Source organism: Methylobacterium sp. P3_A11, from assembly GCF_056403155.1.
Map to the genome: position 1 here is coordinate 1 of NZ_JBFUGA010000029.1, position 54,851 is coordinate 54,851.

The window sequence follows — 54,851 nt, forward strand, 5'->3', positions numbered from 1 at the left end:
ACCGCATCCTCGACGTCATCGCCGCCGCCGGCGGCAACCGCGCCCCAGTCAACGAGACCTTCGTGCGGCTCTCGCGCGGGCCGCTCACCGCCACAGTGCCGCTGACCACGGTGGTGTCCAACCCCAAGGAGAACATCTACCTGCGGCCCAACGACGTGCTCACCCTGGTGCGCGATCCGCAGACGTTCATCGCGGTGGGCGCGCTGGGCAACAGCACCGAGCTGCCGTTCCAGGCCGACGGCATCACCCTGGCACAGGCGCTGGCCAAGGCGCGGGGCCTGTCGGACTTCGCCGCCGATCCGTCCGGCACGTTCATCTTCCGATTCGAGCCGGCCAGCGTGGTTCGCCGCCTCAGCCCAGGCTCGCGGCTGCTCGGCACGCCGCTTGTGCCGGTGGTCTACCGGATCGACATGCGCGACCCCAACAGCTTGTTCGTGTCCCAGGCGTTCCGCATGCGCAACCGCGACCTGATCTACGTGTCGAACGCGCCGTTCACCGAGGTCCAGAAGGTGCTCACCGCCTTCAACGGCGTCACCGGGCCGGTGGCCTCGGCGGCAACCGCCTACGCCTACACGAAGAACTGACCCAACCGCCGGCTTCCGGGCCGGCGGCGGCTCCCGGCCCGCCGCGTGACGTGCACAGTGGCGTCGCGCGGTGTGACCCGAAACGAAGACAGGGCGCGGATAACATCCGCGCCCTGTCTCGTTCTATGGCTCCGACGCGCGGAGTGTCCGAGCTGCGCTCAGACCCGCTTCGCGAGCAGCTGCTCGATCAGGGAACCGCCCTTGTCGATCGCCGCCAGCTCCTCGGCCACCGCGGTCACCGTATCGCGGATCTGGTCGGCAGTGTGCTCGGAGGTGAGGAAGAAGCGCAGGCGCGAGGCCCGCTCCGGCACCGCCGGATGGATGATCGGCTGCACGTTGATACCGCGGCGGAACAGACGGTCCGAGAGCGTCACGGCCTTGAGCGAGTCGCCGACGATGATCGGCACAACGGCGAGGCCGAGGCTGAAGCCGGTATCGAGGCCGAGCTTCTTGGCGGTCGCCAGGAACAGGGTGCCGTTCTGGCGCAGGCGCTCGACCCGCTCCGGCTCGGCATGCATCACGGCCAGCGCCACCTCCGCGGCCGCGGCAAGCGGCGGCGACATGCCGACGCTGTAGACGAAGCCGCCGGCCGAGTGCTTCAGGTACTCGATCAGCGCGATCGGGCCGCAAATGTAGCCGCCGCAGGTGGACAGGGTCTTCGAGAGCGTGCCCATCCAGATGTCGACCTCCTTGGGATCGACACCGCAATGCTCGAACAGGCCGGCGCCGGTGCGGCCGGTGACGCCCAGACCGTGCGCCTCGTCGACCATCAGCCACGCGTCGTAGCGCTTCTTCAGGGCGACGAGACCGGCGAGATCCGGCGCGTCGCCGTCCATGCTGTAGAGGCCCTCGACGACGATCAGCGCCCGCCGATGCTCGTGGCGGGTCGACTGGAGCAGGGTCTCCAGGGCGTCGAGGTCGTTGTGCGCGAAGGACCGCCGCTGCGCTCCGGAAAGTTGCGCGCCGGTGACGATGCTGTTGTGGGACAGGGCGTCGTGGAAGATTACGTCGCCGGCTTCCAGCAGGGCGCCGATGGTGGTGACGTTGGTGGCGTGCCCGCTCACCATCACGACACAGCCCTCGGAGTGGTAGTGCTTGGCCAAAGCCTGTTCGAGGCTGATATGGCCGGGCCGCTCGCCCGCCACGACGCGGCTCGCCGAGGAGGAGGTGCCGTAGGCCTCGATCGCCTCCCGGGCCGCGTTGCTCACCCGCGGGTGACCGTTCAGGCCGAGATAGTCGTACGACGAGAAGTTGGTGAAGCTCTTCTGGTCGATCCGGGTGGTCGCCCCGGCCTTAGCGTCGTGGACCCGGAAAAAAGGGTTGCCCAGGCCGATCAACTCGGCCGCCTGGCGCTGCAGCTTGAGCTCGCGGTAGCCCGGCAGATTCTCGAAGTTCTGCGCAGCCGACTTGCCGGTGGGCGAGGCCGCCTTGACGGGGGCCGGGCGCGGCGTGGCGCGCCCGAGCCGGTTGGTCACGAAGCCGGCGAGCGCCGCGCGCCCGCCGTCCGGCCGTGCCGTATCAGTCATGAGTTGGTCTCTTTGATCTCGCTGGACGTCTGCTCGATGAGTTCCCGGAGAGGCGCCATCATCTGCGCATCGATCTCACCGCCGACATGCTTCGAGACGAGGCTCATCGCGACGCCGGCCGCCTCGTCCATGGGCGCGGAAACCGCCTGAATTAAGGACTCCGACAGCTCGTTGACGGTCATGCCCGAGGACAGACCCGCGGGCGGCGCGTCGAGGGCGAAGCGCTCCTGCAGGCTGGCGCCGAGTTCGACGCCCATCAGCGAATCGAGGCCGATCTCCGAGAGCTGGCGCACGCGGCTGATGTCGTCCTTCGGCAGGCGCAGGATGCGGGCGATGTCCTCGACGATCGCGTCCGACACGGTCTTGCGGACCGCATCGATGTCGCCGCCCTTGAGGAGCGCCCCGATGTTGATCGCCTGGACGCCGCCGGCCTCGGCCTGCTGGTCGGTCCCGAGTTCGGCGTAGCTCGGCGAACGCATGGTGGCGAGCCGCTCACGCGCCTTGCCCCAGTGCATCGCCGCGATGGCGATCACCGCCTCGTCCGGAGAGGTACCCTGGCTCCCCAGCGCCTCGGCCATCAGGTCGAGGCAGCGGCGGGCCTCCATCGGCGTGACGCCGACGCGGCCGGCGAGGCCTTCCATGACTGCCTTGTTGCGGGCGAGCATGCCGACATCGCCGATGGCGCCCCAGGCGACCGCGAGGGCCGGCAGGCCGCGGCGGCGGCGCTGCCGCGCCAAGCCCTCCATGAAGCCGTTGGCGGCCACGTAGGAGCCCTGACCCGGGTTACCGATGAAGGTCGTGGCCGAGGAGAACAGGACGAAGTAGTCGAGGCTCCGGTCCCGGGTGGCGGCGTCCAGGTGCTGGGCGCCGATCACCTTCGGGCCGATCACCGCGTCGAGCGCCGCGGCGTCGATGTTGGAGATCAGGCCGTCCTGGAGCACCGCGGCGGCGTGCAGCACGCCGGCCAGCTTCTTCCCGCCCTGCTCGATCCCGGCGATGAGCCGGTCTACGGAGGCCCGGCTCGTGATGTCGACCGCCTTGGCCTCGACGGTCACGCCCCGGCCGGCGAGTTCGGCGACGATGGCCTTGGCCTCGTCGGTGGCCGCGCCCTTGCGGCCGGCGAGCACGAGGTGCCTGGCACCCCGGTCGATCAGCCAGCGCGCCGCCTCCAGGCCGAAGCCCCCGAGGCCGCCGGTCAGCAGGTGGACACCCTCGGCCGAGACCGTGAACGGCCGGCCGGTCTCCTTCATGATCGTGCCGGCCTTGGGCGGGCTGATCACGATCTTCCCGATGTGACCCGACTGCTGCATCAGCCGGAACGCGTCCGAGGTCTCGGCTGCCGTGAAGGGCTGGTACGGCAGCGGCTTGAGGCCGCCGTCGTTGAACAGGGCCATCACCTCGCGGAACATCCGCGCGCCGTCGTCGCCCTGGTGCTGGATCACCTGATCGAGGTCGACACCGAAGTAGCTGAGGTTCCGCCGGAACGGGCGCAGGCCGATATGGGTGTTGGCGACGTAGTCGCGCTTTCCCAGCTCGACGAAGCGGCCGAAAGGCCGCAGCGCGTTGAGCGAGCGCTCCATCGCCTCGCCGAACAGGCTGTTCAGGACGATGTCGACGCCGTCGCCGGTGATCGCCCGGACCTCGTCCACGAAGGCCAGCGAGCGGGAATCGAGCACGTGCTCGGCGCCCAGCGCCTTCACCAGAGCCCGCTTCTCGCGGGAGCCCGCCGTGGCGATGACCCGTGCGCCTTTCAGCTTGGCGATCTGCAGGGCCGCAAGGCCGACGCCGCCCGCGCCGCCATGGACCAGCACCCACTCGCCGCGCCGCATCCGGGCGCAGGAGACGAGGCTGTAATAGGCGGTGAGGAAGGCCACCGGCACGGTGGCGGCCGCCATCGGGTCCAGGCCGTGAGGCATCGGCGCGACGACGAGGTCCGGCACCACGATGTGGGTGGCGAAGCCCGACTGGGCGAAGGCGACGACCGGATCGCCGACCTTGAAGCCCTTCACGCCCGGACCGACGGCGGTGACGCGGCCGGCGCATTCGAGGCCGAGGCGGGGGCCGGCGAAACCGTCCTCCAGGATCTCCTCGGGAAGCATGGAGAGCGCCCAGAGCACGTCGCGGAAGTTGAGGCCGGTGGCCTCCACCGCGATTTCCATCTCGCCCTTGCCGGGGGTGCGGCGCTCGGCCGGACCCCAGACCATCTCGCTCAAGCCGCCGGTGTTGCTGCGCTCGAGACGCGCGGCCCCGGCCGGGACGGCATCCGCCGGATCCCGGTGCTGTGGCCGGCCGGCATGGAAGCGCACGACCTGGGTCCGCTCGTCGTCCAGCACGATCTCGGTCTCCGGGGTGCCGGAGAGGATGAGGTCGCGCAGGCGCTCGGAGGCGCGCTTCGACGACATCTCGGGGGAGAGGTCGATCCGGCGCACGTCGAGGTTCGGGGCCTCGTTGGCGAGCGTGCGGGAGAAGGCCCAGACACCGGCTTCGATGTTGGTGGTCTGGCCGCCGCGGTCGCGGGTGGCGCCCGGCGCCACGACCCAGAGCTTGGTCTGGCGGGCGCCGAGATGCTCCGTGCAGCGCTTCAGACTGAGGCAGCGGTCGCGCAGCCGCTCGGCCGCCTCGCCGCCGCGGGTGAAGGCGCCGGCCAGGAACACCACCGTGTCGGGGGTCTCCTTCTCCAGCTCCATCAGGGAGGTCTCGGAGTCCAGGATGATCGAGACGTGCACGCCGCCCGCGACCAGCAGGGTCGCCAGGGACGAGGCGGTCTCGGCGGCGAACTCGTCGTCCGAGCCGATCACGAAAGCGAAGCTCTGAGCCGGGGCCGGCCCCGGGCGCACCGGCGCCTCGGCGGTCAGCAGCAGGTCGTCACCGTTGGCGGACGCGGCCCGCTCGACCTCGACCTTGACGAGGCCGTGGGCGCTGAGCGTCCGCTGCCAGCCCTCTATGTCCTCCAGACGGCCTACGGGCAGGCCTCCGACCGCCTCCTCGAACCAGCCGGCTGTGAGGCCGAACACGAGGTCGCGGAACAGGGAGGCGCCGGGCTCGACGGCCACCAGCAGCCCCCCGGTGGCGAGCGCCCCGGCGAGCTGGCCCGGCAGGGACCGGTCGCCCCGGTGGAGGCTGCCGGAGGCCAGGATCAGGTCGAAGCTCGCCGGAGCGAGTTCATCCGCGGCCTCGATCACGGCGGCGGCGCGGCCCAGCGACAGGCGGGCGCGCTCCGCGAGCCTGCGGTCCGTCTCGAAGACGGTGAGCCGGGCCTCGGCGGCGTCCGCGAAGATCGCGGTCTGCGCCGAGAGCGGACCGAAGCCGACCTGCAGAACCCGCAGCGCCCGCTCCTTCGGGAGCAGGGCGCGGCTGCGCTCGATCAGCTTGGCGACCACGTCGGCACCGTGCCGCGCGGTGGCGGAGCGCAGCACGAAGGCGTCGATCGCCCCCTGCGGCAGCGCGGGCGCATCGGTCAGCTTGCCGGCGAGCAGGCGGTCGACCAGGGCGCCGACATCGGCGATCAGCACCAGTTCGGCCGAGAGATCCGGGTGGTCGCCCGCGATCCAGCGCATGATCTCGTCGGGGGCCGGGAGCGCGGAACCGTCGCCCAGGGTCCAGTTCTCCCCCGCGCGCTCGGCGAGGCCGCTGCTCTCGAGGGCGTAGAGGGCGTTCAGGAGCCAGGGGCGCAAGGCCTCGGGCACGCGCCGGTCGGTGACCGAGACGGTCTCGCCCTGCGCCAGGCCGTAGGCGAGGCGGTAGGCGAGCGACGTGGCCCAGCCCTCCAGGAGGAGGTGCCCCGGCGACAGGGCGGCATCGGCCGGTCCCTTGGCCTCGGCGGCGAGCGGCCGCAGCCGCGCAGCCACGCTCGGCCGGCGCTCCATCGGGATCGCCGTCGGCTCGGTGGCGAGTTCCGGCACCTGCGAGATCGCGAAGGCCGAGAGGTCGCCGCCGCTCTTCGCGCGCAGGGCCTGGAACCGGCCCTCGCGGATCGTGGCGATCACGGCGCCGTCGGCGTCGAGCAGGGTGAAGTCCGCCAGGATCGAGCGCTCGTTGCAGCGCCGGGTGCGGATGATCGAGCGGGCGATCACCGCGCCGGGGCGCAGCAGCCGGACCTCGCCGAAGCGCACCGGGATGTAGGCCTTGCCGCCATTCTCGCCGAGCAGGTCGGCGAAGAGCAGGATCAGCCCGTGGAAGCAGGCGTCGAGCCGGTTCGGCACGAGGGCGTAGCGGGTGTCGGGCTCGGCCGGCAGCAGGTCGGACACGATGGTGGCGTCGTCCAGCCGGGCGCTCATCGCCACCTGCTGGAAGCTCGGACCGAAGGCCAGCCCCGAGGCGAGGGCCTTGGCGTAGAGCGCATCGCCGGAGAGCACGTGGTCGCCGGCGGTCTCGAAGCTGAAGCCGTCCAGGTCCGGCGTCTTGGGGGCCGAGAAGGTTCCCTCGACGATCTTGGCCTGGGCATGGAGCTGCCAGGGCGTTTGCGTCAGGCGCGGGCGGCTGAGAACCTGGATGCCGTTGCCGGAGCCCGACAGGCGCACCGCGACCTCGCGCAGGGCATCCTCGGCGAACACCATCGGCGCCACGATCTCGAAATCGGCGAGCACGATCTCGTCGTCGCGCAGGGCCTCGCGGACGCAGGACAGCGCCATCTCGACGAAGCCGGCGCCGGGCATGATCACCTGGCCGTCGACCTTGTGATCCTCGAGCTCGGGCACCGTGGCCGGATCGACGAAGCCGTTCCATTCCAGGCCGTCGAAGGTCGTGCGCGACCCGATCAACGGGTGGTAGGGGCGGGGACTCATGGCGCCGACGCCCTCGGTGGTGTCGGCGAGGCGGAACGGCCGGCGCTGCCACGGATAGGTCGGCAGCGGCACGTCGCCCTTCGGCGCGTCGCCGAACAGCAGGCTCTCGTCGACCTGCGCGCCCTGGACCAGGGCGGCGCTGACCGCCTTGGCGATCGGGTCGCCGCCGGAGGCCTTGCGGTGCATCACGCCGACCGTGGCGGTCTCGATGCCCAGCGGCTCGACTGCGTCACCGACATGCGACATGAGGGTCGCGCGCGGGCCGACCTCGACGAAGACGCGGGCGCCGCGGCGGGTGGCGTCCTGCACGGCTTCGCAGAAGCGCACCGGCTCGCGGATGTTGCGCCACCAGTAGCCGGCGCCGAAATGGGACCCGTCCAGCACGCTGCCGGTGACGGTGGAGACCATCGCGGTGGTGCCGGTCTTGGCCTTCAGCCCGGCGAGATCGCGCAGGAGCGGCTTCTCGGTCGGGTCCATCAGCCGGCCGTGGAAGGCGTAGGCGAGGTCGAGCTTGCGGCCGCGGCGACGCTTGCGCGACAGGGCCTTGAGGGCGGCGTCGATATCCGCCACCGGCCCGGCGACCGTGACGGCCTTCGGGCTGTTGTAGGCGGCGATGTCGAGGGTCGGGTAATCCCTGAGGAAGGACTCGACCTCCTCGGCCGGCATCAGCAGCACCGCCATGGTGCCCTGGCCGTGCGTCGTCTCCTGGTGGTGGCTGCGGTAGTAGATGACCCGGACCGCGTCCTCCAGGCTCAGGATGCCGGCGGCCTCGGCGGCCGCGATCTCGCCCACGCTGTGGCCGAGGACGTAGGAGGGGATCAGGCCCTTCGCCTTGAGGGCGGCCGTGGAGGCGCTCTCGATCGCGAAGATCAGCGGCTGCGAGACGCTGGTGAGCGCGAGGCGCCCGTCCAGGTCGTCGGCGTAGAGGGCTTCCTTCAGCGACCAGTCCGAATGGACCTGGAACAGCGTGTCGATCCGGTCGAAGGCGGCCCGGAAGGTGGGGTTCTCCTCGTAGGCCTCGCGGCCCATGCCGGCCCACTGGCTGCCGTTGCCGGAATAGACGAAGGCCACCTCGGCGACGCGGTCGACCGCGGTGCCGGTGAAGGCGTCCGCGGTGTCCTCACCTTCGCCGATAGCGCGCAGGGCGGCGGCGACGTCGGTCTTGCCGTCCAGCGCCACGGCGAGGCGGGCAGACATGCGCTCGCGGCGATGCGCGACCGCGGCGGCCACGGCGGCGGCCTTCGCGGGCTCGGCCTCAAGGCGCTCGGCGTAGTCGAGGGCCAGCTCGTTCAGGGCCGCCCGGCTCTGGGCCGAAAGCAGGAGCACCTGCGCGGCGGGCGCGGGAGCGGCCTCGGGAGCCTTCGCCCAGGCGGGGGCGTCAGTGATGACCACGTGGGCGTTGGTGCCGCCGAACCCGAACGAGTTCACGCCGGCGAAGCGCTCGCGCGAACCGCGGCCGATCTTCAGCGGCGCGCGCACGACCTGAAGGTTGAGTTCGCCGAAGGGGATCTCGGGGTTGAGTTCGGCCGCGTGCAGCGACGGCGGCACGAGGTCGTGCTCCAGCGCCAGCGTCGCCTTCATCAGGCCGGCGAGGCCCGAGACCGGCTCGGTGTGGCCGATATTGGTCTTGATCGAGCCGATCGGCAGCGGCGCCTGCCGGCCGCGGCCGAGCTTCGAGCCGATGGCCGAGGCCTCGATCGGGTCGCCCACCGGCGTGCCGGTGCCGTGCGCCTCCATGAAGGCGAGGTCGTCGAGCCCGATCTCGGCCTCGCGGTAGACCTTCTCCAGCAGGGCACCCTGGGCGTAGCCCGAGGGGAGGGAGATTCCGGTGGTGCGCCCGTCGGAGTTGATCCCCGAGGCCGCCACGACGGCGCGGACCGTGGCGCCGTTGCGCCGCGCGGCCTCGGCCGATTGCAGCACGAAAACCACGCCGCCCTCGGACCGCACGTAGCCGTCGGCGTTCTTGGAGAACGCCTGGCACAGGCCGGTGCGCGAGAGCATCTGCGCGCTGGAGAAGCAGATGAAGTTGAACGGGCTCGCCAGGACGTTGACGCCGGCGACGACGGCGGTGTCCACGCGGCCCGACCGGATCGCCTGGACGGCGTTGTCGAAGGCGACGAGCGAGGACGAGCAGGCCGTGTCGACCGTGAAGCTCGGACCCTTCAGGTCGAAGATGTAGGAGATGCGATTCGAGATGATCGAGAGCGTGTTGCCGGTCGCCGCGTAGGCGTCGCCCGACGGCGCGTCGAGGATGCGCAGGTTGCCGTAATCGAGGGACGACGCACCGACGAACACGCCGATGTTGCTGCCGGCCACGCTCGACGGGCGCAGACCCGCGTCCTCGAGGGCTTCCCAGGTCAGCTCCAGCAGCATCCGCTGCTGCGGATCCATCTGTTCGGCCTCGCGGGGCGAGATGCCGAACACCGCCGGATCGAACGACCAGACGTCGTCGATGACACCGGCCGCCCAGGTGTAGCTCTTGCCGCGCTCATGGGCGCGGGGGTGGGCGAACCGCTCCAGGGAAAAGCGGTCTGCCGGCACCTTGCTGACGGCGCAGCGTCCAGCGGACAGGAGTGACCACAGCCCGTCCACACTGGGGGCTCCGGGCAGTCGGCATGCGCGTCCGACGATCGCAATGTCTGTACGTTGTGTCACGTTCGGTTCGCACACGCTCGTTATCGGAAGTCGGCTCGGCTCTCGACGAGTGAGTACCCTCTCACCCCTTACTGTGGCACCATTGCGGTGTCCAACCAGCCCCAAGGCGAGGTCATCCCTCGATGGCAAAATTGCCGGAGGCTGTGACATGTATTCATCACGGGCTTATCCAATGCCTGCGGCCAAAAAGCCAAGATTGAACCGTTGCACCGGCTGTTGAGACGCAGCCTCGATCACGAGAAAGCCACAGTTGCGCCTCTGCGGCCGCGGCCCGTCTAGCGGCATCGGGGTCGCTTCCGAAAGAGATCTTCGCGACAGGGCGCAGATCCCGCACAGGAATTCGGGTCCGTCGGCCGCGCCCGAGACCCTCAAGACGCGCTCCGTGCCGTGCTCTGCTTGGTTCGTCCGACGCCGCAATAGGTGAAACCGTGGCGGGCGGCGCTTTCGGGATCGTAGATGTTGCGCAGGTCGATCAGCACGGGCGCCGATCCGCCGGACGACATGGTCTGGCGCAGGCGGTCGAGGTCCAGCGCCCGGAATGCGTTCCATTCGGTGACGATCACCAGGGCGTCGGCGCCCTCCGCGCAGGCGTAGGCGTTCTCGGCATAATCCACAGCCGGCATCAGGGCACGCGCCTGCTCCATGCCTTCCGGATCGTAGGCGCGGATCCGCGCACCGGCATCCTGCAGGCCGGCCACGATCGCCAGCGAGGGCGCGTCGCGCATGTCGTCGGTGTTGGGCTTGAAGGTCAGGCCGAGCAGCGCCACCGTCTTGCCCCGCACCGAACCGCCGCAGGCCTTGATCACCTTGCGCGCCATGGCGCGCTTCCTCTGGTCGTTGACGGCCACCACTGTCTCGACCAGCCGCAGCGGGGTGCCGGCGTCCTGAGCGGTCTTGACCAGCGCCAGCGTGTCCTTGGGAAAGCACGAGCCGCCGTAGCCCGGCCCGGCATGCAGGAACTTCGACCCGATCCGGTTGTCCAGGCCGATGCCGCGCGCCACCGCCTGGACGTCGGCTCCGACCTCCTCGCACAGGTCCGCGATCTCGTTGATGAAGGTGATCTTGGCCGCCAGAAAGGCGTTCGCCGCGTACTTGGTCAGCTCCGCGGTGCGCCGCGACGTCACCATGATCGGCGCCTGATTGAGGTAGAGCGGCCGGTAGACCTCGCGCATCACCGCCTCGGCCCGGGCGTCCTCAGCGCCGACCACGATGCGGTCGGGGCGCTTGAAGTCGGCGATGGCCGCGCCCTCGCGCAGGAACTCGGGATTGGAAACGACGGCGAACGCCGCCTCGGGGTTGGTCTCGCGGATGATCCGCTCGACCTCGTCACCGGTTCCCACCGGCACGGTCGACTTGGTCACCACCACGGTGAAGCCCGACAGCGCCCCGGCGATCTCCCGGGCGGCGTCGAACACGAAGCTCAGGTCGGCGAAGCCGTCGCCGCGGCGGGACGGCGTCCCCACCGCGATGAACACCGCGTCGGCCTCGGCCACGGCCTGGCGCATGGTCGAACCGAAGGCGAGGCGGCCCTGCCGGACGTTCTCGACGACGAGCGCGTCGAGGCCCGGCTCGTAGATCGGCATGCGGCCGGCGTCGAGGCTGGCGATCTTGTCCGAGTCGCGGTCGATGCACACCACCGCGTGGCCGAAATCGGCGAGACATGCTCCGGAGACCAGGCCGACATATCCGGCCCCAATCATCGCAATCCGCATCGGGCTCTCCCGGCAGCTCGCCCAGCGGCTTGCTGCGATGCAACATGATCCCGGCCGTTCGACGATGCAAGCCGGGCCAGCCTGGATCGCCTCCAGTCTGTCACGCGAATGCAACACCCGCAAAGCATGACTGTGGTTTGACAGCGTGGCTCGGCTGCCGCGCGCCGGACGCCGGAACGCGCCCCGCCGCCGTCATCCTGCGCGGGGCGGCTTCGCAGCGCGGGCGGCTTCCTGTAGAAGCGCCACCGCCCGACGGGGAGGCCCGGATCCGCCCCCGAAGACCCGACCCGAGGATCGGCGAAGGACCGCGATGACCGAATTGCCGAACGTGCACGTGCGCGCCGAGGTCCTGGCCCAGGCGCTGCCCCACATGCAGCGCTACGACCAGGAAATCGTGGTGATCAAATATGGCGGTCACGCCATGGGTGACCGCGCCGCGGCCGAGGACTTCGCCGAGGACATCGTCCTTCTGGAACAGTCCGGGCTGAAGCCGATCGTCGTGCATGGCGGCGGACCGCAGATCGGCCGGATGCTGGACCGGCTCGGCATCCAGTCCGAGTTCCGCGGCGGCCTGCGCGTGACCGACGAGGCCACCGTCGAGGTGGTCGAGATGGTCCTGGCGGGCCTGATCAACAAGCAGATCGTCGGCTGGATCTCCGCCGAAGGCGGCCGGGCGGTGGGCCTGTGCGGCAAGGACGGCAACATGGTCCGCGCCAAGCGGGCGATGAAGACCGTCGTCGATCCGGAGAGCCATCAGGAGCAGGCCATCGATCTCGGCCTCGTGGGTGAGCCGGATCACGTCGAGCGCGGCGTCCTCGACGCGGTGCTGAAGGCCGAGCTGATCCCGGTTCTCGCCCCGGTGGCCTACGGGGCGGACGGCCAGACCTACAACGTCAACGCCGACACCTTCGCGGGGGCCATCGCCGGCGCGCTCCGGGCCAAGCGCCTGCTGCTGCTCACCGACGTCCCGGGCGTCCTCGACAAGGACAAGAAGCTGATTCCGGAACTCACCGTCGAGGATTGCCGGCGCCTGATCGCGGACGGCACCATCACGGGCGGGATGATCCCCAAGATCGAGACCTGCATGTACGCGATCGAGCGCGGTGTGGAGGCGGTGGTCATCCTCGACGGCAAGGTCAACCACGCCGTGCTGCTCGAGCTGTTCACCGATTACGGCGCCGGCACGCTGATCCGACGGGGCTGAGTCCCGAACCGCCCGCGCGCCGCGTCGCCGCCCGGGGCGATGCGGCGCGGATCCGGGACCGCAACATCCCGCGACCGCCGCGCATTGTCGTACCCCGCCCGCCCAGCAAGGCCCGGACAAGCGGCAAACTTGCGAGCTTGACCGTTCCGGTCCACAGATTTGGCAGGTATCAGCAACCTGAGGGGTTCCGGTGCACCACCCCGACAAGGCCCAGTTCACCTCGCCTGCGGCCCGCGACTTCGCCGACGTCGACACCTGGGTGTTCGACCTCGACAACACCCTCTACCCGAGCGACGCCGAGGTCTGGCCGAAGGTCGACGAGCGCATCACCCTCTACGTGATGCAGCTCTACGGGCTCGACGGACTCTCGGCGCGCGCGCTGCAGAAGCACTTCTATCACCGCTACGGCACGACCCTGTCGGCGCTGATGATCGAGGCGGGTGTCGATCCCCACGATTTCCTCGACTTCGCCCACGACATCGACCACTCGTCGATCAAGCTCGACACGGCCCTCGGCCAGGCGATCGAGCGGCTGCCCGGGCGCAAGCTGATCCTGACCAACGGCTCGCGCCGCCACGCCGAGAACGTCGCCGCCAAGCTCGGCATCCTCGACCATTTCGAGGACGTGTTCGACATCGCCGCCGCCGATTTCGTCCCGAAGCCGGAACGGGCGACCTACGAGCGGTTCCTGAGCAAGCACGCGGTCGAGCCGACCCGCGCGGCGCTGTTCGAGGACATCGCCCGCAACCTCGCGGTCCCGCACGATCTCGGCATGGCGACCGTGCTGGTGGTGCCGAAGGTCGCCGATCCCTATCGGGAGGCGTTCGAGCAGGAGGCGGTGCGCGAGGCGCATATCGACCACATCACGGACGACCTCGCGACGTTCCTGCTGGCCTGCGTGCTGCCCGAGGCCGAGGCGGCGCGCGAGCCGCCCGGCGCGGGCCGTCGCTGATCGCAGCCGACGGCAATCGACAAGCCGGCGGCGATCCTGTAGAGAGCCGCCCAACTCACAACAGGATCGCCGAAATCCTGGTGCCGGTCGCCCATGAGGGGCGGAACGGCGCGACGGCCGGAGCTATGCCATGAACATCATCGAGCAGCTGGAGCGCGAGGAAGTCGCGCGCCTCGCCAAGACCATCCCGGATTTCGAGCCGGGCGATACCCTCATCGTGAACGTCCGCGTGAAGGAAGGCGAGCGCACCCGCGTCCAGGCCTACGAGGGCGTCTGCATCGCCCGCTCGGGCGGCGGCCTCAACGAGAGCTTCACGGTCCGCAAGATCTCCTACGGCGAAGGCGTGGAGCGCGTCTTCCCGGTCCATTCCCCGATGATCGATTCGATCAAGGTGGCCCGCCGCGGCAAGGTGCGCCGCGCCAAGCTGTACTACCTGCGCGACCGCCGCGGGAAGTCGGCCCGCATCGTCGAGCGCACCGACCGCTACAAGGCCAAGGATACGCCGGCCGCGGCGCCGGCCGCCGCCGAATAAGCGGTCCGACCCGTTCCGCAGGCCGGAGCGATCGCCCCGTTTCAGACCGGTCCGGCTCAGCCGGGCCGGTCTTTTGTTGTGCGGCGCCGCCGCCCCGGCGGACGACACGCGCCGCTCAGGCGGCGCGGATGCCGTCGAGGAACCGGTGGATCTCGGCGGAGAGCTGCTCGGACCTGCGCGACATGTCGACCGCGGCGCCGAGAACCAGCTCGGCCGCACCGCCGGTTTCCTCGGCGCCCTGCGAGACGTCGGCGATGTTGCCGGTGACCGCCTCGGTGCCCGCCGCGGCGCGCGCAACGCTGCGCACGATCTCCTGGGTGGTCGCCCCCTGCTGCTCGATCGCAGCCGCGACCGCCGCCGCAAGGGTGCTGACCTCTCCCATGGTGCGACCGATTCCCTGGATCGCCTCCACGGCCTGCCGGGTCGACGCTTGGACGGCGCCGATCCGGGTGGCGATCTCCGCGGTGGCGGTGGCGGTCTGCTCGGCCAGCCCCTTGACCTCGGCGGCCACGACGGCGAAGCCCCGACCCGCCTCGCCGGCCCGGGCCGCCTCAATCGTGGCGTTGAGGGCCAGGAGGTTGGTCTGACGGGCGATGCCCGCGATCATGCTGGCGACGGCCCCGATCCGCTCGGCCCCGTTCAGGAGGTCGCCCACGATGGCGTCCGTGCGCTGCGACTCGGTGGCCGCCTGCGCGGTCTTGGCCGAGGATTGCGTCATCTGTCCGGAGATTTCCTGGATGGTGATCGCCATTTCCTCGGTGGCGGCGGCGACGCTCTGTACGCTCCCGGCGGTCTCCTGCGCGCCCCCGGCGACCCGCGTGGCCCGGGCACGGGTGCGCGAGGCCGTCCGCGCCATGACCTCCGCGGTCGCCTCCATCTGCGTGGCGGCGGCCGAGACACCGGTCATCAGGGACGCGGCATTGGCCTCGAACGCCCGGGTGAGGTCGTCGAGCTTCTGGGCGTGCCGGGCCTTGGCCTGCGTTTCCTGCGCCGCCGCCCGGTCCATCTCGGCCTTGGCGATCAGCGCTTGGCGGAACACCTCCACGGTCCGGGCCATCTGACCGATCTCGTCCTTCCGCTCGAGCCCGGGAATCGGGTCCGTGCCGTCGCCCTGGGCGAGGGCCTGCATCCGACGACCGAGCTGAGCGAGCGGACGCGTGATACCGCGCCCGATCAGGACCGAGCCGATCAGCCCGAGGGTGCCCACCCCGACGAGCAGGCCGACCGCCGCCAGGGCGAGGGCGAAGAAGGCTGCCTTGATGTCGTCCGTATAGGTCCCCGCCGCGATCACGATGTTCCAGGGCGTGAACCTGACGGCGAGCGTCGTCTTCGGATACAGGCCCTCACGCCCAGGCCGGGGATAAAGGTAGGTCATCATGGCCGTGTCGGAGGTCTTCAGCCGATCGATCAGCGTCCCGGCCACGCGCACCCCGTCGACCTGGGTTTCCAGCTGGTTGCTGCCGACAAGCCTGCGGTCGGGAACCGCCAGAACCGTTCCGTCCATCTCATAGATGGCGACGTAGTTGGTGCCGTTGTCGAAGCGCATGGCCATGGCCGTCTCGGCCAGCTCCGCCAGGGCAGCATCGCGGGTCAGGGCGCCGCTCCGCACCTGGGACTCGAGGTGCTGCGCGTAGGTTGTGAACAGCTCCGTGATCGTGTGCAAGGATTGCAGGCGTCCAGACACCATCTCCAGATAATACGATCGCAATCCACCGGCTCCGATGATTGCTATAACCAACCCAATGAGTAAAGTTTGAGCAGCAATTCGACGCGATAGACCATTCTTAAAAAACCCATCGAACATAACATATTCTCACGGATCGAAAAAACCGGCGAGTCCACGTCGAGATCTGATAAGCCTGAATGCTCATGTCAACTTAAGTCCGCAGGACAAGATCATTACCTGTAAGTTGTGCCTCGTGGATCTCAACACGGGACGACGAAGCGGCTGCCTCGGGAACGGCGTGCGTGGGGCGTAAGGAGAGGCTTTCGTCGGGGCAACAGAACCCGAGGGCAATGCCGCGCCGGCCGGAACGCCGGAGCGCACAGGCGGGCGGCCCGAATGGCCGCTGCAACCGGTAGGGGCGGGCAGCCGCGGTTCGGGCGCGATCGGGGCGTTTGTATCGATGGATCGGACGGTCCGGCAGAACGGCACGCAGGGCCCGCGCGCCGTCCCCGGCGCGATGCGGACAGCGCTACCCGATCCGCGCGGTGACCTCGATCTCGACGCGCATCTCGGGGCGCAGAAGGCCCGCCACGAGCACGATCGTGGCGGCCGGCCGGATGTCGGCCAGAACCCGTCCGCAGACCGCCAGCACGGCCTCGGCGTCGTCCCGGTCGGTGACGTAATAGGTGGCGCGTACGATGCCGGCGAGGTCCGTCCCGGCCTCGGCGAGAACCGACCGGATCGTGCGCCAGCATGCCTCGGCCTGCGCGGCGGCACCCTCGGGCATGGTCATCGTGGCGTAGTCGTAGCCGGTCGTCCCGGACAGATGGACGGTATCCCCGTCGACCACCGCCCGGGAGTAGCCGTAGTCCCGCTCGAACGGGGAGCCTGACGTGATGAGCCGCCGGCTCATCCGCCGCGCAGGGCTTCCAGCACCTTGCCGCCGGGACGGCCCGTGGGATTCATGCCGAGCTTGCGCTCCACATCCTTGATGGCGTCGCGGGTCTTCTGGCCGACCTTGCCGTCCGGCTCGCCGACATCGTAGCCGCGGGCCGCGAGCCGGGTCTGGAGGTCGCGGCGCTCGGCCCGGGACAGGGGCGGATCGTCGGTCGGCCAGGCGGCCTGGACGCCGGCCTTGCCGCGCAGCCGGTCGGACAGGACCGCGATGGCGAGGCCGTAGGACTCGGCGGCGTTGTACGAGTAGATCGCGTCGAAGTTCCTGGTGACCAGGAAGGCCGGCCCGTCGATCCCGGCCGGCGCGATGATTCCGGCCGGTCCGTCGCCCGAGAGCGGGCGGCCGTCCACGCGGGTCACGCCGAGCGAAGCCCAGTGAGCGAGCGGCTTCTTGTTCTTGCGTCCGGCGGCGCCGACGTTGAAGCCGCGGGGCAGCTTCACCTCGTAGCCCCAGACCTGGCCGTTCTGCCACTTGGCGACGTGCAGGAAGTTGGCGGTGGACCCGACCGCGTCGGCCACCGAATCGACCACGTCGCGCCGCCCGTCGCCGTCGCCGTCGACCGCGAGGCGGTGATAGGTGGTCGGCATGAACTGGGTCTGGCCGAAGGCGCCCGCCCAGGAGCCGGTCAGCCGCTCGGGCGCGATGTCGCCCCGCTCGATGATCCGCAGGGTGGCGATCAGCTCGCCGCGGAAGAAGTCCCGGCGGCGGTTGCTCGAGCAGGCCAGCGTCGCCAGCGACTGCACCAGCGGCATCTTGCCGAGGTTCTTGCCAAAATTCGACTCGACGCCCCAGACGGCGGCGATCGTGTAGCGGTCGACCCCGTAGCGCGACTCGGCCTGGGCGAGGGCCGCCGCGTGCTGGCGCATGGCCGCGCGCCCGTCCTCGACCCGCTCGTCGTCGACCAGCGCCGCCATGTAGTCCCAGATCGGCGTCTTGAACTCGGGCTGCGCCTGCGAGAGTTCGATCACCTTGTCGTCGTAGCTGATCCCGCTCGTGGCGGACCGGAAGGTCTGCGCCGAGACCCCGGCGGCGGCCGCCTGGGACTGGATACCGGCGAGGCAGCCGTCGAAATCGGCCCGCGCCGACAGGGTCGTCAGGGGCAGCGCCGCGATGCCGGCGAGCAGCCCGACCGCGCGCGCGAGTCTCGGTCCCGTCGGGTGCTTCGGCATTCAGGCGATCCTCACGATGCGGGTCAGACTCTGCCGGCGGATTCAGGCGACATGTGGGTTAACGAAGCGTGAGGCGCGGCGCCTCGCCCGGACCCGCTTGTCGGCCGACCGGCAGGTTGGCACCGAACCCGACCGGCCACGGCGGGACCTTCCAGGCCTGACGGCGGAACCCATGATGAAGGATCGGAACCGGTACGGCGCCGAACGGATCGGCACGCCCGGCCGCGTCGGCGAGGTCAAGGCCGCCTCAAGGCGGGAGACGGGCGCGCCGCATGCCGGCGCCGCTCTGATCGAAGCCTTCCCCGGGCAGGGCAAACGACGACCGGCCGGCGCAGGACCGCCCATCGGTCGCCTATCGGCAGGGCTCGGAGGTCGGGACCTCGCTCAGGCCCATTCCCGCTGGGCGAGCTTCTGCTCGTAGGCGTCGATGGACGCGGCGCGCTCCAGGGTCAGGCCGATCTCGTCGAGCCCGTTCAACAGGTTGTGCTTGCGGCCCGCGTCGATGTCGAAATGCAGGGTGCCGCCGTCCGGCCCCCGGATCGTCTGCGCCGCCAGATCGATCGACAGGGTCGCGTTCGCGCCGCGCTCGGCATCCTCGAACAGCTTCTCAAGGTCTTCGGCGGACACGACGATCGCCAGGATGCCGTTCTTGGCGCAGTTGTTGAAGAAAATGTCGGCGAAGCTCGTCGAGATCACGCAGCGGATGCCGAAATCGGCGAGCGCCCAGGGCGCGTGTTCCCGCGATGAGCCGCAGCCGAAATTGTCGCCGCACACGAGGATCTTGGTGTTCCGGTAGGCGGGCTTGTTGAGGATGAAGTCCGGGTTCTCGGTGCCGTCCTCGCGATAGCGCATTTCGGCGAACAGGCTCGTGCCGAGCCCGGTCCGACGGATCGTCTTCAGATACTTCGCCGGGATGATCCGGTCGGTATCAACGTTGATCGTCCGCATGGACGCCGCGACGCCCTCCAGGGTCGTGAACTTTTCCATCGTCTGACGGCTCTCGCGGTTGCGCTTCCTGTCCGTCCCGTCCTTGCGAGCGGAGCGAAGCAACCCAGGGCAGCTCGACCTCGGCGAGCGTAGCGCCGCTGGATTGCTTCGCTCCGCTCGCAAAGACGAAGGGAGCGTCGATACCTCTGCTGCAGCCTCTTAGCAGCCCGTGTTGCCCGCCGGAAGCATCAGGCGAGATCCGGCGCGGCGGCCCGGGACAGGGTGCCGTCGTGGAGCGCCGAGGCGACCAGCGCCCCGGCGATCCCGGCCGTGCGCAGCGCCCGCAGGTCGTCCGGGCCGCGGACGCCGCCCGCCGCGTAGAGGTGGCGATCCGGCGCCCGCGCCCGCAAGGCGCCGAGGGCCGCGAGGTCTGGGCCGGCCCCGGCGCCGACCTGCGCCAGCGTCATGGCGATCACTTCAGGCGGCCAGATCGTCGGATCGTCGTGGAGCGCCGCCGGGCCGAGCCGCTCCGTGCCGCGGGTGTCGAGGGAGAACACCGCCCGGTCGCCGAGGCGCGCCACGAGGCCGGCATCCGCCTGGCTCTCGCTGCCGATCACCGGCCGCCCGAGGCCGGAGGCCAGGAAGGCGTCGACGCCGGCCGCTTCGGCGAAGCCCGCATCAACCCACAGGGCGGCATCCGGGCAGGCGCGGGCGATCGCCTCCAGGGCGCGCAGATCGGGCGCGGCACGATCGATGATCGCGTCGAGATCGGCGACGTAGAGGATCGCGGCGGGCCACGCGTCGCACAAGCCGCGCGCCACCGCGGCGGGCGCGGATCCCTTTGCCAAGGGCGTCTCGATCGGGGCATAGGAGGAGCGTTCACCCCGGCGCGCCCGCACCACGCGGCCGCCCCGGAGATCGAGCACCGGGATCACCGCGAAGCCGGGGCGCCCGATCCTGTGGTCCATCGAGGCGCCCATCACGGTCCCATGCGCTCATCTAACCCAATGACGATCGGGTGGGACCTCGGCGGGGTCCACGTCAAGGTCGCCCTGGTGGAGGACGGCCGCGTCGTGGCCGCCGCCCAGGTGCCGTGCCCGCTCTGGCAGGGCCTGCCCGCCCTCGACCGGGCGCTGGACGCCGCCCCCGACTGGGCTCGCGGCGCGGCCTCGCACGCCGTGACCATGACGGGCGAGCTGACCGACTGCTTCGCCGACCGGCGCGACGGCGTCGCGGCGCTGTCCGGATGGGCCGGATCGCACCTCGCCGGGACCGTGCGGATCTACGCCGGCCGCTCCGGCTTCGTCGCCCCGGAGGCCGCCGCCTCCCACGCGGCGGACGTGGCCTCGGCCAACTGGCACGCCACCGCGGCCCTCGCCGGCCGGCACGTCCCGGACGCGCTCCTGATCGATATCGGCTCGACCACCGCCGACCTGATCCCCATCGTCCGCGGCCGGCCGGCCGCCACCGGCTACAGCGACGCCGAGCGGCTGGAGACCGGCGAACTCGTCTATACCGGCGCGGTGCGCACGCCGGTGATCGCGCTGTCCGACCACGCCCCCTTCGCGGGCCGCCGCACCCGCCTGATGACCGAGACCTTCGCCCACATGGCGGACGTCTACCGCATCCTCGGCCAGCTCCCCGAAGGCGCCGACCAGCAGCCGAGCGGCGACCGCAAGGGCAAGTCGGTGGCCGAGAGCGAAACCCGGCTCGCCCGCGTCGTCGGGCGGGACCGGACGGAGGCGCCCGCCTCCGCCTGGGCGGCGCTGGCCGGCCACTTTGCCGAGGCGCAGCTGCGCCTGCTGCACGATGCGGCGGCGGACCTCCTGAGCCGGCCGGATCTCGGCGCGGGCGCCCCTCTGGTCGTGTGCGGCGCCGGCACCTTCCTGGGCCTCCGCCTCGCGGAGCGGCTCGGGCGGCCGGCAACCCCGCTGGTGGCGCTGCTGGAGGCGCGGATCGCCGGCGCGCGCGACGCGATCTCGACCTGTGGACCGGCGGTGGCCGTCGGCCTCATCGCCGCGGAGGAAGCAGTCGCATGAGCGCCATCAAGATCCTGGCCCGGTTCCTCACGGCCCGGGTCGGGCCGCATATCGAGCTGGCCGTCGAGACCGAATCGGGGGAGGTCCTGAAGGTGCTGGCCACAGAGGACCAGATCGACCGTCTGATCGACGAGCTGGAGGACATGCTTCACGCCCCCGCCGATCCGGAGGATGACGGGCCGCCCGAGGCGGCCTGACGCCCCGGATCGCGCAGGGCGTCATGAGCCTGATCGCCGCCAAGATCCTCGTCACGCCGACGCTGATGTGGGCCGTCTCGGCGGCCGCGCGCCGGTGGGGCAGCCTCGTGGGCGGCCTCCTCTCGGGCCTGCCGCTCACCTCGGCACCGATCTCGATCTATCTCGCGGTGGAGCAGGGCGAGCGCTTCGCCGCCGACGCCGCCGTCGGTTCGGTGGAGGGCTTAGGGGCGGTCACGGCCAGCTACCTCGCTTATGCCGCCTGCGCGCAGCGGATGGGGATCGTCGCCGGCGCCGCCATCGCCCTGGCGGCCTTCGTCCTCGGGGGCGCCCTCCTGCACGGCGTGATCCGGCCCGGTATCTGGCTGGCCACGGCGATCGACCTGCCGGCGATGGCGCTGGTCGTCGCCCTGTGCCGGCCGGCCGTCGAAGCGCGCGCACCGATCCGCCGGCCCCGACCGCCGCGCTGGGATATGCCGGCGCGCCTCGCGGCCGCCACCACCCTGGTCCTGCTGGTCTCGACCCTCGCCCCGCATCTCGGCTCCGGCCTGAGCGGCGTCCTGGCGCCGATCCCGATCATCTCCTGGCCGCTGATCGTGTTTGCCCGGGCGCAGGACGGGGCCGGCGCGGCGCTCGACGTGGTACGCGGCAGCGCGCAGGGCGCGTTCGGTGTGCTGGCCTTCTATGTCTGCGTGCACCTGCTGCTCGGGCGAATCGACCCGGTCGCGGCCTACGCGGCGGCGATCGCTGTGTCGGCGGCCTGCGTTCTGCCCTGGCTGATCGCGCGACGCCGCCCGCGGGCGATCTGACCCGCGCCGAGGCATCTTCGGAGGACGCCATGCTGCCGAACACGGGGATCCCGACCCTGGCCCCGGGCTTCGCGGCGGTACCGCCCGGCCATATCGCGACCATCGTCACCAGCCTGGAGATGCTCCGCCCGCCATCCCCGCCGCCCGTCCGGCGCTTCCCAGCCGGGATCGCCCTCGAACCCCTGGAGCGGGCCGACCCGGAGACCTACCGGACCCTGTTCCGCGCGGTCGGCGCCGACTGGCTGTGGTTCTCGCGGCTCACCCTGCCGGAGGGCGCTTTGGCCGCCATCCTCGCCGACCGGGAGGTCGAGATCTTCGCGCTTCGCCGTGAGGGCCGGGACATCGGCATGCTGGAACTGGATTTCCGCGAGCCCGGCGCCTGCGAGCTCGTCTTCCTCGGATTGACCCGAAGCGCGATCGGAACCGGGATCGGCCGCACGTTGATGAACGCGGCAATCCGCCGGGCCTGGGCGCGTCCGATCACGCGGTTCTGGGTGCACACCTGCACCCTGGATCATCCCGACGCGCTCGCCTTCTACCGGCGCTCGGGCTTCGATCCCTGTGCCGTCCATGTCGAGGTCGCGCCCGATCCACGGCTCGACGGGACCCTGCCACGGGATTGCGCGCCGCACGTGCCGCGGCTCGGGTGATGCGCCGGGCGGCGATCCCTGAAACGAAGAGACCCGCGGCCTCACGGCCGCGGGTCTCAGGTCGTCAATGGCGCGGGCCGATCAGGCGGCGGTGCGCTTGCGGGCTTCCTGCTTCGTGTCGACGCCGGCCGCTTTGATCTCGGACAGCTTCTGCGCGACGTTGCGCGAGAACACGAACTCGGCCGGGCGCTGGTTCTCGAGGCTGACCTCGGGGGCCATGGCGCCATCGGTCTTGATGCCGCGGATCGCGTGGACCAGCGGCTTCCACGGCTTGCGGACCGAATCGACCACCGAGGAGGCCTCGTAGCCCGAGTGGACCATGCAGTCGGCGCACTTCTCGTAGTTGCCGGTGCCGTAGGAATCCCAGTCGGTCTCCTCCATCAGCTCCTTGAAGGTCGCCGCGTAGCCCTCGCCGAGCAGGTAGCAGGGCTTCTGCCAGCCGAACACGGTGCGGGTCGGGTTGCCCCACGGGGTGCAATGGTAGGTCTGGTTGCCGGCCAGGAAGTCGAGGAACAGGCCCGACTGCTGGAAGGTCCACTTCTCGCGGCCCTTCTCCTTGCCGTGCCGGAACACGCCGCGGAACAGGTCCTTCGTCGCCTTGCGGTTCAGGAAGTGCTTCTGGTCGGGGGCGCGCTCGTAGGCGTAGCCGGGGGAGACGGTGATGCCGTCGATGCCCATCCGGGTCACGCTGTCGAAGAAGTCGGCGATCTTCTCCGGCTGCGAATTGTTGAAGAAGGTGCAGTTGATGGTGACGCGGAAGCCCATCTCCTTGGCCTTCGCGATCGCCGCCACGGCCTTGTCGTAGACGCCGCGCTGGCACACCGACTGGTCGTGCATCTCCTTGTCGCCGTCGAGATGGATCGACCACGTGAAGTACGGGCTGGGCTTGTACTCCTTGATCTTCTTCTCGAGGAGCAGCGCGTTCGTGCAGACGATCGCGAACTTCTTCTGGGCGATGATGCCCTCGACGATCTGCGGGAGGTCCTTGTGCAGGAGCGGCTCGCCGCCGGCGATCACCACCACCGGAGCACCGCACTCGCGCACCGATTCGAGCGCGTCGGCGACCGGCAGGCGCTTGTTCAGGATCTCGTCCGGGTAGTCGATCTTGCCGCAGCCGGCGCAGGCCAGGTTACAGCGGAACAGCGGTTCCATCATCATCACAAGCGGGTAGCGCTTGCGGCCCGTGAGGTGCTGCTTCAGGATGTAGCCGCCGATCTTCGCGACGTACCGGAGGGGGATACCCAAGATTGCGGCTCCTTACTTCGTCGGCCCCGGGGCGTCGGGGTGCTTAACGCGAAAAAATCTCGAATTCCAGCGACCTAGCTTGGAACTAATCTGAAACGACCCCGTTTCGGCGGGACCATGACATCTTATTCGGCTCCTGACGCAACGGCGCCACATGAACTGCGTGCGCAGGCTCGATGGGTGCGGACGTCCGATCGTTGAGGACAGCACGTGCATTGCGTCGGCAATACGACCGGAATCCCAGGATTCTGGTGGCCGCGCCAGCAACGCCGTGCGCTAGCGCACACGGGCAGGCGCGGGATGCACGCCATGGCGGCCGCGTTGCAATCTGGCATCGCCCTCTTTACTGAGCCTCGTGGCCGCGATGCAAGTCCCGGCCCGCGTCGAGCGGTATCGGCCCGCTGACGCGCGCGGCGCGGCCGGAACCGCCGGTGCGGCGTTCCTCGGACCCGATGCGCGGCGGGACGGATCGCGGAGCAGCCGCGCCGCGAGCCGCGAAGCCCTCGGTCGCCGATGGCCCTGGCCTGGGCCGGACAGATAGCAGGAGCCGGTCGCGCACGGGGCGCGTCCGATGCGAACAGGCAGGTGCTCGTGATCGAAAGTCTCGTCGGGTTATCGGTGCGGTATCGGTGGATCGTGATCGCCCTCACGGCGCTTCTCACGGTCGCGAGCCTCGGGGTCGCGGCGCACCTGTTCCGAATCAATACCGACGTCGAGCGGCTGATCGACCCGAAGGAGCCGTGGCGTCAGGACGAGATCAACTTCGAGAAGGCGTTCCCCCAGCGCAGCAACACGATCGTTGCGGTGATCAACGGCGAGACGCCCGAAGAGACCGAAGAGGCGGCCGCCAGCCTCGCCAAAGCGCTCACCGCGCACAAGAATCTGATCGAGACGGTCTACCGGCCCGACGGCGGCCCGTTCTTCGACAAGAACGGCCTGCTGCTGATGTCGCAGGCAGACCTCGACAAGACCCTGGAATCGCTGACCCAGCAGCAGGGTCTGCTCGGGCCGCTCGCCGCCGATCCGTCGCTGCGCGGGGTGATGCGGGTGATGACGCTGGGCGCCCGCGGGGTGAAGACCGGCGATGCCAAGCTCGAAGATCTCGAGAAGCCCATGGGGCAGATCGACGCCACCCTCCAGAAGGTGCTGGCGGGCAAGCCGGCGCGGATGTCCTGGCAGGAACTCCTGTCGGGGGGCGAGACCAGCGTCACCGACAAGATGAAGTTCGTGGTGATCCAGCCTGTCCTGGACTTCAACGCGCTTGAGCCCGGCTACCAGGCGACCAAGCTGATCCGCAACGTCGCCCAGGATCTCAAGATCGACGGCGAGCACGGCTTGCGCATGCGCCTGACCGGAACGGTGGCGGTGGCCGACGAGGAGTTCGCGACCCTGTCGGAGGATGCGGGCGTCAACAACAGCATCATCGTGGGCGCGATCGTGCTGTTCCTGTGGCTCGCCCTGCGCTCGGGCAAGCTCGTCGGCGCTGTGATCATCACCACCTTCGCGGGCCTCGTGGTGACGGCAGCCCTGGGCCTCGTCATGGTCAAGGAGCTGAATCCCATCTCGGTGGCCTTCGCCGCCCTGTTCGTCGGACTCGGCATCGATTTCGGCATCCAGTTCTCGGTGCGCTACCGAGCGGACCGCTACGAGCAGCCGAGCCTGGAGAGTGCGATCCGCGCTGCCGCCCGCGGCGTCGGCTGGTCGCTGACGCTCGCCGCGGTCTCGCTCGTCGCCGGCTTCTTCGCCTTCCTGCCCACCGCGTTCCGCGGCGTGTCCGAACTCGGCCTGATCGCCGGTGTCGGCATGGTCGTGGCCTTCCTGTTCTCCCTGACCCTGCTCCCGGCGCTGATCGCCGTGTTCAAGCCGGAGGGCGAGAAGGCGGCAGTGCAGACCGACTGGCTCGTGGGCGTCGACCCCTGGATCATCCGCCACCGCAAGCCGATCCTGATCGGCGTCGGCCTCGTGACCCTGGCCGGGGCGCCCCTGCTCTGGCACCTGCCGTTCGACTCGAACCCGATGCACCTGCGCAGCCCGAAAACGCAGTCCATCGCGACCTACCTGGACCTGATCAAGAATCCCGAGACCAGCCCCAACTTCATCGACGTGCTGGCGCCGAGCGTCGAAGCGGTTCCGGCCCTGTCCAAGCAGCTGATGGCACTGCCGGTCACGGCCTCGGTCAACAGCATCGACACCTTCGTGCCGCGGGACCAGGACAAGAAGCTCACCCAGATCGCCGACACGGCCCAGCTCCTCGACCCGGTGCTTAATCCCGGCCGCAAGCCGCCGCCGCCCACCGATGCCGAGAACGTCAAGGCGCTCAAGGACGCCGCCACGGCCCTGAACGGCGTGGCCGGCGACGCCAAGGGGGACGCGAAGGGCGCCCAGGAGGCCAAGCAGCTCGCCGGCACCCTCGACAAGCTCGCGGCCGGCCCGGTGACGCTGCGGGAGGCGGCCTCGGTGGCCCTGACCAAGGATCTGGTTCCGCTGCTCGCCCGCCTGCGCGACCTGCTGCATCCCGAGAAGATCACGCTGGACAACCTTCCGCCGCAGCTCAAGGCCGATTGGGTGGCGGCCGACGGGCGCACCCGGATCGAGGTCCACCCGAAGGGTGATTCGAACGACGATACGGTGCTGCGCAACTTCTCGGACGAGGTGCTGAAGGTCGCCCCGCACGCCACCGGCGCGCCCGTGGCAACCACGCAGTCGAGCTACACGATCCTGGGCGCCTTTGTGCAGGCGGCGGTGACGGCCTTCGTGCTGATCTTCGTCATCCTGTCGGTCGCCCTGCGCAAGCCCTGGGACGTTGCGATGACCCTCGGCCCGCTGGTGATCGCGACCCTCTGGACGCTGATGGCGCTGCGCATCGTCGGCATGCCGCTCAACTTCGCCAACATCATCGCCCTGCCGCTGATGCTTGCCGTCGGTGTGGCGTTCCACATCTACTACGTGATCGCCTGGCGGGCCGGCGTGAACGACATGCTCGCTTCCAGCCTGACCCGGGCAATCTTCTTCTCGGCGCTCACCACGGGCAGCGCCTTCGGATCGCTCGTCCTGTCGAGCCATCCGGGCACTGCGAGCATGGGAAAGCTGCTCGCGCTCTCGCTGTTCTTCACCCTGATGGCGGCCTTCTTCGTGGTGCCGGCGACCCTCGGCGAGCCGCCGGCCCAGCCCGACGAGGACCGTCCGGAGGCCGAGAAAGCCGCCGGCGCCGCCATGCGGAAGAGCGTCGCGCAGAAGGATCCCGTGCCGGCCAAGTAGCGGCTGGCGCCTCGGCCAGATTTCAGAGGGCCTTCTCGAAGAAATGGTCCGGGTAGGGATCATCGTTGAAGCGATCGATCTCCACCCAGCCCAACCTCCGATAGAGTGCCAAGGCCTCGGGGAGGGCGCTGTGGGTGTCGAGCCGCAGCGTCCGGATCCCGAGATCGCGGGCGACATCCTCGGCCTCCCGCATCAGGCGCTTGGCGAGACCCAGGCCGCGGGACGCCGGATCGATCCAGAGTCGCTTGATCTCCGCCTCCGGGCCGCCGTTTCCCTTGAGGCCGACACACCCGACCGGCAGGCCGTCCGAGACCGCGAGCAGGAAGACGCCCCGGGGACGCACCATGGCGCTTGCCTCGGGGTCGCAGGACCGGGCGACATCGAACCCTCCGGCGAAGCGCGCGGCCAACTCCGCGTAGTAGGTGGCGAGGCAGGCGCGGGCCGCCTCGCCGGTCGGTTCGGCCTCCGTGATGGCGATGGCGTCGCGGCCCAGGACGAGGGCAACGTGGTCCATCGCGCGCAGAAGGTCGTCCGCGCACGGCGCCCGTTGCAGCAGCGCGACGGCGCGAGCATTCGACAGCGCCTCGTAGGCGTCGAATTCGCGCCGGCCGGCTTCGGTCAGGGACGCGACCCGGCGTCGGGCATCCGCGGGATGGGGCACCGTGGCGACCAGTCCCTCCTCCTCCAGGCTCCGCAGGAGGCGGCTCATCAGGCCGGAATCGAGGCCGAGATAGCTGCGGATCTCGCCGATCTCGGCGCGCCCCGCGCCGATGGCGTTGAGGACGCGTGCGGCGCCCAGGGGACGGCCCCGGCCGAGGAACGAGCTGTCGAGCGCCCCGACCTCGGCCGTGACGGCGCGGGCGAAGCGGCGGACGCGGGCGATCTCGGTAGGCGACATTTTATCTGACTAAAGTCAGATATCAGCCCTGGTCAACCGAGGAAGTCAGAGAACCCGCCGCGGATCGCGCCCGACGCGTCGGCGGCCGAGCGGGCTGCGGGGGCGATCAGCGCGTCCCGCTCGTCGGCGTAGCGGTAGCCCGGTGCCTCGCCGGGGAAGCCGCCCGCGGTGGCCGGATGGGTGTAGAGTTCGGTCAGGCCGTCCGGGAGTTCTGCCAGCAAAGCCGCGACGCGGGCCGGCGTCATCGCCCCGGACCAAGCCAGGCCGAGGGTGCGGTCCGGGATCAGCAAGCCGGCCTGCCGGGCGCGGACGGCGAGCAGGGCTGCCCAGGGTGCGATGTCGAGGGCCAGCCGCGGGCGGGCGCCAGGCTCGGCGCGGCGCAGGATCTCCCGCGGCTCCCGGGGCACCCGCAGGGCGCGCATCCCGAAGTCTTGGCCGATGCGCAGCACCGCGCCCGCGATCAGCGGATGGACGTGGAAATGCTTGTGGGCATTGACGTGGTCGAGCGGCAGGCCGGTGGCCCGGTAGGCCTCGAACTGCGCGCGGATCTCGGCGGCGAGCTGGCGCCGGGCCGCTGGCCTGCGGGCGAAGTCGAGGCCGAGGCGGGCCATGTCGGCGCGCATCAGGCCGGCCGGGTCGGTCAGGTCGGGCAGATCCGCCGCGGGGAGGGTGGGCCACGCCTCCACGAGGACGAGGTGCAGCCCAACCCGCAGGGACGGCATCCGCTTCGCCCGCGCCACGGCGTCGGCGGCGGCCGGCGCCGAGACCATCAGGCTCGCCGCCGTGAGGATCCCGTCGCGATGGGCCTGCTCGACGGCCTCGTTGACCTCGGGGCTAAGCCCGAAATCGTCCGCGGTGACGACCAGACGCTTCACGCAAACCTCGTCACGGGTGTCGAGAGGACGTGCCCTCTCGCGGGTCCAGGGCGGAGCCCTGGGTAGGGGCGGGGCTCCGCCCCGCTCCCCGCCGGGTCCTTGGCCCCGGACCCCTTTCCTTACGCCGCCTTGGCGGTGCCCTGACGCTCCTTGAGGAAGCGGTAGAATTCCACGCCCTCGCGCAGGCGGCGCTTCATCATGTCGGGCGAGCGCACCATCTCGCTGACGATCGAGGCGATCTTCGGCGCCCGGAAGTAGAACTTCTTGTAGAACTCCTCGACCGAGGTGAAGATCTCGGTGTGCGAGAGGTGCGGGTAGTGCAGCGGCGCGACCTGCACGCCGTTCTCGTCGACGAGCTCGGCGTTCTCGATGTCGAGCCAGCCGTTCTCCACCGCCTGCTTGTACAGGAAGGTGCCCGGGTAGGGCGCCGCCAGCGAGACCTGGATCGTGTGCGGGTTGATCCGCTTGGCGAAGGCGATCGTCTCCTGGATCGTCTCCTTGGTCTCACCCGGCAGGCCGAGGATGAAGGTGCCGTGGATGGCGATGCCCAGCTCGTGGCAATCCTTGGTGAACTTCTCGGCGACCTCGACCCGCATGCCCTTCTTGATGTTGTGCAGGATGGTCTGGTTGCCGGACTCGTAGCCGACCAGCAGCAGGCGCAGGCCGTTCTCCTTGAGGACCTTCAGGGTCTCGCGCGGCACGTTCGCCTTGGCGTTGCACGACCACGTGACGCCGAGCTTGCCGAGCTCGCGGGCGATCTCCTCGGCGCGCGGCAGGTTATCGGTGAAGGTGTCGTCGTCGAAGAAGAACTCCTTGGTCTGCGGGAACTCCTTCAGGCAGTACTTGATCTCCTCGATCACGTGGGCGACCGAGCGGGTGCGGTAGGTGTGGCCGCCGACCGTCTGCGGCCAGAGGCAGAAGGTGCAGCGGCTCTTGCAGCCCCGGCCCGAGTAGAACGAGATGTAGGGGTGCTTCAGGTACCCGATGAAGTACTTCTCCATCTCGAGGTCGCGCTTGTAGACGCTGGTGACGAAGGGCAGCTGATCCATGTCGGTCATGATCTCGCGGTCCTCGTTGTGGACCACGACACCGTTGGCATCGCGATAGGACAGACCCTTGATCTGCGCCATCGGCACGCCGTCGGCGACTTCCTTCACGGTGAAGTCGAACTCGTTGCGGGCGCAGAAATCGACCACCGGGGCCTGGGCCATCGCGCCGGCGGCATCGACCGCGACCTTGGCGCCGATCAGGCCGGCGATCAGCTTCGGGTTGGCGGCCTTGAGCGCCTCGATCGTCTTCACGTCGGACTTGAACGACGGCACCGAGGTGTGGAGCACGACGAGGTCGAAGTCGTTGGCCTGCGCCACGATCTCGGGGAGCTTGATGTTGTGCGGCGGCGCGTCGATCAGCTTCGAGTTCGGCACCAGGGCGGCCGGCTGGGCCAGCCAGGTCGGGTACCAGAACGACTTGATCTCGCGCTTGGCCTGGTAGCGGGAGCCGGCACCGCCGTCGAAACCGTCGAAGGTGGGGGCCTGGAGGAAGAGCGTGCGCATGGGGTTCAAGGCCTCAGGGCAATGCCGGGGGGAGGGCGGTTGAAGAGAAAGCCGGGTTCAGCGGAGCGGCGCGCCGGCATCGCGGCCGAGTTCGGCGTCCGGGATCAGGGTGCCATCCGCAACCACGTGATAATCGTGACCTTTCCATGTCACCGCCCCCGACACGAAGGCCCAGGAGAAGTTCAGGAAGGAGAGGATGTCGCGGATCGGCAACAGTCCGTAGGGGTGCGGGGCGAGGCCGAAGGCCCGCTCGAGGTGCCGGCACAGCAGGATCCGGCTCGCCAGCGCAGCGGCGGCGACCCAGAGCGCGCCCGTGCCGGCGCCCGGCAACAGGGCACCGAGCAGGGCGAGGGGGAAGGCATGCGTGACGATCGAGCCGGCATAGCCTGCCGGATCGACGGTGCGGATCGTGCGGTTCCAGCGCAGCTCGTGCCGCCACAGGCCGGACAATTCGGTGTCTACGCTGGTATGGCCGATGGTGAAGCTCGGGATCGCCACGCGGCCGCCGAGGCCGCGCAGGGCGGCACCGATGGCGTAATCGTCCGCCAGATCGTTGCGGAAGGCGCGGAAGCCCCCCACCGCCTCCAGGTTTGCCCGGGTGAAGGCGACGGTGGAGCCGAAACAGGGCTTCGCCAGACCGAGGCTCAGACCCATCACGACGTTGGGCAGGAAATGGGTGTCGATCGCCAGCGTCGAGAGTTGGTCGTAGAGGCCGTGGTAGGCCGGGACGCCGTGGTACAGGCAGGTGACGCCCGTGACACCCTCCGGTGAAAGCTCGGCGACCAGGCGCTCGAGATAGTCGGGGCCGACCACCATGTCGCTATCGGCGAGCACCACCACGTCGTGGGCGATCGATTCGGCCATGTTGATCAGGTTCGAGACCTTGCGGTTCGAGCCGTGCTGGCGGCCGTCGATCACGAGGTCGATGCGGGCCTCGGGATAGGCCTGCTGCAGCCGCTCGACCACGTCGATCGCCGGATCGGTCGCCCTCTGAACACCGAACACCACCTGGACCGGGCCGGCGTAATCCTGGCGCAGCACGGTCTCGAGATTCGCGTAGAGATTCGGCTCGAGGCCGCAGAGGGGCTTCAGCACGGTCACGGAGGGCCGCGGTGCGTCCGCGTCCAGGACCGGGGCGATGCGGGCTGCGTACCGGCCGGCGCAATAGGCCGCGGCCAGCCCGTAGAGGCCACCCGCCGCCGCCAGGATCAGACAGAGCAGAGACAGCCAAGAGAGGCCGTGCAACGCCAGCGAGGAGACATCCATCCGGTCGGATCCGTGCGGTCGTCCGGCCGCGTCAGGCGGCGATGGCCGCGAACGGCCGGTTCAGGTCGGCGTCGGCGTTCACGGTGTCGGCTTGGCGGCGAGCATGCCGTCGGCCCGCGCACGGAGGAACTTCACGACGCCGTCGGCGCCGCCGGATTTCAGCGGCGCAGACAGGGCGTTGCGCTGGGCGGCGATCTCGCTGACATCGCCGTTGAGCAACACGTCCTGGATGCGGTTCTCGGCGTTGACCACGAAGTCCACGGCGGAGTCGTCGCCGTCCGCCGCGGTGACGCGGGTCGGCACCACGCGCTGGGCACCGCGCTCCTCGACCTTGGGGGTCACGTCGAACTTGCCGCCGGCGGCGCGGGCCAGACGATTGGCGTAGGTGATGGTCAGGCTGCGCTTGAACGCGTCGATGACCGCCGCCTGCTGCTCCGGCGTGAAGCTCGACCATTTCGCGCCCACCGCGAGGCGGGTCATGACGGGAAAGTCGAAGGCCTTCTCGATCGCCGGCCCGACGGCCTCGACCCGCGCCGGCAGGGGGCCGGGCCCGTCCTTCACCGCGGCCGAGAAGGCCGCGTAGAGGTCGCGCACGGTCTGAACGGCGGGATCGTCCGCGGCCCAGGCCGGGACCGGGACGAGCAGGGGCAGCGCCGACGGCGCGGTGACGAGGGCGGCGATCAGGGCGGCCGCGAGCCGGCGGGTCAGGCGCACTTCTTCAACTCCTCGCCGTCGCCGAGCCGCGTCCCCATGCGTGGCGGCGCGTAGCTGTAGAACGGGCCGAGGGTCGCGGGCTGCGCGATCCTCTTGGCTCTGCGTCCGGCCTCCAGCTCCGCCTCGCGCTCCTCCTCCGGCGCATCGGCCCGGAGCCGGGCCTCGATCCGGTGCCAGAGCAGGAGGCTCGGAAGGCCGACGCCGAGATCGGCGAAGCGCTTGACCAGGGACAGGGCGAGCGCCGCCTCGACCGGGATGTTGAACAGGCCGCACAGGGCGATCAGGCCGCCCTCCTGCGCGCCGAGGGCGCCCGGCACCGCGAAGGCCGCACCGCGCACGGCCTGGGCGAGACTCTCGATCATCAGAGCCTGGGCGAAGTCGATGGGATAGCCCATGAACCGCAGGCAGACGTAGACTTCGAGCGTGCCGATCACCCAGCCGGCGAGGTGGACCACCAGCGCCAGCACGAAGCGGCCATGGTTGCCGTAGAGCCGGCGCAGGCTGTCGTAGAGCTGGTCGATGGCGCCGAACGCCCGCCATTCGCGACCGGAGGCGAAGCGGCTGAGCAGTCCCTGGATGAGGCGGTGTCCGGCCCGCCGCTGGATCAGGTAGAATGCGCCCAGCGCCGGCACGGCGATGGCGAGCCCGCCCGCGACGGTGCGGGCGATCGGCCCGTCGCCGGCGATCACGACCAGCAGGGCGAGGCCGATCACCGTGAACAGGAGCTGCGTCAGCGCCTGGGTCATCAGGTCGACGAACATGCTGGCGCCCGCGAGCGCCCCCGGAACGTTGCGCTTCGACAGGAGGCGCGCACCGACGAAGTCACCGCCGACGGTGGCCACGGGCAGCAGCGTGTTGATACCCTCACGAACGAACCGGAGGGACACGCAGTCGGCGAGCTTGGCCGTGGCCCGCGGGAACACGACATACCAGCCGAGCCCCGCCCAGGCGACGGCCGCGATGCGGGCCAGCACCACGAGGGCGGCGCCCCAGCCGGCACTCACGACGGCGGCCGACACATCCTCCAGGCCGGAGGACATGAACAGGCCGACGACCGTGCACAGACCGGCGATCGAGGCCAGGGTCGTCAGGCGCTTCATTGTCGTCTTTCAAGCTCGCAACAGGCTTGATGCGGGAAATCGGTCACGGTCGCGGCAGAAATAGGTCCGCCGAGCCGGGAACGTTTCTGTCACGTTGCAGCACGGATTAGCGGTGTCTATCACCCGTTTGACACACCGGGAGCCAAAGCGGCGCGGGGCCTGAGGGCCTACGCAGAAGGCCGCGGCACGTCGCAGAAGGGGCACACGTCATGGAGCGCGAATCACCGATCACGGCCCTCGAGGCCGTGACCGACGAAACGCATGCCGGCGGCCTTCCGGGCGGACTGGAACCGGGCGTCCCGGCCCCCCAATCCCCGGTCATGGCCTGGAACGAGTGGGATCCGCTGGAGGAGGTCATCGTCGGCTCTCTCGACGGCGCCACGATCCCGACCCATCACCTCACGGTGATCTTCAACCTGCCGCGCGCGGCGCAGCCGTTCTACCGGCTGGCGAGCGGCTGGAAATATCCGAAGTTCATGAAGAAGCTCGCCCAGGCCGAGCTCGACAACTTCATCACTATCCTGGCCGGCGAGGGCGTGAAGGTCCGCCGCCCCGACACGGTGGACTTCTCCAAGAAGTTCAAGGCGCCGCGCTGGTCGTCCCGCGGCTTCTGCGTGGCCTGCCCGCGCGACCCGTACCTCGTCATCGGCGACGAGATCATCGAGAGCCCGATGTGCTGGCGCTCGCGCTACTTCGAGGGCGACGCCTACCGGTCGCTGTTCAAGGAATACTTCCGCGCCGGCGCCCGCTGGACGTCGGCGCCGCGGCCGCAGCTGACCGACGACCTCTACAACTACGATTACCGGGTGCCGAACCTGAAGGCCGGCGAGCCCATGCAGTTCACCGTCAACGAGTTCGAGCCGGTCTTCGACGCCGCCGACTTCGTCCGCTGCGGCCGCGACCTGTTCGTCACGCGCTCCAACGTGACGAACCTGATGGGCATCGAGTGGCTGCGCCGCCACCTCGGCCCGGGCTTCCGCATCCACGAGATCGAGAGCCGCTGCCCGCAGCCGATGCACATCGATTCGTCGTTCATGCCGCTGGCCCCCGGCAAGGTGCTGGTGAACCCGGATTACGTCGACGTCGAGAAGCTGCCGGCCGTGCTCAAGAAGTGGGACGTGCTGATCGCGCCGCGCCCCGACCCGGTCGAAGGCTTCATGAGCAAGATCTCGATGTGCTCGCCCTGGACTTCGATCAACGTCCTGGCGATCACCGAGAAGAAGATCGTCGTCGATCAGAGCCAGCCGACGCTGATCAAGGCGCTCAAGGATTGGGGTTTCGATCCGATCCCGGCACCGTTCCTCAGCTACGGCCCGTTCGGCGGCTCCTTCCACTGCGCGACCCTGGACGTCCGCCGCCGCGGCGTGCTGAAGTCGTACTTCTAAGGCCTGTCCGGTCCCTTCCCCTCTGCGCGGGAGGGACCGGCCCCGTTCACCGGCCCGCGATCCCCGCGAGCAGCGCCCGGTTGAACCCCTCGGGATCCGCTATCTGCGGCGCATGACCGAGGTCGGGAAACTCCACGAGCTGCGCCCCCGGGATCGCCTGCGCGGCCGCCTTTCCGAGTTCGGGATAGTTGCCGAGCTTCGGCCGCAGCTCCGGCGGGGCGAGGTCCTTGCCGATCGCCGTGTTGTCCTTCTGGCCGATCAGCAGCAGGGTCGGCACCGCGATCTGCGGCAACCGGTAGACCACCGGCTCGGTGACGATCATGTCGTAGACGAGCGCCGAATCCCAGGCCACCGCCTCCTTGCCGGACCCGCTGTTGAGGCCGGCGAGCATCGTCACCCACGGTTCGTAGCGAGGCTCCCATCGGCCCGCGTAGTAGGTCGCGGTTTCGTAGGCGCGGATCGACTCCGCCGAGGTCTTCAGCTCGCGCTGGTACCATTGCGCCAGCGAGATCGGCGGCAGGCCCTTGGCGCTCCAGTCCTCCAGACCAACCGGATTGACCAAGACGAGCTGCTCGATCGCCTTCGGGTAGAGCAGGGCGTAGTGCGCGGCGAGCATGCCGCCAGTGGAATGGCCGACCAGGATTGGGCGCTCGACCGCGAGCTTGTCCAGGAGCGCGTGGGTGTTCTCGGCGAGCTGCCGGAAGCTGAACTGATAGGCGGCCGGCTTGCTCGACTTGCAGAAGCCGATCTGGTCCGGCGCGATCACCCGGTACCCAGCTGCGCTGAGCGCGCGGATCTGGCTCTCCCAGGTGGCGGCGCAGAAATTCTTGCCGTGGAGCAGCACCGCGGTGCGGCCGTTGGGGGTTTCGGGGCGGACGTCGAGATAGGCCATCTGCAGCGGCTGGCGCTGCGACGTGAAGGTGAAGCGCTCCACCGGAAACGGGTAGGCGAAGCCTTCAAGTTCCGGCCCGTAGGCCGGAAGCGGCTCCGCGCGGACGGTTCCCGACAGCGCCAGGGCCAGCAGGACGGAGGTGAGGACGGTTCGAAGCATGGCCGCGTCGGAGCCTGATCTGCGAGCGGCGTGCGGCGCCGCGCCGCCCGCCCAGATCGGTCATCCGAGGCCGCCTGTCTACGCATCGCGGCCTCGACCGGCCTTAAGCCCCGTTCGGCGGTGATGCCCCGTCGGTGTCGATCTTGATGTACCAGTCATCAAACATCGACAGGTTCTCGAATTTTCGGCGGTATCCGTTCCGCGACAGGAGATCGTAGATCTCGCCGCGCTGAGACGTATAATTATGGTCGACGCTCAGCAATTTCACGTCGTATTCGCTGAAGTCGAAATTCCGAAGAATCTCGATTTCACTGCCTTCCGTGTCGAGACTGATATAATCGATGACCCTCGGTGCGCCCGCCTCGCGCAGCACGTCGCGAAGGGACACGGTCTCGACCTCGTAACGCGTTCCGTCCCGCCGAAGATGCCCCTGCGTGTCGGCTTCCGAAAGGGCATCGATGGTCGAGTATTCAGCTGCGCGCGTTTCATTGAAGGTCAATGCCTGGCCGCCCTGACCGTAGACGCACTGGTCGGTGATGTAGCAGTGCCGCTTGGCGCGGAGCCGCTCCTGCCAGCATCGTGCCGGTTCCGCGAGCACGCCCCGCCAGCCGAAGATTTCCTCCAACAACAGCGTATTGCTGAGGGTCGAACCGTCGCAGGCACCCAGCTCGACAAAATACCCGTCGCGCTTCTGCCCGAGTTCATACAGGACCCACAGGTCCTGCATGAGCTGCGCGTTCGACAGAGGTGCCCGCCGGGCCGCGTAGATCAAGAAGTCGACTTGGTCGCCGTGAAGCTCTTGCCCTGGACCCAACACGCCCTTGAGGTCCCGAATGGAACCCTCGAGCGATTCCCTCACGTCGAGGATCGATTTGAACACGGTCAAAAATTGGCTTTCCACAACGAGCCTCCCCCGCAAACCGTGATTCCAGCAATCGGTGCCGCCATTTCAAATCTGACGGCCGCCGCGGCTACGGCCGGCCGACCCGCCATCCCGCGCGCAGACCGGACAACCCCGCTCCCACAGTCCTCCGGCAACGGCTCGATGTCGCGACGTCCGTCGACTCGACAGCCCCACAGCGAGACAGCCGATCCGTCGTCCAATCCAAACCGGCTGGTGGCGGCCTGGAGGGTTGCACCGCCCTGTGCTCGCGGCCGACGACAACCCTTCGATCCTGTAGGAGGAACCTTTCGCGTCGGCGATCATAGATCGGCCGGTGCATTGGCTGGAGGGAGCATCTCGGTCTTGGGCCATGACATTCAGCAATCCGCCAGCAAGACGCCCCACTTCAAGGGAAGAGTACTTCCATGGATCACTGATGGTTCAAGACATCATCATCGCAGCCGCGGGCATTCGTCAGTTCGACGAGCCTTACAAGAAAGATCGAACCACCGCCAGATCAAAAAAATCGTGCGCCTTCGTCACGATTAGATCACTTTCAATGATTTATATCCGTGTATTTTTATAATACATCTCCTATTATTGACATAAAAGCGAAATTTTACTAATATTTGTGCCCTAGAAATTAGAAATCTTAGATAATCTTACTCGGAACGCCGGCGCCCCTGCACAGGACTCGATGAACGACGATGGATCGATCTTCACAAACAGCCCTAATTTTTGCTTTCCTGGCCTCCCTCTCGGCCGGCTCGGCCCGGGCCGCGGATCCCTGCGACGTCCTCGCCGCCCGGGTCATCCGCACCACCGGCGCCTCCCTGGCCGGTCGGGCCGGCCCGGTCGCGGTGTTCCGGGCGCAGGATGCCGAACGGATGAGCCTCGATTGCCGTGTCCCCGCGCGGATCACGGTGGCCTCCCTCGATCGTGAGCCGCGGCCGGCGTATTTCACCCTGATCGGCCGGGCGGCGCAGGCGCTCGCCGGCACGGATGTTTCCGCGGCCGAGGGGCTGGCGCTCAACCTTCACCAAGCCAGCCTCCTGGCGCAGGCGCCGCGCCGGGGTGCGACCGGCCGGATCCTGATGCTGTGCGAGACCGGTCCGCGCAGCGACGGATTCCGGGACGACCTCACGGTCTGCCGGATTGCGAACCGGGCCGCCCTTTCGCGGATCCGCCGCAAGGGCTAGACCGGCCCGCATGTCGAAGATCGAGACACACGGCCCCGTCGTCCAAGTCGGCGGCGCGCGCTTCGCCAACCACCTGCCGCTCACGCTGATCGCCGGCCCCTGCCAGCTCGAAGGGCGCGGCCACGCCCTCGAGATCGCCGCCGCCCTGAAGGAGATGGCGGCGGGCCTCGGCCTCGGCCTCGTGTTCAAGACCTCCTTCGACAAGGCCAACCGCACCTCCGGGACTGCCGCCCGGGGCATCGGCCTCGACGGGGCGCTCCCGGTCTTCGCCGAGATCCGCGAGACGCTCGGCCTACCGGTCCTGACCGACGTGCACGCCGCCGAGCATTGCGCCCGCGCGGCCGAGGCGGTGGACGTGCTCCAGATCCCCGCCTTCCTGTGCCGCCAGACCGACCTGCTCCTGGCCGCCGCCGCCACCGGCCGGGCGGTCAACATCAAGAAGGGCCAGTTCCTGGCGCCCTGGGACATGAAGCACGTGGCCGCCAAGGTCACGGAGGCTGGCAACCCCAACGTCATCGTCACCGAGCGCGGCGCCTCCTTCGGCTACAACACCCTGGTCTCGGACATGCGCAGCCTGCCGATCATGGCGCAGGTCACCCAGGGCGCGCCGGTGGTGTTCGACGCCACCCATTCGGTCCAGCAGCCGGGCGGCCAGGGCGCGAGTTCCGGCGGGCAGCGGGAATTCGTCGCCGTCCTGGCCCGCGCCGCCGTGGCGGTTGGCGTGGCCGGCGTGTTCATCGAGACCCATCCCGATCCGGACCGGGCGCCCTCCGACGGCCCCAATATGGTGGCGCTGAAGGACATGCCGGCGCTGCTCGAAGACCTCATCGCCTTCGACCGGCTCGCCAAGCGCCGGACCGCCTGAACCGGTTCAGGCGGCGGCAGCCTCCAGCACGTGGATGCGCAGGGGCTGGACGAGGCCGTAGCGTCCGTCGGCCCCGCGCACGGCCGCCCTGAGGAAGGCCGCTTCCGCGACGGGCCGTCGGTCCCGGATGATCGCCACCCGGGCCGGGTCCACGGTGCTGACCCGATCGAAGAAGGCTTCGAGGGAGCCGAACTGCTCCCGCCGCTCGATGGTCACGTCGCGGCAGCACGCCAGGGCGCCCCCGGAGAGGACTGCCGCGATGGCGTCCTGGGCCGCGGCCCGGATCGCGGTCTCGTCCTCGATCGGCCGCAGGGCATCGAAGAAGGTCCCGGCAGCGAGGGGTTCGACGACGACGAGTCGTCCGCCCGGGACAAGCACCCGCGCCGCCTCGACGAGGGCGGCCGCGGGGTCCGGCACGTGGTGGAGGGCGTTCAGCAGCACAGCCCCGTCGAAGCTGGCATCGGGGAAGGGCAGGGCCTCGCCGCCCGCCACCTCGAAGCGGGCTTCCGGCACCGCGGCCCGGGCCTTGGCGAGCGCCGCCGTGCCGGGATCGATTCCGGTGACCACCGCCCCCTCGTCGACCAGCCGCCGCGCGAGGGTTCCGGGACCGCAGCCGATGTCGAGGATCCTCTTGCCGGGGAGCGGCGCGAAGCTCTCGCGGATGAGGGTCAGGGCGTCCATCGTCGGTCCTCCGGAAATCCCCGTAGCACGACCGATCGCGGAGAGGCGATTTTTGCCGCCGGAACGGCCGACCGGCCGGACGCGGGACCGAGTTCTGCCCGTCGCGAGCGCCGCGGACGCGTAGACGATCCGCAAGTGTTCAGCCGCGATCCGCACGCAGACACTCGAGCTTGACGGCGATCGGCGGTGCGTCGGCGATGATGAACGCTGGTTCAGGATTCTGTCGGTGTGCGGACCCGCACTCGAAGTCGGGACGAAGTCTGGAACTGAGCACGAGCGGCCACGTTAATGGGCATGTTCGATCGAGGATCGAGAAGGAACACTATGCGCAAGATCGGGATCATCGCCACCGCTGCTGCCCTCGCGATCGGCAGCGTCGCTGCTACCACGGGCGCCGAGGCGCGTCCGTACGGGTACCATGGCGGCTACGGCGGCTATGGCCACGGCTACTACCGCGGCCGTCGCGGTATCGGCACCGGCGCCGCCATCGGCCTGGGCATCGCCGGTCTCGCCGCTGGCGCTATCGCCGCCGGCGCGGCCCGCGACAGCTACTACGGTGGTGGCTACGGCTACGCTCCGGCCTACGGCTACGCCCCGGCCTACGGCGGCTACGGCTACGCCGCTCCGGGCTACGGCTACTACGGCTACGGCTACTGAGAATAGCGATCCGTGAGGATCAGGGGGCGACCGGCGCAAGCCGGTCGCCCCATTTTTATGGGTTCTCGAAGCGCTGCGAGGATTTCGGCCGACCCGGCCCCGTAGGACAGCAAGGGCGCTCCCGGTTGCGTCACCGCGGGGTCCGACGGTCGGGCTGGCCGCCGCCTGCATTCCTAAACAGGGATTGCCTTCCGGATTCTGCTGCGACATCCTGTTCAAGGATAGTTATCTGTCGGAGGGCGGACGGTGCCGATCATCGCGGCCGTCATCGGAGCGATCATGACCGCGCTGGTCTACTGGTTCATGTACGGCGGCGGCATGGCCCAGATCGACCGCCATCTGAACGATCGGCGCAACGCCAGGCTTCGCGCCAAGAGCGAGGCGGCCTATCGCGCTGCACCGGTGCGCACGATTCGGGACCCAATCGATGCCGCCGGTGTCCTGATGTATCTGGTCGCCCTTGCGCGCGGGACGCCGACTCCGGAGCAGGAATCGGCGATCGAAGCCGAGTTGCGCGCGATCGCGCCGCCGGCTGACGATCTTGCGATCCGGATCGCCTATATCCGCCACGCCGCCCATCAGGTCGCCGATGCCGAAACGGCCCTCGGCCATCTGGCGCCCCTGCTGCGGGAGAAGCTGACGCCTTCGGAACACGCCGATCTCGAACGCATGCTCGGTGCCGTCGCGGCCATCCATCAAGGGCCGATCCCGGCACAGGAAGGCCTGATGGCCCGGACGGCACGCAGCCTGGCGCCGATCGACTGACATGAACGCGAGCCGAATCAGCCCTGGCGCGATGGACCCTCGGACAACCGGCAACACAGTCGGATGGGACATTGCACCCACCGGTGTGCGCTCGTGATCCACGATGGGCAGACGCATTGCCTGGCGGCTCTGGAGGAAACGGTGCGCGCCCGGATTACCGGCCAAGCGCATTCGTTCGCGGCGGCCTGTCGCGATCGGGGGATCCAGATCTTCGCCGGCCAAGCCCGGCACACGCCGCGCGAAGTCGAGCGCGGACCGCTGGCGGCCGTGACGGTCACCGCCCGCGATAGGGCGGCACCCCGGGATCGGGCAGCCAGACGGTCTTGGGCGGCTCGCCCGTCTGCCAGAACACGTCGATCGGGATGCCGCCGCGGGGATACCAGAACCCGCCGATGCGCAGGTAGCGCGGCTCCAGCAGGTCGCGGAGCCGTTTACCGATCGCCACCGTGCAATCCTCGTGGAATGCGCCGTGGTTGCGGAACGACCCGAGGTAGAGCTTCAGCGACTTGGACTCTACCAGCCAGTCGCCGGGGACATAGTCGATCACCAGGATCGCGAAATCCGGCTGCCCGGTGACCGGGCAGATCGAGGTAAATTCGGGCGCGGTGAACCGGGCGACGTAGTCGGTATCCGCGTGCGGGTTCGGGACCCGGTCGAGGCGCGCCTCTTCGGGGGAGGTGGGAACGGGCGTCGGCTGGCCGAGCTGGAGGTCGTTGGCGGTCGTCATGGCGCGCATATAAAGCGTGCCACCGCCGCGCGCATCCATCGAATCCGCGGCGATTTCCCCCGCGTATGCGCCAGGAGACCTGTCGCTCCGGTGCTTGCCGCCGGCCGCGGCTTGACGGATAAGCCGCCGCGATGTGCCGCACCCGGAATCGGGACGCGGTCGCCGACCCGCGGCCCCCGCAAGAGGACCTTCCATGACCGCGATCACCAATATCAGCGCCCGCGAGATCCTCGACAGCCGCGGCAACCCCACGGTCGAGGTCGACGTCATCCTTGAGGACGGCTCCTTCGGCCGCGCCGCGGTCCCCTCGGGCGCGTCCACGGGCGCCCACGAGGCGGTGGAGCTGCGCGACGGCGACAAGAACCGCTTCCTCGGCAAGGGCGTGCTGAAGGCGGTCGAGGCGGCACAGACCGAGATCCTGGATGCGATCGGCGGCATGGAGGCCGAGGATCAGGTCGCGGTCGACGAGGCGATGATCGAACTCGACGGCACCCCCAACAAGGCCCGCCTCGGCGCGAACGCCATCCTGGGCGTCTCGCTGGCGGTGGCCAAGGCCGCGGCCGAGGCCTCGGGGCTGCCGCTCTACCGCTATGTCGGCGGCGTGCAGGGCCGGGTCCTGCCGGTTCCGATGATGAACATCATCAACGGCGGGGCGCATGCCGACAACCCGATCGACTTCCAGGAATTCATGATCATGCCGGTGGGCGCCGATTCGCTCGCCGAGGCCGTGCGCATGGGCTCCGAGGTGTTCCACACCCTCAAGGGCAAGCTGAAGAAGGCCGGCCACAACACCAATGTCGGCGACGAGGGCGGTTTCGCCCCGAACCTGCCGTCCGCCGAGGCCGCCCTCGACTTCGTGATGGACGCGATCAGCGCCGCCGGCTTCAAGCCCGGCCAGGACATGGCGCTCGCCCTCGACTGCGCCGCCACCGAGTTCTTCAAGGACGGCGCCTACGCGTACGAGGGCGAGGGCAAGACCCGCACCATCGAGGCGCAGGTCGACTACCTCGCCCAGCTCGTGGCCACCTACCCGATCGTCTCGATCGAGGACGGCATGTCGGAGGACGACTGGGCCGGCTGGAAGATGCTGACCGACAAGATCGGCGAACGCTGCCAGCTCGTGGGCGACGACCTGTTCGTCACCAACGTCGAGCGCCTGTCCCGCGGCATCGCGGAGGGCACGGCCAACTCGATCCTGATCAAGGTCAACCAGATCGGCTCGCTCACCGAGACCCTGGCGGCCGTCGATATGGCCCAGCGCGCCGGCTACACCGCGGTGATGTCGCACCGCTCGGGCGAGACCGAGGATTCGACCATCGCGGACCTCGCGGTCGCCACCAATTGCGGGCAGATCAAGACCGGCTCGCTCGCCCGCTCGGATAGACTGGCCAAGTACAACCAGCTGATCCGGATCGAGGAGGGCCTGGGCTCGCAGGCGCGCTATGCCGGCGCGGCGGCGCTCAAGCAGCTCGCCCGCCGCTGATCCGGCGGCTCCTGCTGGCCGTCCTGCTCGTCCTCGGAGCGGCCGGTTCGACACGGGCGGATCCGCTTTGCGCGGGCGCCCGCCCGGCGCTCTCCGCGCAGCTGCTGTTCGGCCTGTCGCGGCCGGATGGCGGCCGCGTCCCGCAGGCGGCCTTCGACCGCTTCCTGGCCGAGCGGGTCACCCCGCGCTTCCCGGACGGGCTGACGGTCTTCTCCGGGCAGGGCCAATGGCGGGGGCCAGACGGGCGGCGCGTTCACGAGCCGGCCCGCATCGTCCTGATCGTCACGGATGCGACGCCCGAGGCGGTGGCGGCGCTGCGCACCATCCAGGAGGCGTATCGGAGCCGGTTCGCGCAGAGCGCGGTCGGGCTGGTGCTTCAGCGGAGCTGCGCGCTGTTCTGAGCGTGCCGGTCCGCGCCTCCTCCGGTGGACGTGGCGTCCGACAGGTCCGTCGGCAGGGTCCAGACCCGCATCGGCCGCGACAGGCCCCGCAACTCGATCGTCCCGACGGGTTCGAGCCGCCGCGCACAGCGTTCGGCGAAGGCATCCGAGACCAGGAGCGCATGGCCGAGGGCCGCACACTGGGACTCGATCCGGCTCGCCTCGTTGACCGCCCGCCCGATGATGGTGAAGTCGAGGCGCCGCTCGGTCCCGACATTGCCGTAGATCACCGTCCCGAAATGCACGACGCATTCGGCCGCGAGTTCGGGCAATCCCGCGTCGCGGCGGCGGGCATTGAGCGCCCCGTTGGCGGCGAGCGCGTCGGTGGCGGCAGCCAAGGCGCTGCCGCAGACCGGACAGGGCAGGGTGTCGGCATCCGGGACCGGAAAGATCGCCAGGAACCCGTCTCCGAGGAATTTCAGGATCTCGCCGCCGTGCCGTGCCACCGGGTCGCCGAGAGCGTCGAAATGCTCGTTGAGCCACGTGACCATGTCGGCCGGGTCCGTCCGGTCGGCGAGGGCCGTGAAGCCGCGCAGATCCGTCAGCAGGATGGCCGCTGGCACGGCGCGGCCCTCGCCCCGCCGGATCTGACCGTCGAGGACGCGCTCGGCGGTGGAACGGCCGAGATAGGTGGCCGACACCTCACGCAGGGTGTGGGCGAAGCTGATCTTGGCCAATGCCAGCGTCAGGTACGGCAGGACGCCGGCGATGGCGGACAGATCGGCGTCCGTGAAGCCGGCGGCGACGCGGGTGCAGAACGAGACCGCGATACCGCGCAACGCGGTGCCAGGGGCGAACTCGACGATATGGAGCGCGTAGTCGACGCCGCCCTGCGCCCCGAGGGCCTGCAGCACCGGAAAATCCGCTTGCCGCTCGGGCACGTCGAGACGCCACCGGCCGAAGGTCTCGCCCTTCTCCACCAGCGCGTAGACCGGGCTCAGGAGCCAGTCGCTCTCCTCGACGGCGCCGTGGGGACTGAGCACGAACGAGATCCCCTCGCCCGCATGCCAGTTCAGGCTGACGCCTCGCAGCGTCGGGTCGAGGGCCGGAGCCATGACGCTGACACGCCAGAGGGGGATGCCGGCGTCGGCGAGCGCCTCGCAAAATCGGGCCAGCAGGGTGTCGTGGTCGTCGGTCGCCGTGGCGTGCTCGGCGATCCAGCGGCTCAGATCCGTCATGTCCATGTGTCAAGCTGGCCCTTCGCTCGCTCCGGACGCGCGACCCGGTCATGCCGCGCGATCGAGAGGATCCATTAACCTTTCCGCGCGAGGGTCGCGCCATGGTTGTGCGCCGCCGAGTCAGAATGGTCGTGTTGCCGCTGGGTCTCTGGACCCTGTCGGCGCTCGTGGTCGGCTATTTCGTGTGGCAGGCCGAGAGCGGCAACCGCGGCCTCGAAGCCAAGAAAGCGCTGAAGATCCGCGCCTACGGACTCAGCCAGGAACTCGCCGCCGTGCGGGCCGAGCGCACCACCTGGGAGCACCGCGTGACGCTCCTCAAGAGCGATCAGATCGACCGCGACCTGCTGGAGGAACGGGCGCGGATCGTTCTGGGCCGCGTCCACGCCAACGACGTGGTCATCATCACGCCGTGAAGGTTCCGGCGGCGTATTCCCCAGTCCCGAAAGCCTTCTGACAAGACCGGCTTCCTGTCAGAGCGGCAGCCCTCGCTTTCCAACCGTCGCTGTCCTACACCCCCACCACGTCGCGTGGAATCACGGGGAGAGCGCCGATGGACGCCGCCAAGGAGCCTGCCAAGGACGCTTCGTCCACGGAACCGCAGGCCGCGAGCCCTCAGGCCGCCGAGGCGCACAAGCCGGCGCCGAACATGCCGCAATTCACCCGGGACGAGGATCTCCACGCCTATCACGAGATGCTGCTGATCCGGCGCTTCGAGGAGAAGGCCGGCCAGCTCTACGGCATGGGCCTGATCGGCGGGTTCTGCCACCTCTATATCGGCCAGGAAGCCGTGGTGATCGGCATGCAGATGGCCTCGGTCGAGGGCGACCAGGTCATCACCGGCTACCGCGACCACGGCCACATGCTGGCCTGCGGCATGGATCCGAAGGGCGTGATGGCCGAGCTGACCGGCCGCCGCGGCGGCTACAGCCGCGGCAAGGGCGGCTCGATGCACATGTTCAGCCGCGAGAAGCAGTTCTTCGGCGGCCACGGCATCGTCGGCGCGCAGGTCTCGCTGGGCACCGGCCTCGCCTTCGCGGACCATTACCGGGAGAACGGCAAGGTCAGCCTGACCTACATGGGCGACGGCGCCGCCAACCAGGGCCAAGTCTACGAGAGCTTCAACATGGCGGCGCTGTGGAAGCTGCCGGTGGTCTACGTCATCGAGAACAACCGCTACGCCATGGGCACCTCGGTGGCCCGTGCCTCGGCGCAGACCGACTTCTCGAAGCGCGGCCTCTCGTTCGGCATCCCGGGCGAGCAGGTCGACGGCATGGACGTGCGCACGGTGCGCGAGGCCGCCACGCGGGCGATCGAGCACGCCCGCACGGGCCAGGGTCCCTACATCCTGGAGATGCAGACCTATCGCTACCGCGGCCACTCGATGTCCGACCCGGCCAAGTACCGGACCAAGGACGAAGTCTCGAAGATGCGCGACGAGCACGACCCGATCGAGATGGTCCGGAAGCGTCTGCTCGAGCTGCACGGAGTGCCGGAGGCGGATCTGAAGGCCACCGACGCGAAGGTCCGCGAGACCGTGAACGCCTCGGCCGAGTTCGCCACCAACGATCCCGAGCCGGATCCGTCCGAGCTGTGGACCGACATCCTTCTGGACGCGCACGCCTGAGCGCGGACGAGACCGCTGGCCGCCCCCCTACCGAATAAACGACCGCAGAGCTGAGCATGGCGACCGACATCCTGATGCCCGCCCTCTCGCCCACCATGGAGGAGGGCAAGCTCGCCAAGTGGCTGAAGAAGGAGGGCGATCCGATCAAGTCCGGCGACGTGTTGGCCGAGATCGAGACCGACAAGGCCACCATGGAGGTAGAGGCCATCGACGAGGGCATCCTTGCCAAGATCTTGATCGCCGAGGGCACCGAGGGCGTCGCGGTCAACACGCCGATCGCCGTGATCGCGGGCGAGGGCGAGGATCCGGCGAGCGTCCAGTCCGGCGGCGGCGCGAAGCCGAACGGCGCGGGCGGTCATCCGGCGCCGACCCCCGACATGCAGGCCGAGGGCATGGCCGACAAGGCCGCGCCCGCAGCCAAGACCGGCGACGACGCCCCGAAGGCGCCGGCGGCCCCGGCCGTCGTCACCAACAAGGCCGACGAGCCGGTGATGGAGGAGTTCCCGGCAGGCACGCCGATGGTCACCACCACCGTGCGCGAGGCCCTGCGCGACGCCATGGCGGAGGAGATGCGGCGCGACTGCGACGTGTTCGTGATGGGTGAAGAGGTCGCCGAATATCAGGGCGCCTACAAGATCACCCAGAACCTCCTCCAGGAGTTCGGCGCCAAGCGCGTGGTCGACACGCCCATCACCGAGCACGGCTTCGCGGGAATCGGCGTCGGCGCGGCGCTCGCAGGCCTGAAGCCGATCATYGAGTTCATGACCTTCAACTTCGCCATGCAGGCGATCGATCACATCATCAATTCGGCGGCCAAGACCCTGTACATGTCCGGCGGCCAGCTCGGCTGCCCGATCGTGTTCCGCGGACCCAACGGCGCGGCCGCCCGGGTCGGCGCGCAGCACAGCCACGACTACGCCGCGTGGTACTCCAACGTCCCGGGCCTGAAGGTGATCGCGCCCTACACGGCCTCGGACGCCAAGGGCCTGCTCAAGGCCGCGATCCGCGACCCGAACCCGGTGATCTTCCTCGAGAACGAGATCCTGTACGGGCAGTCCTTCCCGGTGCCGCAGCTCGACGATTTCGTGCTGCCGATCGGCAAGGCGCGGATCCACCGGCCCGGCACGGACGTGACCATCGTGTCGTTCTCGATCGGCATGACCTACGCGCTCAAGGCCGCGCAGGTGCTCGCCGAGCAAGGCATCGAGGCCGAGGTCATCGACCTGCGCACGATCCGCCCGATGGATTCCGAGACGGTGGTCAAGTCGGTGAAGAAGACCGGCCGCTGCATCACCGTGGAGGAGGGCTTCCCGCAATCCGGCATCGGCGCCGAGATCGTGGCCCGCCTGATGGTCGACGCGTTCGACTACCTCGACGCGCCGGTCCTGCGCATCACCGGCAAGGACGTGCCGATGCCCTACGCGGCGAACCTCGAGAAGCTGGCGCTGCCGAACGTGGCGGAGGTCGTCGAGGCGGCCAAGAGCGTCTGCTACAAGTGACCGGCGCGTGGCCGGGATCCGTGATCCCGGCTTCGTCCCGGCAAGGGGGGTCCAAGGAACAGCCGGCGCGCCATGAGCCAAGATTCCAGCAGCGACTTCGCCGAACTCGCTATCCCGCCCGACGCCCTGGAACAGGGCGGCGTCGAGGTGCTGCGCGCAGCCGTGGTCGATGGCGCGGTCAGCATCGCGCTCCGCCGCTCCTTCGACGACCCGGCGACGTGGGGCCGGCTCCTGGCCGACCTCGCCCGGCAGGCCGCCCGCGCCTACGCGCTGGAGACCGACATGTCGGAGGAAGACGCGGTCGAACGCATCCGTGCCGGGTGGGAAGCCGAGGGGCTCGACCCCGGCGGCCTCAACTAGCGATGGTGTTTGACCATGGCTGAGGCGGCCGTCCGGCAGGCGACCTACGCGGATCTGGAGACGGTCCCCGAGTATCTCGTCGCCGAGATCATCGACGGGGTGCTCGAGACGCATCCGCGGCCACGGCCCCGACACGCGATGGCGGCATCCGATCTATCAACCTTGCTGGGCACCCCGTTCCGCTATGGGCGCGGCGGACCCGGCGGCTGGATCTTCATGGTCGAGCCGGAACTTCACCTCGGCGCTCACGTCGTCGTACCCGATCTGGCCGCTTGGCGCCGCGAGCGGGTGCCGACCGATTTCGAAGCCGCCTTCATCGAGATCGCCCCGGACTGGGCCTGCGAGATCCTCTCGCCGGCGACGATCCGCCTCGACCGCGGTCGCAAGCGCCGCATCTACGGGGAGGCCGGGATCAGTCACCTCTGGCTGCTCGATCCGAGTGCCGGTGTGCTGGAAGGTTTCGCCCTCGCGGACGGGCGCTGGGTGCTCCTCGCCACGATCCAGCGCGGCGAGACCGTAGAGCTGCCGCCCTTCGACGCCGTTCCATTCCCCCTCGACGACCTCTTCCCCTTCGACGATCCGGCCGCCCCGGCCTTGCCCGAGACCTGATGCCATGCCGATCAACGTGCTGATGCCCGCGCTCTCCCCGACCATGGAGAAGGGCAACCTCGCCAAGTGGCTCAAGAAGGAAGGCGACCCGATCAAGTCCGGCGACGTGCTGGCCGAGATCGAGACCGACAAGGCCACCATGGAGGTGGAGGCCATCGACGAGGGCGTGCTGGCCAAGATCCTCGTGCCGGAGGGCACCGCGGACGTGCCGGTCAACGACCTGATCGCCATCATCGCCGCCGAGGGCGAGGACGTGGCGGCGGCCGCCGCAGGCGGAGCGCCGAAGGCGGCCTCCAACGGTGCGGCCAACCCGGAGCCGAAGGCCGAGCCGTCAGCCGCCGCGCAGAACACCACGCCCGGCGGCGGGCACATGGCGTACGAGCGGGTAAACGCCGCGCCGGAGGGCGCGCAGCCGGGCGGCACATCACAGGCCGCATCCGGCAGCCGGGTCTTCGCCTCCCCGCTCGCCCGGCGGATCGCCAAGCAGGAGGGCGTGGAACTCGGCGCCGTCCAGGGCAGCGGCCCGCATGGCCGCATCATCGCCCGCGACGTCCAGGCCGCGAAGGCCTCAGGAGCCACCAAGGCGCCCGCGCCCCAGGCCGCAGCCGAGGCACCCAAGGCCGCGCCCGCCCCAAAGGTCGCCCCCGCGGGCGGCGCGCCGGCCGGGCTCACGACCGATCAGGTCAAGGGCTTCTTCGCCAAGGATGCTTACGAGGAAGTGCCGCTCGACGGCATGCGCAAGACCATCGCCAAGCGCCTCACCGAGGCGATGCAGGTCGCCCCGCACTTCTACCTGACGGTGGATTGCGAACTCGACGCGCTGATGAAGCTGCGCGAGACGCTGAACGGCTCGGCCGGCAAGGACAAGGACGGCAAGCCCGCCTTCAAGCTCTCGGTCAACGACTTCGTCATCAAGGCGATGGGCCTCGCGCTGACCCGGGTGCCGGCCGCCAACGCGGTCTGGGCCGAGGACCGGATCCTGCGCTTCAAGAACGCCGAGGTCGGCGTCGCGGTGGCGATCGACGGCGGGCTGTTCACCCCGGTGATCCGCCGGGCGAACGAGAAGACGCTCTCGACCATCTCCAACGAGATGAAGGAYYTSGCCRSCCGCGCCCGCGCCAAGAAGCTGAAGCCCGARGARTAYCAGGGCGGCRYCACSKCGGTGTCGAACCTCGGCATGTTCGGSATCAAGCACTTCACCGCGGTGATCAACCCGCCGCAATCGAGCATCCTGGCGGTGGGCGCGGGCGAGAAGCGCGTCGTCGTGAAGGACGGGGCACCGGCGGTGGTCCAGGTGATGACCGCCACCCTGTCGTGCGACCACCGCGTCCTCGACGGGGCGCTCGGCGCAGAGCTGGTCTCGGCCTTCAAGGGGCTGATCGAGAACCCGATGGGCATGCTGGTGTAATATGCAAAGCGGCAAACAACTCTGATCGAGGGGAACCTCTTTTGTCGAACGACCTGCCTTATGTCCTGGGAAATGCGAGGCTGCCCCTTTTATTCGATAAGATTACTSGGGCGGCCAAACCCGAGAAGTTTTCCCAGGATTTTCTAGAAAAATTGGGTTTTTCGAGCTCAAACGATAGATCATTCCCGCGCCTCTTGCGCTTCTTAGGATTTTTAGACGAGAATTTTCGGCCTAACACGAAGTACGATTTACTCAAGGACGGCAGCCGCTCTAAGCAAGTTCTGGCAGAGCAAATCCGCGAGTCTTACAATGAACTCTTTTCCATCAACACCGAAATAAACAAGGCGCCAGACCAAGAGATTAGGGGCGCCATAGCACGAATTACGGGCAAAGATGAGACAAACGTCAATCGTACTGCGTCAACGTTCAAAACACTTTGCGGTATAGCAGATTTCCAGCACAATTTGGCTCCTGCACGTCCAGCCAGCAATTCCGCAGACGAAATTTCCTCGAAGGATGATTCATTCAAAAGCACTAACGCATCAACTCCATTCCATGTCGGACATCGGAGATCTGAGTTTCACTATAATATTCAAATACACCTTCCGGCAACAACAGAGATCGGGGTCTATCAAGCCATATTCAAGAGCCTCAAAGAGACATTGGATATATAAATGAATTCATATATGCCAAACTTAAAAAGGTTCGTTTTTGACGGAATGCTCGCAAAAGATCGCCTTGCGAGTTTAGCAGCCGACGGCATCCAGATTGATGTCGTCACTGAGTCTAGTGTGGTCCAGCGCGCGGAGATGCTATCTTTTCCATTACGCATTTTGACTGATGCGGGGCGAATGGCATCAGTTTTTACACTGTTTTTTTGCGTTGAAAATTCTGCGCGTGAATTGGTGACACAGAGGCTGGCCGAAAGAAGCGGAGAGAGTTGGTGGTCAACCCAAGTTCCTAAAAAGATTCAGGAGCATGTAGATCGTCTCCGATCATCGGAGGCAGTCCATCGATACCACACCCCAAGATCATCAGAATTAATCGGTTACACCACCTTCGGCCAAATCGAACAAATTATAATAAATTGCTGGGATGAGTTCTCAGACTTATTCCCTAATCAAGCCTGGGTAAGTTCAAGATTTAAAGATCTTGAAATGTCCAGAAATATTATTATGCACACCGGAATATTGTCAGAATTTGAGATTGATCGTGTCGAAAACTTAGCCCGCGATTGGGTCCGACAGGTAGGCTGAAGAGGAAAAATTATGTCCGACACCTACGACGTCCTCATCATCGGCGCCGGGCCTGGCGGCTACGTCACGGCGATCCGCGCGGCGCAGCTCGGCTTCAAGACCGCCGTGGTCGATCGCGAGCATCTCGGCGGCATCTGCCTGAACTGGGGCTGCATCCCCACCAAGGCGCTGCTGCGCTCGGCCGAGATCTACCACTACTTCCAGCACGCGGGCGATTACGGACTGACGGCGGAAAAGGTCGGGTTCGACACCGCCGCGATCGTGAAACGCTCCCGCGGCGTCTCGGGCCGGCTCAACGGCGGCGTCGGCATGCTGCTCAAGAAGAACAAGGTCGACGTGATCTGGGGCGAGGCCTCGGTCGACAGCGCGGCCCAGGGCAACCAGCCCGGGCAGGTTACCGTGAAGGAGACCACGCGCGCTGAGGCGCCGAAGGGCGCCAAGGGGGCCGGCACCTACCAGGCCAAGCACATCATCGTGGCGACCGGTGCGCGTCCTCGTGCGATCCCCGGGATCGAGCCCGACAAGAAGCTGATCTGGACCTACTACGAGGCTATGGTCCCCGAGGCGATGCCCAAGAGCCTGCTGGTGATGGGCTCGGGCGCGATCGGCATCGAGTTCGCCTCGTTCTACCGCACCATGGGCGCCGAGGTGACCGTGGTGGAGCTGCTGCCGCAGATCCTGCCCGTGGAGGATGCCGAGATCGCCGGCCTCGCCCGCAAGCGGTTCGAGAAGCAGGGCATCAAGATCCTCACCGGCGCCAAGGTCACGAAGGTCGAGAAGGGTGCCGACTCCGTCACCGCCACCGTCGAGGGTGGCGACGGCAAGACCCAGCAGATCACGGCCGAGAAGCTGATCTCGGCGGTAGGCGTGGTCGGCAACATCGAGGGCATCGGCCTCGAGAAGCTCGGCGTGAAGATCGACCGCGGGATCGTGGTGACGGACGGGCTCGGCCGCACCAACGTACCCGGCCTCTACGCCATCGGCGACGTCGCCGGCCCGCCGATGCTTGCCCACAAGGCCGAGCACGAGGGCGTCATCTGCATCGAGACCATCAAGGGCCTGCACACGCACCCGATGGACAAGGCCAAGATCCCGGGCTGCACATACTGCCAGCCGCAGATCGCCAGCGTCGGGCTCACCGAGGCCAAGGCCAAGGAGCAGGGCTTCTCGGTCAAGGTCGGCCGGTTCCCCTTCGCGGGCAACGGCAAGGCAATCGCGCTGGGCGAGCCGGACGGTCTGATCAAGACCGTGTTCGATGCCAAGACCGGCCAGTTGCTCGGTGCCCACATGGTCGGCGCCGAGGTGACCGAGCTGATCCAGGGCTACGTGGTGGCGATGAACCTGGAGAGCACCGAGGAGGAGCTGATGCACACGGTGTTCCCGCACCCGACGCTCAGCGAGATGATGCACGAGAGCGTGCTCGATGCCTACGGCAAGGTCATCCACACGTAGTCTGAAAACTCATTCTTCAACAGAGCCCTACAAGCCTAGGGCGGCCGAAGGGCTACTGTCGAACCGATGCCCCGGGACCCACGATTGGGGAGCATTCCGGGGCATTTTCGCCAGCGGAGTGTGACAGAACCTGTGACAGCGGACGTACCGGAGCCACCAGCATCAACCGCAGATCCGTGCCCGGGCCAAGAAGCCGTGACAGACCGTTTCCGACGGCCTCGTGCTAAAGTCGCAGGCTAATCTGGTGGCGCGCTTCCCTGTTCTGACGCGTCCGCCTTCGGCCCATCGCGCCCGTGCCTCTTCAACCATCGTGCGTCGATGATCCGGTCAATGCGGCCGCCGATCCCAATCAGGAGCAGCAGCAGAATCAGTCCGACCGCGACGGGAAGATAGGCGCCAACCCCGCACGATATCCCGAGCGCGGCCGTTACCCAGATGGCAGCGGCCGTGGTCATACCGTGGACGTGTGATTTGCGCGCACCTTTGACGATGACACCCGCGCCCAGGAAACCGATGCCCGTGACGATGCCCTGAATGGCCCGGCTGGCGTTGGCGTCGACACCTTCGGCCAGGAACCCTGAACCCGCCATCGTTACGAGAGCCGATCCCAGGCCGACCAACCCAAGAGTTCGGACGCCGACCGACTTGGCGTGCATCTCTCGATCAACGCCGACAACCATGCCGGCGACCACTGAAGCGCCAAGACGGAGGCACAGATCAGTCGCGGTCATCATCATCGTCGGCCAACCGCTGTTTCAGCCCTCAAGCTGTGAGAAACGGCGCATCGCTGTCGCCACTCATAAGACGCGGGGACAGTTGGCGGAATGACCATGGCGCGTCCGGCACAGCCCTGTCGAAACGAAGCACCACGTCGAAGCGGTCAGAGTCCCACTTGGTCGGAACGCCCGGGATGCTCTGACTCCCCTTCAAGGCCGGGATCAGGTCCGTCACGATGGCCTTGTGCTCCCAGAAGACGACCACGACTCCGGTGAGCTTCCCTATCTCTTCGGCCAGTTCGCGTTCCTGTGAGACGCCATAATCCGTCTTGAGGGGTATTCCCAAACGTTCAGCAAGGGGTGTCGCGGTTTCGAACGGACGGTGGCTGAACTTGGCCTTCTTCGTCACCGGCTCGGGCTTGGCCGCGCAGATGAGGTTGGGTCTCGGATAGTCGGCGCTGCATCGGTCAGATCCAAACAGCGCAGCCCAAGCCCCGGCCCTCTGCCATCCACGAATCACAAGCGACTTGTCGTCAGTAGTGCCATCGACCGCGGAGCCGTCGCCGGGGAAGCCACCGCCCGGCTTCTCGGCGTGACGGATGAACATGACGGTGAGTGCGGACATGGGCACAGTGTCTCGGTTGCGTGCGACTTGATCGTTGGCCGCTGAAGGGCGCTGAACAACCGGTACGCCATCGGGGCTGTAAGAGCACGACCGGAGTCCACGGGGCGAGGATTTTCAAATCTACAACCCCGTGATTGTATGGGGCATCCTACTCACCGCGACTCGGCGGTCCAGCGATGAAGCGTCGACGGTTTTTGGCTTCTGGTCTCATCTATGTGGGGTATCAGTGCGGCGCTAAAGCTTTTCAAGGCGAGCCTGTCCATAGACTGGCCATCTTACACCCATCAGAACCATTAGAAAAACTAACCATAAAAAATAGCAACCTTGTCGGCAATGCGCTCAAGCATCTCGACAAGCTTGGATATGCCGAAGGAAAGAATCTTGAAATCAGCCGATATTCCGCGATGGGCTCAACAGAGGCGTTGCGCGAACTCGCTGCAACTGTTGTCGCAGCGAATCCTGATGTGATTCTCGCGATTAGCGGCAAGACAGTCTCACGCCTTCGAAAGTTGACCAGCACGATCCCAATTGTTGGCGTGATGAGCGATCCGGTTGCTTACGGACTAGTGACCTCACTTTCACATCCAGGCGGCAACATCACGGGTGCGTCCGTTGATCCAGGGATCRAGATCTGGGTGAAGCGGATGGCGCTTCTCAAAGAAGCCGTGCCGGGCATGTCCAGGGTCTTCTATGTCGCTCCGGATTCCACATGGACGACAGC

47 protein-coding genes and 1 pseudogene are annotated in these 54,851 nt (G+C 68.5%); 26 read left to right on the plus strand and 22 right to left on the minus strand.

The features are described 5' to 3' along the window. A pseudogene (locus AC1DXK_RS11610) lies at positions 1 to 584 on the plus strand (polysaccharide biosynthesis/export family protein); the annotation flags it as partial. Between the two features lie 158 nt (positions 585 to 742). Here AC1DXK_RS11610 and AC1DXK_RS11615 read toward each other — a convergent pair. From AC1DXK_RS11615 to AC1DXK_RS11625, 3 genes are all read right to left on the minus strand, one after another. Continuing rightward, the gene (locus tag AC1DXK_RS11615) at positions 743 to 2,110 is read right to left on the minus strand and encodes an aminotransferase class I/II-fold pyridoxal phosphate-dependent enzyme (RefSeq protein ID WP_457107219.1); all 1,368 of its coding nucleotides are present in this window, start codon (positions 2,108 to 2,110) and stop codon (positions 743 to 745) included. Next, positions 2,107 to 9,549, minus strand: a complete 7,443-nt coding sequence (locus tag AC1DXK_RS11620) for a type I polyketide synthase (RefSeq protein WP_457107218.1) — start codon at positions 9,547 to 9,549, stop codon at positions 2,107 to 2,109. Before AC1DXK_RS11620 ends, AC1DXK_RS11615 begins: the two co-directional genes overlap by 4 nt. A gap of 368 nt (positions 9,550 to 9,917) precedes the next feature. Continuing rightward, the gene (locus AC1DXK_RS11625; RefSeq protein WP_457107217.1) at positions 9,918 to 11,261 is read right to left on the minus strand and encodes a UDP-glucose dehydrogenase family protein; all 1,344 of its coding nucleotides are present in this window, start codon (positions 11,259 to 11,261) and stop codon (positions 9,918 to 9,920) included. Between the two features lie 310 nt (positions 11,262 to 11,571). On the opposite strand from AC1DXK_RS11625, the gene argB reads away from it, so the two are divergent. The 3 genes from argB to rplS all read left to right on the plus strand — a co-directional run bounded on the left by argB (position 11,572) and on the right by rplS (position 13,949). Beyond that, entirely contained in the window at positions 11,572 to 12,465 is an 894-nt protein-coding gene (gene argB / locus AC1DXK_RS11630; RefSeq protein ID WP_457107216.1) for an acetylglutamate kinase, read from the plus strand. A gap of 190 nt (positions 12,466 to 12,655) precedes the next feature. Next, on the plus strand, positions 12,656 to 13,417 hold the full coding sequence (locus tag AC1DXK_RS11635) for a pyrimidine 5'-nucleotidase (RefSeq protein WP_457107215.1): 762 nt from the start codon (positions 12,656 to 12,658) through the stop codon (positions 13,415 to 13,417). A 130-nt stretch (positions 13,418 to 13,547) separates the two neighbouring features. Continuing rightward, positions 13,548 to 13,949 carry a 50S ribosomal protein L19 gene (gene rplS / locus AC1DXK_RS11640; RefSeq protein WP_457107214.1) on the plus strand — a complete coding sequence of 134 codons (402 nt, stop codon included), beginning with the start codon at positions 13,548 to 13,550 and terminating at the stop codon, positions 13,947 to 13,949. Positions 13,950 to 14,064: 115 nt separating this feature from the next. On the opposite strand, the gene AC1DXK_RS11645 is transcribed toward rplS, so the two are convergent. The 5 genes from AC1DXK_RS11645 to AC1DXK_RS11665 form a co-directional block, all read right to left on the minus strand. Next, complete coding sequence (locus tag AC1DXK_RS11645; protein WP_457107213.1) at positions 14,065 to 15,612, minus strand: methyl-accepting chemotaxis protein; 1,548 nt, start codon at positions 15,610 to 15,612, stop codon at positions 14,065 to 14,067. Positions 15,613 to 16,144: 532 nt separating this feature from the next. Next, on the minus strand, positions 16,145 to 16,528 hold the full coding sequence (locus tag AC1DXK_RS11650) for a RidA family protein (RefSeq protein WP_457107212.1): 384 nt from the start codon (positions 16,526 to 16,528) through the stop codon (positions 16,145 to 16,147). Beyond that, positions 16,525 to 17,739 (minus strand): lytic murein transglycosylase, encoded by a 1,215-nt coding sequence (locus AC1DXK_RS11655; RefSeq protein WP_457107211.1) that lies wholly within the window; start codon positions 17,737 to 17,739, stop codon positions 16,525 to 16,527. The genes AC1DXK_RS11650 and AC1DXK_RS11655 overlap by 4 nt, the downstream gene beginning before the upstream one ends. Positions 17,740 to 18,123: 384 nt before the next feature. After that, positions 18,124 to 18,726 carry a 3-isopropylmalate dehydratase small subunit gene (gene leuD / locus AC1DXK_RS11660; RefSeq protein ID WP_457107210.1) on the minus strand — a complete coding sequence of 201 codons (603 nt, stop codon included), beginning with the start codon at positions 18,724 to 18,726 and terminating at the stop codon, positions 18,124 to 18,126. A 188-nt stretch (positions 18,727 to 18,914) separates the two neighbouring features. Next, positions 18,915 to 19,646, minus strand: coding sequence for a HisA/HisF-related TIM barrel protein (locus AC1DXK_RS11665; RefSeq protein WP_457107209.1), 732 nt, complete (start codon positions 19,644 to 19,646; stop codon positions 18,915 to 18,917). 9 nt (positions 19,647 to 19,655) lie between these two features. Between AC1DXK_RS11665 and AC1DXK_RS11670 the strand changes: the two genes are divergently transcribed. The 4 genes from AC1DXK_RS11670 to AC1DXK_RS11685 are packed head-to-tail and all read left to right on the plus strand — an operon-like array spanning position 19,656 to position 22,358. Continuing rightward, on the plus strand, positions 19,656 to 20,705 hold the full coding sequence (locus tag AC1DXK_RS11670) for a hydantoinase/oxoprolinase family protein (protein WP_457107208.1): 1,050 nt from the start codon (positions 19,656 to 19,658) through the stop codon (positions 20,703 to 20,705). Continuing rightward, positions 20,702 to 20,902, plus strand: a complete 201-nt coding sequence (locus AC1DXK_RS11675; RefSeq protein ID WP_457107207.1) for a hypothetical protein — start codon at positions 20,702 to 20,704, stop codon at positions 20,900 to 20,902. The genes AC1DXK_RS11670 and AC1DXK_RS11675 overlap by 4 nt, the downstream gene beginning before the upstream one ends. Before the next feature lie 23 nt (positions 20,903 to 20,925). Next, complete coding sequence (locus AC1DXK_RS11680; RefSeq protein ID WP_457107206.1) at positions 20,926 to 21,708, plus strand: hypothetical protein; 783 nt, start codon at positions 20,926 to 20,928, stop codon at positions 21,706 to 21,708. Positions 21,709 to 21,737: 29 nt separating this feature from the next. Beyond that, the gene (locus AC1DXK_RS11685; protein ID WP_457107205.1) at positions 21,738 to 22,358 is read left to right on the plus strand and encodes a GNAT family N-acetyltransferase; all 621 of its coding nucleotides are present in this window, start codon (positions 21,738 to 21,740) and stop codon (positions 22,356 to 22,358) included. An 81-nt stretch (positions 22,359 to 22,439) separates the two neighbouring features. On the opposite strand, the gene hpnH is transcribed toward AC1DXK_RS11685, so the two are convergent. Continuing rightward, a complete protein-coding gene (hpnH, locus tag AC1DXK_RS11690) occupies positions 22,440 to 23,603 on the minus strand; it encodes an adenosyl-hopene transferase HpnH (protein WP_243927709.1) in 1,164 nt (387 codons plus the stop codon). Between the two features lie 591 nt (positions 23,604 to 24,194). On the opposite strand from hpnH, the gene AC1DXK_RS11695 reads away from it, so the two are divergent. After that, on the plus strand, positions 24,195 to 26,861 hold the full coding sequence (locus AC1DXK_RS11695; protein ID WP_457107222.1) for an MMPL family transporter: 2,667 nt from the start codon (positions 24,195 to 24,197) through the stop codon (positions 26,859 to 26,861). A 22-nt stretch (positions 26,862 to 26,883) separates the two neighbouring features. On the opposite strand, the gene AC1DXK_RS11700 is transcribed toward AC1DXK_RS11695, so the two are convergent. The 6 genes from AC1DXK_RS11700 to AC1DXK_RS11725 all read right to left on the minus strand — a co-directional run bounded on the left by AC1DXK_RS11700 (position 26,884) and on the right by AC1DXK_RS11725 (position 33,267). Next, positions 26,884 to 27,759 (minus strand): bifunctional helix-turn-helix transcriptional regulator/GNAT family N-acetyltransferase, encoded by an 876-nt coding sequence (locus tag AC1DXK_RS11700; protein WP_457107204.1) that lies wholly within the window; start codon positions 27,757 to 27,759, stop codon positions 26,884 to 26,886. A gap of 32 nt (positions 27,760 to 27,791) precedes the next feature. After that, positions 27,792 to 28,634, minus strand: coding sequence for a hopanoid biosynthesis-associated protein HpnK (hpnK, locus tag AC1DXK_RS11705; RefSeq protein ID WP_457107203.1), 843 nt, complete (start codon positions 28,632 to 28,634; stop codon positions 27,792 to 27,794). Positions 28,635 to 28,753: 119 nt separating this feature from the next. Next, positions 28,754 to 30,187 (minus strand): hopanoid biosynthesis associated radical SAM protein HpnJ, encoded by a 1,434-nt coding sequence (gene hpnJ / locus AC1DXK_RS11710; protein ID WP_149310638.1) that lies wholly within the window; start codon positions 30,185 to 30,187, stop codon positions 28,754 to 28,756. Positions 30,188 to 30,244: 57 nt separating this feature from the next. Further along, positions 30,245 to 31,453: a bacteriohopanetetrol glucosamine biosynthesis glycosyltransferase HpnI gene (hpnI, locus tag AC1DXK_RS11715; protein ID WP_457107202.1), complete on the minus strand. Its 1,209-nt coding sequence runs from the start codon at positions 31,451 to 31,453 to the stop codon at positions 30,245 to 30,247. 78 nt (positions 31,454 to 31,531) lie between these two features. Further along, complete coding sequence (locus tag AC1DXK_RS11720) at positions 31,532 to 32,167, minus strand: MlaC/ttg2D family ABC transporter substrate-binding protein (protein WP_457107201.1); 636 nt, start codon at positions 32,165 to 32,167, stop codon at positions 31,532 to 31,534. Next, positions 32,158 to 33,267 (minus strand): flippase-like domain-containing protein, encoded by a 1,110-nt coding sequence (locus tag AC1DXK_RS11725; RefSeq protein WP_457107200.1) that lies wholly within the window; start codon positions 33,265 to 33,267, stop codon positions 32,158 to 32,160. Before AC1DXK_RS11725 ends, AC1DXK_RS11720 begins: the two co-directional genes overlap by 10 nt. Before the next feature lie 209 nt (positions 33,268 to 33,476). Here AC1DXK_RS11725 and AC1DXK_RS11730 point away from each other — a divergent pair, with 209 nt between their 5' ends. Continuing rightward, a complete protein-coding gene (locus AC1DXK_RS11730; RefSeq protein ID WP_457107199.1) occupies positions 33,477 to 34,652 on the plus strand; it encodes an amidinotransferase in 1,176 nt (391 codons plus the stop codon). A gap of 46 nt (positions 34,653 to 34,698) precedes the next feature. On the opposite strand, the gene AC1DXK_RS11735 is transcribed toward AC1DXK_RS11730, so the two are convergent. Further along, a complete protein-coding gene (locus AC1DXK_RS11735; protein ID WP_457107198.1) occupies positions 34,699 to 35,703 on the minus strand; it encodes an alpha/beta fold hydrolase in 1,005 nt (334 codons plus the stop codon). 103 nt (positions 35,704 to 35,806) lie between these two features. Further along, positions 35,807 to 36,604 carry an FkbM family methyltransferase gene (locus AC1DXK_RS11740; RefSeq protein ID WP_457107197.1) on the minus strand — a complete coding sequence of 266 codons (798 nt, stop codon included), beginning with the start codon at positions 36,602 to 36,604 and terminating at the stop codon, positions 35,807 to 35,809. Between the two features lie 689 nt (positions 36,605 to 37,293). Between AC1DXK_RS11740 and AC1DXK_RS11745 the strand changes: the two genes are divergently transcribed. Together AC1DXK_RS11745 and kdsA are read left to right on the plus strand one after the other, a co-directional pair. Beyond that, positions 37,294 to 37,785, plus strand: coding sequence for a hypothetical protein (locus AC1DXK_RS11745; protein ID WP_457107196.1), 492 nt, complete (start codon positions 37,294 to 37,296; stop codon positions 37,783 to 37,785). 10 nt (positions 37,786 to 37,795) lie between these two features. After that, positions 37,796 to 38,650 (plus strand): 3-deoxy-8-phosphooctulonate synthase, encoded by an 855-nt coding sequence (gene kdsA / locus AC1DXK_RS11750; protein ID WP_457107195.1) that lies wholly within the window; start codon positions 37,796 to 37,798, stop codon positions 38,648 to 38,650. Between the two features lie 6 nt (positions 38,651 to 38,656). Here the strand turns inward: kdsA and AC1DXK_RS11755 are convergent, their stop codons facing one another. Further along, positions 38,657 to 39,331, minus strand: coding sequence for a class I SAM-dependent methyltransferase (locus AC1DXK_RS11755; RefSeq protein WP_457107194.1), 675 nt, complete (start codon positions 39,329 to 39,331; stop codon positions 38,657 to 38,659). A gap of 324 nt (positions 39,332 to 39,655) precedes the next feature. On the opposite strand from AC1DXK_RS11755, the gene AC1DXK_RS11760 reads away from it, so the two are divergent. Both AC1DXK_RS11760 and AC1DXK_RS11765 read left to right on the plus strand, forming a co-directional pair. Further along, a complete protein-coding gene (locus AC1DXK_RS11760) occupies positions 39,656 to 39,988 on the plus strand; it encodes a hypothetical protein (RefSeq protein WP_457107193.1) in 333 nt (110 codons plus the stop codon). A 246-nt stretch (positions 39,989 to 40,234) separates the two neighbouring features. After that, positions 40,235 to 40,753: a hypothetical protein gene (locus tag AC1DXK_RS11765; protein WP_457107192.1), complete on the plus strand. Its 519-nt coding sequence runs from the start codon at positions 40,235 to 40,237 to the stop codon at positions 40,751 to 40,753. Between the two features lie 274 nt (positions 40,754 to 41,027). On the opposite strand, the gene queF is transcribed toward AC1DXK_RS11765, so the two are convergent. Beyond that, on the minus strand, positions 41,028 to 41,480 hold the full coding sequence (gene queF, locus AC1DXK_RS11770; protein WP_457107221.1) for a preQ(1) synthase: 453 nt from the start codon (positions 41,478 to 41,480) through the stop codon (positions 41,028 to 41,030). A 193-nt stretch (positions 41,481 to 41,673) separates the two neighbouring features. Here queF and eno point away from each other — a divergent pair, with 193 nt between their 5' ends. Together eno and AC1DXK_RS11780 are read left to right on the plus strand one after the other, a co-directional pair. Then, positions 41,674 to 42,963, plus strand: a complete 1,290-nt coding sequence (gene eno, locus AC1DXK_RS11775; protein WP_457107191.1) for a phosphopyruvate hydratase — start codon at positions 41,674 to 41,676, stop codon at positions 42,961 to 42,963. Positions 42,964 to 43,076: 113 nt separating this feature from the next. Beyond that, positions 43,077 to 43,364 (plus strand): DUF3574 domain-containing protein, encoded by a 288-nt coding sequence (locus AC1DXK_RS11780; RefSeq protein ID WP_477297843.1) that lies wholly within the window; start codon positions 43,077 to 43,079, stop codon positions 43,362 to 43,364. Here AC1DXK_RS11780 and AC1DXK_RS11785 read toward each other — a convergent pair. Then, positions 43,340 to 44,587 carry an adenylate/guanylate cyclase domain-containing protein gene (locus tag AC1DXK_RS11785; protein WP_457107190.1) on the minus strand — a complete coding sequence of 416 codons (1,248 nt, stop codon included), beginning with the start codon at positions 44,585 to 44,587 and terminating at the stop codon, positions 43,340 to 43,342. The genes AC1DXK_RS11780 and AC1DXK_RS11785 overlap by 25 nt on opposite strands. A gap of 95 nt (positions 44,588 to 44,682) precedes the next feature. Between AC1DXK_RS11785 and AC1DXK_RS11790 the strand changes: the two genes are divergently transcribed. The 9 genes from AC1DXK_RS11790 to lpdA all read left to right on the plus strand — a co-directional run bounded on the left by AC1DXK_RS11790 (position 44,683) and on the right by lpdA (position 52,789). Beyond that, positions 44,683 to 44,994: an FtsB family cell division protein gene (locus AC1DXK_RS11790; RefSeq protein WP_457107189.1), complete on the plus strand. Its 312-nt coding sequence runs from the start codon at positions 44,683 to 44,685 to the stop codon at positions 44,992 to 44,994. A gap of 137 nt (positions 44,995 to 45,131) precedes the next feature. Continuing rightward, a complete protein-coding gene (gene pdhA / locus AC1DXK_RS11795) occupies positions 45,132 to 46,205 on the plus strand; it encodes a pyruvate dehydrogenase (acetyl-transferring) E1 component subunit alpha (RefSeq protein ID WP_457107188.1) in 1,074 nt (357 codons plus the stop codon). Between the two features lie 56 nt (positions 46,206 to 46,261). Continuing rightward, the gene (locus AC1DXK_RS11800) at positions 46,262 to 47,704 is read left to right on the plus strand and encodes a pyruvate dehydrogenase complex E1 component subunit beta (RefSeq protein ID WP_457107187.1); all 1,443 of its coding nucleotides are present in this window, start codon (positions 46,262 to 46,264) and stop codon (positions 47,702 to 47,704) included. Positions 47,705 to 47,776: 72 nt separating this feature from the next. After that, the gene (locus tag AC1DXK_RS11805; RefSeq protein ID WP_457107186.1) at positions 47,777 to 48,064 is read left to right on the plus strand and encodes a DUF5076 domain-containing protein; all 288 of its coding nucleotides are present in this window, start codon (positions 47,777 to 47,779) and stop codon (positions 48,062 to 48,064) included. 15 nt (positions 48,065 to 48,079) lie between these two features. Next, positions 48,080 to 48,673, plus strand: coding sequence for a Uma2 family endonuclease (locus AC1DXK_RS11810; RefSeq protein ID WP_457107185.1), 594 nt, complete (start codon positions 48,080 to 48,082; stop codon positions 48,671 to 48,673). A 4-nt stretch (positions 48,674 to 48,677) separates the two neighbouring features. Further along, positions 48,678 to 50,081, plus strand: coding sequence for a pyruvate dehydrogenase complex dihydrolipoamide acetyltransferase (locus AC1DXK_RS11815; protein WP_477297832.1), 1,404 nt, complete (start codon positions 48,678 to 48,680; stop codon positions 50,079 to 50,081). A gap of 41 nt (positions 50,082 to 50,122) precedes the next feature. Continuing rightward, a complete protein-coding gene (locus AC1DXK_RS11820) occupies positions 50,123 to 50,755 on the plus strand; it encodes a DUF5343 domain-containing protein (protein ID WP_477297834.1) in 633 nt (210 codons plus the stop codon). Continuing rightward, on the plus strand, positions 50,756 to 51,337 hold the full coding sequence (locus tag AC1DXK_RS11825) for a hypothetical protein (protein WP_477297836.1): 582 nt from the start codon (positions 50,756 to 50,758) through the stop codon (positions 51,335 to 51,337). It begins immediately after the preceding gene. A gap of 12 nt (positions 51,338 to 51,349) precedes the next feature. Continuing rightward, positions 51,350 to 52,789: a dihydrolipoyl dehydrogenase gene (lpdA, locus tag AC1DXK_RS11830; protein ID WP_457105591.1), complete on the plus strand. Its 1,440-nt coding sequence runs from the start codon at positions 51,350 to 51,352 to the stop codon at positions 52,787 to 52,789. 236 nt (positions 52,790 to 53,025) lie between these two features. Here lpdA and AC1DXK_RS11835 read toward each other — a convergent pair whose 3' ends face one another. Together AC1DXK_RS11835 and AC1DXK_RS11840 are read right to left on the minus strand one after the other, a co-directional pair. Beyond that, on the minus strand, positions 53,026 to 53,526 hold the full coding sequence (locus AC1DXK_RS11835) for an MgtC/SapB family protein (RefSeq protein WP_457105590.1): 501 nt from the start codon (positions 53,524 to 53,526) through the stop codon (positions 53,026 to 53,028). Positions 53,527 to 53,551: 25 nt separating this feature from the next. Continuing rightward, on the minus strand, positions 53,552 to 54,130 hold the full coding sequence (locus tag AC1DXK_RS11840) for a histidine phosphatase family protein (protein WP_477297838.1): 579 nt from the start codon (positions 54,128 to 54,130) through the stop codon (positions 53,552 to 53,554). Positions 54,131 to 54,306: 176 nt separating this feature from the next. Here AC1DXK_RS11840 and AC1DXK_RS11845 point away from each other — a divergent pair. Next, a partial coding sequence (locus tag AC1DXK_RS11845) for an ABC transporter substrate binding protein (protein ID WP_477297840.1) occupies positions 54,307 to 54,851 on the plus strand: 545 nt, incomplete at its 3' end.

Bases quoted from the DNA above. Each gene is read 5' to 3' on its own strand.
- AC1DXK_RS11730 (WP_457107199.1), top strand. From the start codon at position 33,477: ATGGAGCGCGAATCACCGATCACGGCCCTCGAGGCCGTGACCGACGAA.
- AC1DXK_RS11835 (WP_457105590.1), bottom strand. From the start codon at position 53,526: ATGATGATGACCGCGACTGATCTGTGCCTCCGTCTTGGCGCTTCAGTG.
- AC1DXK_RS11665 (WP_457107209.1), bottom strand. From the start codon at position 19,646: ATGGGCGCCTCGATGGACCACAGGATCGGGCGCCCCGGCTTCGCGGTG.
- AC1DXK_RS11680 (WP_457107206.1), top strand. From the start codon at position 20,926: ATGAGCCTGATCGCCGCCAAGATCCTCGTCACGCCGACGCTGATGTGG.
- leuD (WP_457107210.1), bottom strand. From the start codon at position 18,726: ATGGAAAAGTTCACGACCCTGGAGGGCGTCGCGGCGTCCATGCGGACG.
- AC1DXK_RS11725 (WP_457107200.1), bottom strand. From the start codon at position 33,267: ATGAAGCGCCTGACGACCCTGGCCTCGATCGCCGGTCTGTGCACGGTC.
- eno (WP_457107191.1), top strand. From the start codon at position 41,674: ATGACCGCGATCACCAATATCAGCGCCCGCGAGATCCTCGACAGCCGC.
- AC1DXK_RS11735 (WP_457107198.1), bottom strand. From the start codon at position 35,703: ATGCTTCGAACCGTCCTCACCTCCGTCCTGCTGGCCCTGGCGCTGTCG.
- AC1DXK_RS11785 (WP_457107190.1), bottom strand. From the start codon at position 44,587: ATGGACATGACGGATCTGAGCCGCTGGATCGCCGAGCACGCCACGGCG.
- AC1DXK_RS11655 (WP_457107211.1), bottom strand. From the start codon at position 17,739: ATGCCGAAGCACCCGACGGGACCGAGACTCGCGCGCGCGGTCGGGCTG.
- lpdA (WP_457105591.1), top strand. From the start codon at position 51,350: ATGTCCGACACCTACGACGTCCTCATCATCGGCGCCGGGCCTGGCGGC.
- AC1DXK_RS11755 (WP_457107194.1), bottom strand. From the start codon at position 39,331: ATGGACGCCCTGACCCTCATCCGCGAGAGCTTCGCGCCGCTCCCCGGC.
- argB (WP_457107216.1), top strand. From the start codon at position 11,572: ATGACCGAATTGCCGAACGTGCACGTGCGCGCCGAGGTCCTGGCCCAG.
- AC1DXK_RS11700 (WP_457107204.1), bottom strand. From the start codon at position 27,759: ATGTCGCCTACCGAGATCGCCCGCGTCCGCCGCTTCGCCCGCGCCGTC.
- hpnI (WP_457107202.1), bottom strand. From the start codon at position 31,453: ATGGATGTCTCCTCGCTGGCGTTGCACGGCCTCTCTTGGCTGTCTCTG.
- AC1DXK_RS11675 (WP_457107207.1), top strand. From the start codon at position 20,702: ATGAGCGCCATCAAGATCCTGGCCCGGTTCCTCACGGCCCGGGTCGGG.
- AC1DXK_RS11805 (WP_457107186.1), top strand. From the start codon at position 47,777: ATGAGCCAAGATTCCAGCAGCGACTTCGCCGAACTCGCTATCCCGCCC.
- AC1DXK_RS11840 (WP_477297838.1), bottom strand. From the start codon at position 54,130: ATGTCCGCACTCACCGTCATGTTCATCCGTCACGCCGAGAAGCCGGGC.
- AC1DXK_RS11670 (WP_457107208.1), top strand. From the start codon at position 19,656: ATGCGCTCATCTAACCCAATGACGATCGGGTGGGACCTCGGCGGGGTC.
- AC1DXK_RS11790 (WP_457107189.1), top strand. From the start codon at position 44,683: ATGGTTGTGCGCCGCCGAGTCAGAATGGTCGTGTTGCCGCTGGGTCTC.
- hpnJ (WP_149310638.1), bottom strand. From the start codon at position 30,187: ATGCGCACGCTCTTCCTCCAGGCCCCCACCTTCGACGGTTTCGACGGC.
- AC1DXK_RS11810 (WP_457107185.1), top strand. From the start codon at position 48,080: ATGGCTGAGGCGGCCGTCCGGCAGGCGACCTACGCGGATCTGGAGACG.
- AC1DXK_RS11650 (WP_457107212.1), bottom strand. From the start codon at position 16,528: ATGAGCCGGCGGCTCATCACGTCAGGCTCCCCGTTCGAGCGGGACTAC.
- AC1DXK_RS11745 (WP_457107196.1), top strand. From the start codon at position 37,294: ATGGATCGATCTTCACAAACAGCCCTAATTTTTGCTTTCCTGGCCTCC.
- AC1DXK_RS11615 (WP_457107219.1), bottom strand. From the start codon at position 2,110: ATGACTGATACGGCACGGCCGGACGGCGGGCGCGCGGCGCTCGCCGGC.
- rplS (WP_457107214.1), top strand. From the start codon at position 13,548: ATGAACATCATCGAGCAGCTGGAGCGCGAGGAAGTCGCGCGCCTCGCC.
- kdsA (WP_457107195.1), top strand. From the start codon at position 37,796: ATGTCGAAGATCGAGACACACGGCCCCGTCGTCCAAGTCGGCGGCGCG.
- AC1DXK_RS11625 (WP_457107217.1), bottom strand. From the start codon at position 11,261: ATGCGGATTGCGATGATTGGGGCCGGATATGTCGGCCTGGTCTCCGGA.
- AC1DXK_RS11825 (WP_477297836.1), top strand. From the start codon at position 50,756: ATGAATTCATATATGCCAAACTTAAAAAGGTTCGTTTTTGACGGAATG.
- queF (WP_457107221.1), bottom strand. From the start codon at position 41,480: ATGACGACCGCCAACGACCTCCAGCTCGGCCAGCCGACGCCCGTTCCC.
- AC1DXK_RS11685 (WP_457107205.1), top strand. From the start codon at position 21,738: ATGCTGCCGAACACGGGGATCCCGACCCTGGCCCCGGGCTTCGCGGCG.
- pdhA (WP_457107188.1), top strand. From the start codon at position 45,132: ATGGACGCCGCCAAGGAGCCTGCCAAGGACGCTTCGTCCACGGAACCG.
- AC1DXK_RS11760 (WP_457107193.1), top strand. From the start codon at position 39,656: ATGCGCAAGATCGGGATCATCGCCACCGCTGCTGCCCTCGCGATCGGC.